This is a genomic window from Thalassotalea loyana (assembly GCF_030161435.1).
GTDB classification, from domain to species: Bacteria; Pseudomonadota; Gammaproteobacteria; order Enterobacterales; family Alteromonadaceae; genus Thalassotalea_G; species Thalassotalea_G loyana.
The window spans coordinates 173,015-230,685 of sequence record NZ_BSSV01000006.1 but is presented as its reverse complement, the minus strand read 5'-3'; the positions used below and the strand labels follow the sequence as shown (position 1 = coordinate 230,685).

At 40.7% G+C, this 57,671-nt stretch carries 49 protein-coding genes and 1 tRNA gene (2 of these 50 running past the window's edge); 41 read left to right on the top strand and 9 right to left on the bottom strand.

Features of this window, described 5'->3' with window-relative positions; genetic code table 11:
* From gyrA to QQK05_RS13885, 10 genes are all read left to right on the top strand, one after another.
* Positions 1-806, top strand: partial view of a DNA topoisomerase (ATP-hydrolyzing) subunit A gene (gene gyrA, locus QQK05_RS13930; RefSeq protein WP_284299635.1) — the 3' portion only. Its footprint begins 1,930 nt before the window's first position; 806 of the gene's 2,736 nt are visible here — the last part of the coding sequence; its start codon lies beyond the left edge, outside the window; the stop codon is at positions 804-806.
* 130 nt (positions 807-936) lie between these two features.
* On the top strand, positions 937-2,022 hold the full coding sequence (serC, locus tag QQK05_RS13925; RefSeq protein WP_284299633.1) for a 3-phosphoserine/phosphohydroxythreonine transaminase: 1,086 nt from the start codon (positions 937-939) through the stop codon (positions 2,020-2,022).
* A gap of 1 nt (position 2,023) precedes the next feature.
* Positions 2,024-3,304, top strand: a complete 1,281-nt coding sequence (aroA, locus tag QQK05_RS13920; protein WP_284299631.1) for a 3-phosphoshikimate 1-carboxyvinyltransferase — start codon at positions 2,024-2,026, stop codon at positions 3,302-3,304.
* 343 nt (positions 3,305-3,647) lie between these two features.
* On the top strand, positions 3,648-4,325 hold the full coding sequence (gene cmk, locus QQK05_RS13915) for a (d)CMP kinase (RefSeq protein WP_284299629.1): 678 nt from the start codon (positions 3,648-3,650) through the stop codon (positions 4,323-4,325).
* Between the two features lie 98 nt (positions 4,326-4,423).
* Entirely contained in the window at positions 4,424-6,088 is a 1,665-nt protein-coding gene (gene rpsA, locus QQK05_RS13910) for a 30S ribosomal protein S1 (protein ID WP_284299627.1), read from the top strand.
* Positions 6,089-6,163: 75 nt separating this feature from the next.
* A complete protein-coding gene (gene ihfB, locus QQK05_RS13905; RefSeq protein WP_284299625.1) occupies positions 6,164-6,451 on the top strand; it encodes an integration host factor subunit beta in 288 nt (95 codons plus the stop codon).
* 195 nt (positions 6,452-6,646) lie between these two features.
* Entirely contained in the window at positions 6,647-6,871 is a 225-nt protein-coding gene (locus tag QQK05_RS13900) for a lipopolysaccharide assembly protein LapA domain-containing protein (RefSeq protein ID WP_284299623.1), read from the top strand.
* A gap of 18 nt (positions 6,872-6,889) precedes the next feature.
* Positions 6,890-8,059: a lipopolysaccharide assembly protein LapB gene (gene lapB, locus QQK05_RS13895; protein ID WP_284299621.1), complete on the top strand. Its 1,170-nt coding sequence runs from the start codon at positions 6,890-6,892 to the stop codon at positions 8,057-8,059.
* Between the two features lie 304 nt (positions 8,060-8,363).
* A complete protein-coding gene (pyrF, locus tag QQK05_RS13890) occupies positions 8,364-9,062 on the top strand; it encodes an orotidine-5'-phosphate decarboxylase (RefSeq protein WP_284299619.1) in 699 nt (232 codons plus the stop codon).
* A gap of 91 nt (positions 9,063-9,153) precedes the next feature.
* Entirely contained in the window at positions 9,154-9,456 is a 303-nt protein-coding gene (locus QQK05_RS13885) for a ComEA family DNA-binding protein (RefSeq protein WP_284299617.1), read from the top strand.
* 80 nt (positions 9,457-9,536) lie between these two features.
* Here QQK05_RS13885 and rne read toward each other — a convergent pair whose 3' ends face one another.
* Positions 9,537-12,527, bottom strand: a complete 2,991-nt coding sequence (gene rne, locus QQK05_RS13880; protein ID WP_284299615.1) for a ribonuclease E — start codon at positions 12,525-12,527, stop codon at positions 9,537-9,539.
* 584 nt (positions 12,528-13,111) lie between these two features.
* Between rne and rluC the strand changes: the two genes are divergently transcribed.
* Positions 13,112-14,065: a 23S rRNA pseudouridine(955/2504/2580) synthase RluC gene (gene rluC, locus QQK05_RS13875; protein WP_284299613.1), complete on the top strand. Its 954-nt coding sequence runs from the start codon at positions 13,112-13,114 to the stop codon at positions 14,063-14,065.
* Positions 14,066-14,122: 57 nt separating this feature from the next.
* On the opposite strand, the gene QQK05_RS13870 is transcribed toward rluC, so the two are convergent.
* The gene (locus QQK05_RS13870; RefSeq protein ID WP_284299611.1) at positions 14,123-14,716 is read right to left on the bottom strand and encodes a Maf family protein; all 594 of its coding nucleotides are present in this window, start codon (positions 14,714-14,716) and stop codon (positions 14,123-14,125) included.
* Between the two features lie 119 nt (positions 14,717-14,835).
* Here QQK05_RS13870 and yceD point away from each other — a divergent pair, with 119 nt between their 5' ends.
* The 20 genes from yceD to prpF all read left to right on the top strand — a co-directional run bounded on the left by yceD (position 14,836) and on the right by prpF (position 34,324).
* A complete protein-coding gene (yceD, locus tag QQK05_RS13865) occupies positions 14,836-15,348 on the top strand; it encodes a 23S rRNA accumulation protein YceD (protein ID WP_284299609.1) in 513 nt (170 codons plus the stop codon).
* Positions 15,349-15,388: 40 nt separating this feature from the next.
* Positions 15,389-15,559 (top strand): 50S ribosomal protein L32, encoded by a 171-nt coding sequence (gene rpmF, locus QQK05_RS13860; protein ID WP_116000475.1) that lies wholly within the window; start codon positions 15,389-15,391, stop codon positions 15,557-15,559.
* A gap of 40 nt (positions 15,560-15,599) precedes the next feature.
* The gene (gene plsX, locus QQK05_RS13855) at positions 15,600-16,598 is read left to right on the top strand and encodes a phosphate acyltransferase PlsX (protein WP_407704894.1); all 999 of its coding nucleotides are present in this window, start codon (positions 15,600-15,602) and stop codon (positions 16,596-16,598) included.
* Positions 16,599-16,605: 7 nt separating this feature from the next.
* A complete protein-coding gene (locus QQK05_RS13850) occupies positions 16,606-17,565 on the top strand; it encodes a beta-ketoacyl-ACP synthase III (protein WP_284299605.1) in 960 nt (319 codons plus the stop codon).
* Positions 17,566-17,584: 19 nt separating this feature from the next.
* Complete coding sequence (fabD, locus tag QQK05_RS13845) at positions 17,585-18,520, top strand: ACP S-malonyltransferase (RefSeq protein WP_284299603.1); 936 nt, start codon at positions 17,585-17,587, stop codon at positions 18,518-18,520.
* Positions 18,521-18,527: 7 nt separating this feature from the next.
* Complete coding sequence (gene fabG / locus QQK05_RS13840; RefSeq protein WP_284299601.1) at positions 18,528-19,262, top strand: 3-oxoacyl-ACP reductase FabG; 735 nt, start codon at positions 18,528-18,530, stop codon at positions 19,260-19,262.
* Positions 19,263-19,426: 164 nt separating this feature from the next.
* Positions 19,427-19,660, top strand: coding sequence for an acyl carrier protein (gene acpP, locus QQK05_RS13835; RefSeq protein WP_284299599.1), 234 nt, complete (start codon positions 19,427-19,429; stop codon positions 19,658-19,660).
* Positions 19,661-19,778: 118 nt separating this feature from the next.
* Entirely contained in the window at positions 19,779-21,014 is a 1,236-nt protein-coding gene (gene fabF / locus QQK05_RS13830) for a beta-ketoacyl-ACP synthase II (protein ID WP_284299597.1), read from the top strand.
* A gap of 77 nt (positions 21,015-21,091) precedes the next feature.
* A complete protein-coding gene (gene pabC / locus QQK05_RS13825) occupies positions 21,092-21,901 on the top strand; it encodes an aminodeoxychorismate lyase (RefSeq protein ID WP_284299595.1) in 810 nt (269 codons plus the stop codon).
* 1 nt (position 21,902) lies between these two features.
* Positions 21,903-22,904, top strand: a complete 1,002-nt coding sequence (gene mltG / locus QQK05_RS13820; protein WP_284299593.1) for an endolytic transglycosylase MltG — start codon at positions 21,903-21,905, stop codon at positions 22,902-22,904.
* Between the two features lie 22 nt (positions 22,905-22,926).
* Positions 22,927-23,556 carry a dTMP kinase gene (gene tmk, locus QQK05_RS13815; RefSeq protein WP_284299591.1) on the top strand — a complete coding sequence of 210 codons (630 nt, stop codon included), beginning with the start codon at positions 22,927-22,929 and terminating at the stop codon, positions 23,554-23,556.
* Positions 23,557-23,571: 15 nt separating this feature from the next.
* Positions 23,572-24,501 (top strand): hypothetical protein, encoded by a 930-nt coding sequence (locus tag QQK05_RS13810; RefSeq protein ID WP_284299589.1) that lies wholly within the window; start codon positions 23,572-23,574, stop codon positions 24,499-24,501.
* A gap of 26 nt (positions 24,502-24,527) precedes the next feature.
* Entirely contained in the window at positions 24,528-24,854 is a 327-nt protein-coding gene (locus QQK05_RS13805) for a PilZ domain-containing protein (RefSeq protein ID WP_284299587.1), read from the top strand.
* Positions 24,855-24,864: 10 nt separating this feature from the next.
* Positions 24,865-25,629: a TatD family hydrolase gene (locus QQK05_RS13800; RefSeq protein ID WP_284299585.1), complete on the top strand. Its 765-nt coding sequence runs from the start codon at positions 24,865-24,867 to the stop codon at positions 25,627-25,629.
* A gap of 401 nt (positions 25,630-26,030) precedes the next feature.
* A complete protein-coding gene (locus tag QQK05_RS13795; protein ID WP_284299583.1) occupies positions 26,031-27,260 on the top strand; it encodes a nucleoside recognition domain-containing protein in 1,230 nt (409 codons plus the stop codon).
* A gap of 169 nt (positions 27,261-27,429) precedes the next feature.
* Positions 27,430-28,152 carry a GntR family transcriptional regulator gene (locus QQK05_RS13790; RefSeq protein WP_284299581.1) on the top strand — a complete coding sequence of 241 codons (723 nt, stop codon included), beginning with the start codon at positions 27,430-27,432 and terminating at the stop codon, positions 28,150-28,152.
* Between the two features lie 9 nt (positions 28,153-28,161).
* Positions 28,162-29,052 carry a methylisocitrate lyase gene (gene prpB / locus QQK05_RS13785; protein WP_284299579.1) on the top strand — a complete coding sequence of 297 codons (891 nt, stop codon included), beginning with the start codon at positions 28,162-28,164 and terminating at the stop codon, positions 29,050-29,052.
* Between the two features lie 117 nt (positions 29,053-29,169).
* Positions 29,170-30,300: a bifunctional 2-methylcitrate synthase/citrate synthase gene (prpC, locus tag QQK05_RS13780; RefSeq protein ID WP_284299577.1), complete on the top strand. Its 1,131-nt coding sequence runs from the start codon at positions 29,170-29,172 to the stop codon at positions 30,298-30,300.
* A gap of 69 nt (positions 30,301-30,369) precedes the next feature.
* The gene (gene acnD / locus QQK05_RS13775) at positions 30,370-32,973 is read left to right on the top strand and encodes a Fe/S-dependent 2-methylisocitrate dehydratase AcnD (RefSeq protein ID WP_284299575.1); all 2,604 of its coding nucleotides are present in this window, start codon (positions 30,370-30,372) and stop codon (positions 32,971-32,973) included.
* A gap of 172 nt (positions 32,974-33,145) precedes the next feature.
* On the top strand, positions 33,146-34,324 hold the full coding sequence (prpF, locus tag QQK05_RS13770; RefSeq protein WP_284299573.1) for a 2-methylaconitate cis-trans isomerase PrpF: 1,179 nt from the start codon (positions 33,146-33,148) through the stop codon (positions 34,322-34,324).
* Positions 34,325-34,354: 30 nt separating this feature from the next.
* Here prpF and QQK05_RS13765 read toward each other — a convergent pair whose 3' ends face one another.
* Complete coding sequence (locus tag QQK05_RS13765) at positions 34,355-35,788, bottom strand: alanine/glycine:cation symporter family protein (protein ID WP_284299571.1); 1,434 nt, start codon at positions 35,786-35,788, stop codon at positions 34,355-34,357.
* A gap of 195 nt (positions 35,789-35,983) precedes the next feature.
* Between QQK05_RS13765 and QQK05_RS13760 the strand changes: the two genes are divergently transcribed.
* Both QQK05_RS13760 and QQK05_RS13755 read left to right on the top strand, forming a co-directional pair.
* On the top strand, positions 35,984-36,868 hold the full coding sequence (locus QQK05_RS13760) for an aldose 1-epimerase (RefSeq protein ID WP_284299569.1): 885 nt from the start codon (positions 35,984-35,986) through the stop codon (positions 36,866-36,868).
* A 155-nt stretch (positions 36,869-37,023) separates the two neighbouring features.
* Positions 37,024-37,114, top strand: a tRNA-Ser gene (locus QQK05_RS13755).
* Positions 37,115-37,844: 730 nt separating this feature from the next.
* On the opposite strand, the gene QQK05_RS13750 is transcribed toward QQK05_RS13755, so the two are convergent.
* A complete protein-coding gene (locus tag QQK05_RS13750) occupies positions 37,845-38,918 on the bottom strand; it encodes a bifunctional transcriptional activator/DNA repair enzyme AdaA (RefSeq protein ID WP_284299567.1) in 1,074 nt (357 codons plus the stop codon).
* Positions 38,919-39,110: 192 nt separating this feature from the next.
* Between QQK05_RS13750 and QQK05_RS13745 the strand changes: the two genes are divergently transcribed.
* On the top strand, positions 39,111-40,067 hold the full coding sequence (locus tag QQK05_RS13745; RefSeq protein ID WP_284299565.1) for a DMT family transporter: 957 nt from the start codon (positions 39,111-39,113) through the stop codon (positions 40,065-40,067).
* A gap of 319 nt (positions 40,068-40,386) precedes the next feature.
* Here the strand turns inward: QQK05_RS13745 and ggt are convergent, their stop codons facing one another.
* Positions 40,387-42,153 carry a gamma-glutamyltransferase gene (gene ggt / locus QQK05_RS13740; RefSeq protein WP_284299562.1) on the bottom strand — a complete coding sequence of 589 codons (1,767 nt, stop codon included), beginning with the start codon at positions 42,151-42,153 and terminating at the stop codon, positions 40,387-40,389.
* Positions 42,154-42,453: 300 nt separating this feature from the next.
* Between ggt and QQK05_RS13735 the strand changes: the two genes are divergently transcribed.
* The gene (locus tag QQK05_RS13735) at positions 42,454-42,627 is read left to right on the top strand and encodes a hypothetical protein (protein WP_284299560.1); all 174 of its coding nucleotides are present in this window, start codon (positions 42,454-42,456) and stop codon (positions 42,625-42,627) included.
* 288 nt (positions 42,628-42,915) lie between these two features.
* Here the strand turns inward: QQK05_RS13735 and QQK05_RS13730 are convergent, their stop codons facing one another.
* Both QQK05_RS13730 and QQK05_RS13725 read right to left on the bottom strand, forming a co-directional pair.
* Positions 42,916-44,034 (bottom strand): M14 family metallopeptidase, encoded by a 1,119-nt coding sequence (locus QQK05_RS13730; protein WP_284299557.1) that lies wholly within the window; start codon positions 44,032-44,034, stop codon positions 42,916-42,918.
* A gap of 92 nt (positions 44,035-44,126) precedes the next feature.
* The gene (locus tag QQK05_RS13725; RefSeq protein ID WP_284299556.1) at positions 44,127-46,976 is read right to left on the bottom strand and encodes a TonB-dependent receptor domain-containing protein; all 2,850 of its coding nucleotides are present in this window, start codon (positions 46,974-46,976) and stop codon (positions 44,127-44,129) included.
* Between the two features lie 385 nt (positions 46,977-47,361).
* On the opposite strand from QQK05_RS13725, the gene gltS reads away from it, so the two are divergent.
* From gltS to dgcA, 4 genes are all read left to right on the top strand, one after another.
* Complete coding sequence (gene gltS / locus QQK05_RS13720) at positions 47,362-48,573, top strand: sodium/glutamate symporter (RefSeq protein ID WP_284299554.1); 1,212 nt, start codon at positions 47,362-47,364, stop codon at positions 48,571-48,573.
* A gap of 65 nt (positions 48,574-48,638) precedes the next feature.
* Positions 48,639-49,517: a LysR family transcriptional regulator gene (locus QQK05_RS13715; RefSeq protein WP_284299552.1), complete on the top strand. Its 879-nt coding sequence runs from the start codon at positions 48,639-48,641 to the stop codon at positions 49,515-49,517.
* Between the two features lie 142 nt (positions 49,518-49,659).
* Entirely contained in the window at positions 49,660-50,667 is a 1,008-nt protein-coding gene (gene dgcN / locus QQK05_RS13710) for an N-acetyltransferase DgcN (protein WP_284299550.1), read from the top strand.
* A gap of 3 nt (positions 50,668-50,670) precedes the next feature.
* Positions 50,671-51,672 (top strand): N-acetyl-D-Glu racemase DgcA, encoded by a 1,002-nt coding sequence (dgcA, locus tag QQK05_RS13705; protein WP_322790575.1) that lies wholly within the window; start codon positions 50,671-50,673, stop codon positions 51,670-51,672.
* A gap of 230 nt (positions 51,673-51,902) precedes the next feature.
* On the opposite strand, the gene QQK05_RS13700 is transcribed toward dgcA, so the two are convergent.
* Both QQK05_RS13700 and QQK05_RS13695 read right to left on the bottom strand, forming a co-directional pair.
* Positions 51,903-53,951: a CapA family protein gene (locus QQK05_RS13700; RefSeq protein ID WP_284299548.1), complete on the bottom strand. Its 2,049-nt coding sequence runs from the start codon at positions 53,949-53,951 to the stop codon at positions 51,903-51,905.
* 192 nt (positions 53,952-54,143) lie between these two features.
* Entirely contained in the window at positions 54,144-56,222 is a 2,079-nt protein-coding gene (locus QQK05_RS13695; protein WP_284299546.1) for a methyl-accepting chemotaxis protein, read from the bottom strand.
* Between the two features lie 223 nt (positions 56,223-56,445).
* Here QQK05_RS13695 and QQK05_RS13690 point away from each other — a divergent pair, with 223 nt between their 5' ends.
* Together QQK05_RS13690 and QQK05_RS13685 are read left to right on the top strand one after the other, a co-directional pair.
* Positions 56,446-57,513, top strand: coding sequence for an efflux RND transporter periplasmic adaptor subunit (locus tag QQK05_RS13690; protein WP_284299544.1), 1,068 nt, complete (start codon positions 56,446-56,448; stop codon positions 57,511-57,513).
* Positions 57,513-57,671, top strand: partial view of an efflux RND transporter permease subunit gene (locus QQK05_RS13685; RefSeq protein WP_284299542.1) — the 5' portion only. It continues 2,961 nt past the right edge of the window; only the first 159 of its 3,120 coding nucleotides appear in the window; it begins with the start codon at positions 57,513-57,515; its stop codon lies off the right edge, out of view. Before QQK05_RS13690 ends, QQK05_RS13685 begins: the two co-directional genes overlap by 1 nt.

Below are 57,671 nucleotides of genomic sequence, written 5' to 3'. Positions count from 1 at the left end.
AGTACATTATCATGGCAACCGCCTCTGGTACGGTTAAGAAAACGCCTTTAACGGCATACTCAAACCAACGTGCTAACGGTATTATTGCCTTAAATCTTCGTGATGATGACACGTTAATCGGTGTTGATATCACGAATGGCGAGAATGACATTATGTTGTTCTCTGACGAAGGTAAAGTTGTTCGCTTTAACGAGAAACAACGCGATAGTGAAACAGGTGCGGTAAAACTTGACCCTGAAACGGGTGAAGAGTTGTTAGCACTACGTCCGATGGGGCGTACTGCAACAGGTGTTCGTGGTATTAACCTCGAAGAAGGCCAAAAAGTTGTTTCTCTCATCGTTCCTAAGAATGATGGCCCTGTACTAACAGTGACTGAAAACGGCTACGGTAAGCGTACCGCAATTGAAGAATATCCGGCGAAGAGTCGTGCGACTAAGGGTGTTGTATCAATTAAAGTTAGCGAGCGTAATGGTAAAGTTGTTGGCGCAGTGCAAGTTGAAGAAAACGATGAAATCATGATGATCACTGATAGCGGTACGTTAGTTCGTACACGTGTTAATGAAGTGAGCGTTATTGGTCGTAACACACAAGGTGTTCGCCTAATTCGTACTGCTGACGATGAGCATGTTGTTGCACTTCAACGAATTGATGAAATTGAAGAAACTGATGAAGTTATCGAAGGTGAAATAGAGCAAGGTACTGAAGCTGTTGAAGCAACAGATACTTCGGCATCTGAAGCTGTTGAAGCAACAGATACTTCGGCATCTGAAGCATCACAAGACGACTCAGCAGAGGGCGATGCCTAAGCGCCTAAAATCAGAATAGAAATGGGCGGTATATCCGCCCATTTTTTTTCGAAAAATAAGAAATTAGAATAAATAGTCTATCCGTAGTTTTATTAATAGATATAACTGATCAAGTAAGGAAATTAACTAAATGTCTGGTGTTTATAATTTTTGTGCAGGTCCAGCAATGTTGCCGAAACCGGTTATGGCAAAAGCACAGGAAGAACTCGTAAATTGGCAGGGGCTTGGTGTTTCAGTAATGGAACTTAGCCACCGTAGTCCTGAGTTTATTGCTGTTGCAACGCAAGCAGAGCAAGACTTACGTGAACTACTCAACATCCCAGATAATTATAAAGTCTTATTTTGTCACGGCGGTGGACGTGGGCAGTTTTCAGCAGTGCCGATGAACTTATTACCTAAAGACAATAGTGCTGATTATTTAGTCACCGGTTCTTGGTCAAAATCAGCTGTCGCAGAAGCTAAGCATTATGGCGACATTAATGTGATTGAAGCCGTTGAAGAGCACAATGGTGAAAAGTGTGTCACTTGCCCAACCACATGGGGATTAAATCCCGATGCAGCCTACGTTCACTACTGTCCAAACGAAACGGTAGACGGTATTGAAATGTTTGATGTCCCAGAGACTAACGGTGTGCCTTTAGTCGCAGATATGTCGTCGACGATTTTGTCACGTCCCATTGATATCAGTAAATTTGGTGTTATTTATGCGGGAGCACAAAAAAATATTGGACCATCAGGTTTAACCTTGGTCATTATTCGTGACGATTTGCTAGGCAATGCCCGTAAAACAACACCAGCAGTACTCGATTACACGATTACGGCAGAAAAAGAATCGATGTTTAACACGCCACCAACCTATGCATGGTATTTGGCAGGTTTGGTTTTTCAGTGGTTGAAAAACTTAGGTGGTGTAAGCGCAGTTGAAGCGAAAAATATTGAAAAAGCACAAAAGCTCTACCAATTTATCGATCAAAGTGACTTCTACATTAACACGATTTCAGCTGAAAACCGCAGCCGTATGAACGTACCATTTTGGCTAAAAGACGAGAGTTTAAATAATGCTTTTCTTCAGCAGTCTGAAGATGCTGATTTATTAGCGTTAAAAGGTCATAGAAGTGTTGGTGGAATGCGTGCCAGTATCTATAACGCTATGCCGGTAGAAGGTGTTGAAGCATTGATTACATTTATGAAGAAGTTTGAGCAGGAGAATAAATAAAGTGAAGCAATTAACATTAGATCCAATTAATAAAATTAACGGTGAAGTATTTTTACCAGGCTCAAAAAGCTTATCTAACCGAGCACTATTAATTGCTGCACTTGCAAATGGCACAACAAAAATTACTAACCTGTTAGTGAGCGACGACATCAATCACATGTTGAATGCACTTAAGTTATTGGGTGTTGATTACACATTAAGTGATTGTGGCACTGAATGCACTGTTGTTGGTAATAACGGTTTATTTAGTGTTGATGCTCCTGTTGAGTTGTATCTAGGTAATGCTGGTACGGCTATGCGTCCTTTGTGTGCTGCATTAGCTGCAAGTCAAGGCGAGTTTGTCTTAACGGGTGAGCCACGTATGAAAGAACGTCCAATTGGTCACTTGGTTGACGCGTTAAATCAATTAAATGCAAATGTCGAATATTTGGAAAGTAAAGAATACCCTCCAGTTAAAATTACGGGTACCCAATTGGGAGGAGATAAAGTCTCAATTGACGGTTCTATATCAAGTCAATTCCTTACTGCCATATTAATGGTAGCGCCACTTTTAGAGACAGATACAGAGATTCTGATTGATGGTGAATTAGTGTCTAAACCTTATATTGATATTACCTTGAATATCATGGAACGATTTGGTGTTAAGGTTGAAAACAATAATTACCAGTCATTCAATGTTACGGGTAAGCAATCGTATCAAGCGCCAGACAAATATATGGTAGAAGGCGATGCCTCTTCAGCATCTTATTTCTTAGCTGCCGGTGCAATTAAAGGCGGAGAGGTGACTGTACATGGTGTTGGTAAGTTAAGCGTTCAAGGCGACAAACATTTCGCCGATGTTCTCGAAAAAATGGGCGCGGAAGTGATTTGGCATGATGAGTCAATTACTGTTAAGGGCAGAGCATTGACCGCTGTTGATATGGACATGAATCATATTCCAGATGCTGCCATGACGATTGCGACTACTGCATTGTTTGCTAAAGGGACAACAAGTATACGCAATATTTATAACTGGCGAGTAAAAGAAACTGATCGTTTAAATGCGATGGCAACAGAGTTACGTAAAGTTGGTGCAGAAGTGATTGAAGGCGATGATTTTATTACAGTAACACCACCAGAGCAGTTGACCCATGCAGCAATTGATACCTACAACGACCATAGAATTGCCATGTGCTTTTCGCTTGTAGCATTAAGCGATACACAGGTAACGATCAATGATCCAGGTTGCACAGCAAAAACGTTCCCTGATTACTTCGATAAACTTGCTGAAGTCTCGCTTTAGTACTATACCTAAGAGCTTTCGATAAAAAGGTTAAGGGATTTGTATTAGCTTATACAATCCCTTTAAAACACACCCATTAGGAGCTCATCACAGAAACATTAACTGCCCTAATTAATTAACGTAGAAAACAACTACGCCAAAGAAATCTATGTTGTTACTGCCACTGAGATAACGCTCTACGTCGTGTAATAACTTAATGGGGTCGGTATTAACCTTTTGTTTATGAATGATTAACTCCTTGTGCTCGATCAATGATTATTTTGTTACAGGATGATTTTTGTTGAGATTTTGCTGTTTAAATGCCGTATAATGCGCCGAATTTTCGGCATTAGGAGAAAAATGTATGCAGGAAAGCGTTCCAGTTATCACCATTGATGGCCCTAGTGGCGCAGGTAAAGGGACAGCTGCTAAAATTGTCGCAGAGCAGCTAGGCTGGCATTTATTAGATAGTGGTGCAATTTATCGCGTACTTGCGGTAGCAACACAACATCACCAAATTGGTGTGGAAGAAGAAGAGCCACTTATTCCGATTGCATCTCACTTAGATGTGCAATTTGAAGTTTGCGGTGACCAAGTAAAAGTGGTCTTAGAAGGCGAGGATGTTACCAAGACGATTCGTCAAGAAGAGGTTGGTGAACTTGCTTCTAAAATCGCAGCGTTTCCTCGTATTCGTGAAGCTTTGCTTCGCAGACAACGAGCGTTTCGTACACTTCCAGGCTTAGTGGCTGATGGCCGAGACATGGGAACTGTCGTGTTTACCGACGCACCAGTTAAAATATTCTTAACTGCAAGTGCAGAAGAGCGCGCGCAAAGACGTTTCCAACAGTTGAAAGAAAAGGGCTTTGATGTTAATATCGGGCGCCTTTTGGAAGACATTAAAGCTCGTGACGAGCGCGATCAGAATCGCAAAGTCGCGCCTTTAGTGCCGGCAGAAGATGCGTTAATCATTGATTCTACTGGGCTTTCTATTGATGAAGTTGTCAATAAAATGCTTTCGTATGTTAATGAAAAATTAGCGTAAAATACTTTTTACTTAAGGTAAGGATGCTTTAAGTTTTATTAACAACCCCATGAAACAATGACGTTGATTGGATTACTTATTAGAGTTCATAAAACATTATGACTGAAAATTTTGCACAACTTTTCGAAGAAAGTTTACAAGAAATCGAAACACGCCCTGGTTCAATCATCAAGGGTACTGTAGTACAAATCAACAAAGACAACGTTTTAGTTGATGCTGGCCTTAAGTCTGAGTCTGTAATCTCAATTGACCAATTCAAAAACTCTGCTGGTGAAGTAGAAATCAATGTTGGTGACGAAATTGATGTAGCGTTAGACGCGACAGATGACGGTTTCGGTGAAACTATCCTTTCTCGTGAAAAAGCAAAACGTCACGAAGCTTGGCAAGTACTTGAAAAAGCATACGAAGAAAAAGAAACTGTTATCGGTGTTATCAACGGTAAAGTTAAAGGCGGCTTCACAGTTGAAGTTAGCAACATTCGTGCTTTCTTACCAGGTTCATTAGTAGACGTACGTCCAGTACGTGACACTGCACACCTTGAAGGTAAAGATTTAGAATTCAAAGTTATTAAGCTTGACCAAAAGCGTAATAACGTTGTTGTTTCTCGTCGTGCTGTTATCGAATCAGAAAGCAGCGTAGAGCGTGACGCACTATTAGAATCTCTACAAGAAGGTCAAGAAGTTAAAGGTATCGTTAAGAACTTAACAGACTACGGTGCATTCGTAGACTTAGGCGGTATCGATGGTCTTCTTCACATCACTGACATGGCTTGGAAGCGTGTTAAGCACCCAAGTGAAATCGTTAACGTTGGTGACGAGATTCAAGTTAAAGTTCTTAAGTTCGACCGTGAGCGCACTCGTGTTTCATTAGGTATGAAGCAATTAGGCGAAGATCCATGGGTAGCAATTGCTAACCGTTACCCAGAAGGCGCTAAGCTAACTGGTCGTGTTACTAACTTAACTGACTACGGTTGTTTCGTTGAGATCCAAGAAGGCGTTGAAGGTTTAGTTCACGTTTCTGAAATGGATTGGACTAACAAGAACATCCACCCATCTAAAGTTGTTAACTTAGGTGACGAAGTTGAAGTTATGGTTCTTGAAATTGACGAAGAACGTCGTCGTATTTCATTAGGTCTTAAGCAATGTATCCAAAATCCTTGGGAAGCATTCGCTCAAAACTTCACTAAAGGCGACAAAGTTTCTGGTAAGATCAAGTCAATCACTGACTTCGGTATCTTCATCGGTCTTGAAGGTGGCATCGACGGTTTAGTTCACTTATCTGACATTTCTTGGAACGGCGGCGAAGAAGCTGTACGTGATTACAAGAAAGGTGACGAAATCTCAGCTGTTGTATTACAAGTTGACCCAGAGCGTGAGCGTATCTCATTAGGCGTTAAGCAAACTGAAGACGATCCGTTCAACAACTACACAACTGCAACTAAGAAAGGTGCAATTGTTACTGGTACAGTAGTTGAAGTTGACGCTAAAGGTGCTAAGATTGAATTAGCAGAAGGCGTTGAAGGTTACATCCGTGTAGCTGACATCTCTCGTGACCGTGTTGAAGACGCAACTAGTGAGTTAAGCGTTGGTGACAGTGTTGAAGCTAAGTTTGTTGGTGTAGATCGTAAGAACCGCACTATCAGCTTATCAATCAAAGCTAAAGACCAAGCTGACGAGCGTCAAGCAATGGACAACTTAAACCAAGCTGATGATGCTGGCTTTGCAAATGCAATGGCTGAAGCATTCAAAAACGCTAAAGGTTAATAGTTAGTCGAAGAGAGAGCCATGCGCTCTCTCTTTTACCATTTTGGCACATAGATAAGACACTGGAGGGTCGTGATGACCAAATCAGAACTCATTGAAAGATTAACAGATTCTTTAACTCATTTATCTCCAAAAGAGGTAGAGTCTTCTATAAAAGAAATTTTAGAAATGATGGCGCAAACTTTATCTAAAGGTGAGCGTATTGAAATCAGAGGCTTTGGTAGTTTTTCTTTGCATTATCGTGCGCCACGCGTTGGTAGAAACCCTAAAACAGGGGAATCGGTTGAATTGACCGGCAAATATGTTCCACATTTCAAACCAGGTAAAGAGTTACGCGAGCGCGTAAACGCCTCTTTGACTTAGTGGTAAAGAATTTTCGAAAACGGCATGCATTAGCGTGCCGTTTTTTTTCGTATACAATACCAATGAATTAACTTTTTAATCGCCCTTTGGGCTTGCCTGTGCATTATAACTAGACCAGTATAGATTTGTTTTTGTGCCTCGACATGGTTTGCGTTGGTTAGGTATGTGTTTCATTTGGTTTATAAGGAATATTTGATGCGTTTAGTGATAACATTACTCATATTATTTGCTTTATTGGTGATTGCATTTGCATTTGGTAGCCAAAATAACGGTATAATTACACTAAATTATTTCATTGCTCGTGCAGATATATCTGTTGCTAGTGCAGTGAGTTTATTCACTTTTATTGGTTTTTTACTGGGTATATTCACTACAGTTTTATGGCGTATATTAAGCCGTATGAAAAAACGTTCAAAGTAGTTTAAGGTCGGTTTTTACATGCTAGAACTCTTGTTTCTCTTATTACCAGTTGCAGCTGCATATGGCTGGTATATGGGGCGAAATAGTATCAAACAAAATGATCAAAGCGTAAAAACTGATTTATCAAAAAAATATTCTCAAGGTATTAACTACCTGTTATCGAACCAGCAAGATAAGGCGATTGAGCATTTAATTGAGACCTTGCAGGTTGAAGATGACTCTATTGATGCCCATTTTGCAATGGCAAATTTGTTTCGTAAGCGTGGCGAATTAGATAGGGCACTTAAAGTCCACGAACACCTCGTTCGACATAAACACCTTCCTGACGCAGCAAAGCACAAAGCAGCCTTTGAGCTTGGTAAAGACTTTTTTAGCGCTGGTCTGTTCGACAGAGCTGAAGCCATGTTTGTTAGGTTGCTCAAATCAAAAAATTATGAGCTCAAAGCGTTATCGTATTTATTACAAATCTTCCAATCCACTAAAGATTGGAAGAAAGGTATCGCTTTTGAAAAAAACATCGTTAAGTCGAATGATAAAAAATTATTGCATGTACTAGCGAACTTCTATTGTGAGCTTGCGACTCAAGCGTGTACTAAGGAAGATAATATTGAAGTTATCGAGCTATTAGAACAAGCGCTTAAACTGGACAAGGAGTCATGTCGTGCAAACTGGCTGATGGCGTCGATTTACGAGCAACACGAACAGTACGATCATGCGATACAGTGCTATATGGCGATTTATCAGCAAGATACTGAATTCTTCCCTGATGTGATTGATAAGATGGAAAATTGCTATGCGCAAAATAACGAGCAAGCACAGTTTTTTGATTTCATTAAAAAGGTATATAGCGAAACAGGCGCAACAAGTGCGTTAATCAAATATGTTCAACACTTGAGCGCAGAAGGAAAAATTGAACAAGCAAATCAATTTATTCTGACGGGGTTAAAAAGACGATCGACAATCGGTGGCTTTAAGCACTTTGTTAAGATGCAATTAAACGCCAATAACTCACCACAAGAATCAGAAAGCTTACAGGTTATTCGAGAACTGGTGTCTGAATACCTAAAAATGAAGCCACGCTATAGCTGTCGTAATTGTGGCTTTAACAGTTCGACCCATTATTGGTCATGTCCTTCTTGTCATGAATGGGAACAGTTGAAACCTGTAAGAGGCCTAGAAGGCGAATAATTGTTATTTTCGTCTTTAAATGAATTTTTATCTGCATCGCTGATGCTCATTTATGTTCATAAACTCCGCGTCTGCGCTTTGCTAAAAAACCATTTACATTAGAAAATAGCCAATTATTGAGTTATTGGAATTTAATAACTTATCCATGCCTAAACGCTAGCCACCTGTGAAAATAGTAAACGATTTGAAATTCTACCAGATCTATTCTATTTACTTTTAACCTTTATACGTCCAACCATATAACATTAGCCGTTATTTCCATGTATAATGCCCGCGAAATTTTTAGTGGGAATAAGGGCCATTTATGACAGATCCAAAAGTCGTCGTCGCTTTAGACTTCAACAAGCAAGCTGATGCATTATCTTTTATCGATAAAATTCAACCAAGTGATTGTCGATTAAAAGTGGGTAAGGAGATGTTCACTCATTTTGGTCCCGAGTTTGTTAAAACACTAAGCAATCGTGGATTTGATGTTTTCTTGGATTTAAAATTTCATGATATTCCTAACACGGTAGCTAAAGCAGTAAGTGCTGCAGCTGACCTTGGTGTTTGGATGGTAAATGTGCACGCCAGTGGTGGCCAAAAGATGATGGAACAAGCCAAATTGGCGCTAGAGGCATATGGTAAAGACTCACCACTATTGATTGCTGTTACTGTGCTAACAAGTATGTCACGAGAAGACCTGCAAGGCATTGGTATCGACATGGATCCACAAGAACACGTGCTACGTTTAGCTAATTTGACGAAAAAGAGTGGTTTAGATGGTGTTGTTTGTTCTGCGATGGAAGCTGAAATGCTTAAGCAGAATCTTGGCGAAGATTTTAAGTTAGTTACACCTGGAATTCGTCCGGCAGGTAGCAGCGTTGATGATCAAAAACGTATTATGACCCCTAAGCAAGCGGTTGATGTTGGTGTCGACTATTTAGTGATTGGTCGCCCGATTACAAAAGCGGATGATCCTCATGCCGTATTAACTCAAATTAACCAATCAATCTATCGTTAATCCTATTGTTAATTTGACACAATAAGTTTCAAGGTCTAAACCTTATAACGGTCACTAATGGAAGTGACCGTTAATTTAAAAGGAACTTATTATGTTAAAACGTATTTTAACCACATCTTTATTCTTACTTTCTAGTTTATCTTTTGCCGCTGTAGCTGTTGAAGCGCAAACTGAGCAACCAAACGTCCTTTCTCAAAGCTTTGAGCTGATCAATATAAATGACGCCAGTGCGGAAGCCTTAGCGAGCTTGAAAGGGATCGGTAAGTCGAAAGCTCAGGCAATTGTCGATTACCGAGAGCAGCATGGCAAATTTAGAACATTAAATGACTTACTGGAAGTTAAAGGGATAGGTGAGAAGGTGTTAAATGTGAATGCCGGAAGAATAACGATTTAGCTGATAAAAAGTTATTACATTCAATAATAAAAAACCGCAGGCTTAGCTGCGGTTTTTTCGTTTTGATTAGCACTTATATACTATGGCTTTGTTGGGCCTGCGCTACTTGAACTTGTTGCAAAGCCGCGACTAGCTGATTTGTCGCTGCGTTGTACATTGGCTCTTTGCTCACTATCCATCTCTACAATTTCAAAGTTTGATTCAATTAACTCAATTGGAGCTGGTTTTGCCATTGGTGAAGTTGCTTTACCTGATGTCTTGTTTGTTAACGCAACATCAAGGTGCTTAACACCATTAATTGCAACAGCAGGTTGTTTCTCTTGTGTTTCAGTTTCAACAGGAGTTTTTGATTCTTCAACTTCAGTTGTAGTGACCGTTTCTATTACCGGTGTTTCTTCTTCTGTTTGAGCTTGCTCTTCGGAATCTAATGATACTTCTTGAGCTACAACTTCAGGCGTTTCTTCTACGACAACTTCTTCAGAGCTTTGCTCAGTAAAGTTAATTTCTTGTTGAGCTTCATTTTCACTCGCAGTTTCAACTTCAGCGGTTTCTTCAACGATTTCTTGTGGTACAACAGGCGCTGTAGTTTCAGTATTTACTTCTTCTACAAACGGTAAATCTTGTTGCACTTCTTCAACCGATGAAGGAGCTTCTTGGGCAACTACCTTCGGAGCTTCTTCGTCTTTAGCTGTTTCAGTCGGTGCTACTTTGTCCGTAGCAACTTGATCAAAGACATTCTCGTGCTCAGGGTATCGCGCTTCAATTGCTTGTGCTGCATCTTGCGCATCTTGATCTGGGTTCACATCAACGTGAGTTGGTTGCTCATCTTGATTACGACGACGCTTTTGACCATGAGAACGTAAATGGCGCGGAGAACGACGGTTGCGAGAACGCTCTGGTTTTTCAGCCGAAGCTTGTTCTTCAACTACTGCATTTTCTTCAACAACAACGTCTTCTGCTTTTTTAGCTTTTGGCTTTTGTTTCGCCTTTGACTTTTGCTGAGCAGGTTTTTGTTGTGCAGGTTTCTTCGCTTGTTCGTTTGCGTTTGATGGCTCTACAACTTGCTCTTGGTTAGTGTTCTTTTGTTGTTCAACACGTACCTTTTTACGAGTATTACGACGTTGACGTCTCTCTGCAACTTTTTCTTCTTTAGGCTTTTGATCTTTGTTTTGATCTTGCTTTCTCGTCGGTTTTTTGTTGCTTTGGTTAGTGCCTTTTACGTCTTGGTTTTTATTCGCTTGGTCTTTACGGTTTTTATTACGTTGATTGTTACGCGGTTTACGTTGACCACGGTTGTCATTTTGGTTTCGAGACTTACGAGCTGGTTTCTTAGCTGGCTTCTCTTCTTCACCAAACAAACCTTTAACCCAAGAGACTAGTTTTGCAACTAGACCTTTTTCTTGTTGTTTAGGCGCTTGCTTCTTGTTGTTTGGTTTCTCTTTTGCTTTTGGTTTTGGTGATGCTGCTCTTGTCGGTGCAGACATACCTTGTAGCACAGGTTCATCACGTTTAGCGGCAGATGAATCAAACTTAGGCATTACAGCTTCTTCAGCTTTTGCTTCTTTAAGTTCGAAATCATAACTTGCTTCAGCAACTGTCTCATCTTTACGAACTCTTAACACTTCGTACTGAGGCGTATCCATGTTCGGGTTTGGAATGATCAAAACATGAACTTTGTGCTGACGTTCAATGTGGAAAACACTGCGACGTTTCTCATTTAACAAGTAAGTTGCAACAGGAACAGGTACTTGTGCTTGGATATGTTGCGTATTCTCTTTAATGGCTTCTTCTTCCATTAAACGTAATACAGATAAAGCTAGAGATTCAATACCGCGAACTTGACCTGTACCGTTACAACGCGGACATACATGCTGGCTAATTTCACCAATAGATGGTCGTAGACGCTGACGTGACATCTCTAATAAGCCAAATCGAGAAATTCGGCCAAGCTGAATGCGTGCACGGTCTTGACGAACCGCTTCTTTCATACGGTTTTCAACTTCACGTTGGTGACGTACTGGAGTCATATCGATGAAATCGATAACGACTAAGCCACCTAGGTCACGTAAGCGTAACTGGCGTGCAATCTCATCTGCTGCTTCTAGGTTAGTGTTGAATGCTGTTTCTTCGATATCGCCGCCCTTAGTTGCACGAGCAGAGTTAATATCGATAGACGTCATCGCCTCTGTTGGATCAATGACGATTGAACCACCAGACGGTAAGCGGACTTCACGTTGGAAAGCTGACTCTATTTGCGTTTCAATCTGGAAATGTGTGAATAGAGGAGCGTCGTTTGTATAAAGTTTTACTTTACTTAAGAAGTCAGGGCGTACTAGTGAGATGTGGTTTTTTACACTCTCATAAACTTTAGGTCGGTCAACGAGCACTTCACCAATATCGCGACGTAAATAATCACGAATTGCACGTAAGATTACGTTACTTTCTTGGTGAATTAAAAACGGAGCGGGGCGACTTGCTGCGGCTTCTTCAATCGCTTTCCAGTGCTGAAGTAATACGGCTAAATCCCATTCAAGTTCTTCGTAGTCCTTACCAACACCTGCGGTACGAACAATTAAGCCCATACCTTTTGGTAAGTCTAATTTGCTTAGCGACGCTTTTAATTCACTGCGCTCATCGCCTTCAATACGACGAGAAATACCACCAGCACGAGGGTTGTTTGGCATAAGTACTAAATAACTACCCGCTAATGAAATAAAGGTAGTTAATGCTGCGCCTTTTTGACCACGTTCTTCTTTGTCGATTTGAACGATAACTTCTTGACCTTCGGTCAATACGTCTTTGATGTTAGGGCGGCCTTGGAAGCTGTAGCCTTCAGGGAAGTATTCACGAGCAACTTCTTTCATTGGAAGGAAACCGTGGCGCTCTGCACCATAGTCTACAAAAGCTGCTTCTAAAGAGGGTTCTATACGAGTAATTTTACCCTTATAGATATTTGCTTTTTTCTGTTCGTGGCCTGGGCTTTCAATATCTAAATCGTAAAGCTTTTGACCGTCAACTAGTGCTACGCGCAACTCTTCAGATTGCGTAGCGTTAATTAACATACGTTTCATAGTTTCTGTGACCTAATTTTTGTCACAGCACACCATGTGCTTAATACACAAAGCATTTTCTGTCTGTTAACAGCAGCTTGTCAGCCTCACGGGTGTCAACATTATTACGCCATATTACGCAATAAGCTGTTATTTCAAATTGTAAATTTCAATCGATGAACAGTAAGCTACTATTCATACCTAAACTTTATGTGCAAAGCGTGTGCTGTGCTAGTGCGTAGATATATGTTGAGCATTGACAAAGTTTGTTAGTAACGTTTTTCTAGTTAGTGCTAAAAACTTTGTTATCTACGTATAATCTCTAATAAATACCATATTACGCGGGACAAAATGTTTATGTCGTATTCAACATGATTTTAAAGTTGAACGGTAACAACAGGCATTCCGTTAGCATGTCTTTATTTGTTGCATGGTAAGGTGCCGCATTTCGCCTCTTACAGTTCATAATTGGCGTCGTAATTTAAAAGTTACCTAAATAATTTATTTAGTAACTTTTTTATTATCCCACTAACTATAGTTCAATGGCAATAAATTACTTGATTTATTTAACGAAAAATTGGATTTAACTATGCTAGAATGTCGACATGACAGAAAGTAGCAAACCTCAAGTTCGGTTTTACACAATTGATAGTGATGAAGCCGGCCAAAGAATAGACAATTATCTATTAAAAACTCTTAAAGGCGTCCCAAAAAGTATGATCTATCGATTATTACGTAAGGGAGAAATTCGTGTAAATAAAAAACGAACAAAGCCTGAATATAAACTCAATGATGAAGATGTAATTCGTGTAGCACCCATCCGTATCTCTGAAAAAACAGATACGGTTTCCACTCAGCTCAATGTTGTGTCTAACTTGGAAAAACAGATTTTGTTTGAAGATGATATGTATATTGTCTTGAACAAACCCTCAGGTATGGCTGTGCATGGTGGTAGTGGTTTAAGTTTTGGTGTTATTGAAGCGATGCGAGCACTTCGACCAAAAACGAAAATGCTTGAGCTTGTCCATCGTCTAGATAGGGATACATCTGGATGTTTAGTGATTGCCAAGAAACGTTCGGCACTGCGACATCTACATGAGCAATTACGTAACAAACAAGTTCAGAAGTTTTATCATGCATTAGTGAAAGGTGTGTGGTCACCAAAACTAACACGTGTGACTGAAGGATTAAGGAAAAATGATCTTAAATCTGGCGAACGTGTGGTAATTGTTGACAATATAAAAGGTAAAGAATCTGAAACGCGTTATAAAGTGCTACAGCAGTATCAAGGTGCTACATTAGTTAGAGCGTTTCCGGTTACTGGTCGTACGCATCAGATTCGTGTCCATTGCCAGTGTAAAGGGCATCCAATTGCTTGTGATCCTAAATATGGTGCACAGCCATTTGACGATGAAATGAAAGATATAGGACTAAAACGTTTATTCTTGCACGCGGCGAGTATTGAGTTTTATCATCCTAAAAAGGAAGAGCGCATTAAAATTGAGGCACCACTAGAGCCTGCTTTAAATAATGTTTTGAAAAAACTAACCAAAGTTTAATAGATTCAATAATGCAATTGAAAAAAGGAAGGGGTGTTACCCTTCCTTTTTTTGTTGTTATTTAGGTTGATATTGAAGCACGTCTAAACCTGCTTCTTTTAATAAAGCATGTAACTTTATTAATGGAAGGCCAATTAAGCTGTTAGGATCATCACCGACTAATTTCTCAAATAATGTAATACCTAAACCTTCACTCTTAAAACTGCCAGCACATTTTAGTGGTTGCTCTGCATCAACGTATGCTTCTATTTCTGCTTTCGTTAAATCTCTAAAATAAACTTCAAAAGGTTCGACAAGTGAATAGGATTTACTCTTCTCGCTGTCAAAAACACACAAGCCCGTGTGAAAAACAACTTTATCACCACTAAAGCGGGTTAGTTGATTAATCGCGTTTTCTCTTGTGTGTGGTTTACCTAATATATCGTTTTGGTGGAGCGCTACTTGGTCTGACCCAATAATAAAGGCATTGGGAAACTCATTGGCAACGGCTTTTGCTTTTTCGATTGCTAAGCGTTCAACCAGTGCAATTGATGATTCACCATCAAGTGGCGTTTCATCGATATCAGGTTTGGCACATTCAAATGGAACATTGAGCTTTTCTAACAAGCTTTTTCTAAACGGTGAAGTTGAGCCTAATACAAGTGTTTTCATAACATTTACACAAAAAATAATCAGTTAAATGCTAATATATGGATTAACTTGTAATTTTAAAGCAAATAGTGCAATTTTCTTTTGACACAAAGGTAGCATCGCTATAATATGCGCGCCTTATGAAAGATCTTAAACTTCCAATAACGATAGACCCGTACAAAAGCGCTCAACGTAGACTTGAGTGTGACGGATACTTTGAACTTAATGGAATGGATAGATTACTTGGCGAATGTGGAAACACAGATGGCCAAGTCGAAGTTAAAGTAAATTTTGATGTTGATGAACAGGGGCTGGTAGTAATATCAGGCAACGGCTCAACAACAGTTTCTTTAACTTGTCAGCGTTGTAATGAATTTTATACTCAGGCATTGGAAATCGAATTTTCATTCAGCCCGGTAAAAAATGAAGACGCAGCCGCTGATTTGCCGTCATATTATGACGCAATAGCATTAGATGAAAATGGTGAAGTTAACTTACGTAGTTTAGTGGAAGACGAGCTTATGCTTGCAATTCCATTAATACCAAAGCACGAACTCAAAGATTGTAAAGCTCCGGCTGACAGTGTTTGGGGAGAATTGCCGGAAGCGTTAGATAAGCCGAACCCATTTGACGTATTGAAACAACTCAAGTAGTTATATTTTAGTTACCAACCGATATTAGGAGTTTGGCAAAATGGCAGTTCAAAAGAGCAAAAAATCTCGTTCAAGACGTGGTATGCGCCGTTCACACGACGCGTTAACAGCAGAAAACCTATCAGTAGATCCAGTTTCTGGTGAAACTCACCGTCGTCACCACGTTACAGCTGACGGTTTTTACAAAGGTGTTAAAGTAATCGCTAAGTAAGCGGTGACCTTTGAATAATCTAACCATAGCGTTAGATGTTATGGGGGGCGATCAAGGCCCCCATGTAACAATCGCTGCCGCATTAATGGCAGTCAATCATCTCCCTCATCTTCACCTTATCCTTTGTGGAGATAGTTCAGTTATTGCTGAACAATTAGAAAAACAACATTTTTCAGCTCACCCTCAAATAACCTTTGTTCATACCTCACAAGTTGTTGAAATGGACGATAAACCTGCGCATGTTATTCGTCACAAGAAAGATTCTTCGATGCGACGAGCAATAGAGCTTGTGAAAGAGGGGAAAGCGCAAGCATGCGTAAGCTCAGGAAATACAGGTGCCTTATTTGGCACTGCTCATGTATTACTGAAGACAATTCCTGGTGTTGAACGACCAGCACTCATTTCAGCATTACCAACGCATGACCCAGACAAAAATGTGTTTTTGCTCGATCTGGGCGCAAACGTTTTTTGTGACTCAAATGTCTTGTACCAATTTGGACTGATGGGCTCAGTATTAGCTGGAGAAGTTGATAATATTGAGAACCCAAGAGTTGCGCTGCTCAATATGGGCGAAGAGGACATTAAAGGTAGCGATACAATAAAGCAAGCCGCACTTCAGTTGAAAGAAAATCCAGACGTTAACTATGTTGGTTTTGTAGAAGGTAACGATATTTTTAATGACAAAGCTGATGTAATCGTCTGTGACGGGTTTGTCGGCAATGTGGCATTAAAAACCTGTGAAGGTGTTGCTCGGATGGTTGCGACTAAGCTCCAGCAAAATCTTGAAAGCAGCTTTTTTAGACGAATTTTGAGTAAAATTCTCACTTTACCGGTAAAAAAATTGTATAAATCCATGAACCCCGACCAGTACAACGGTGCAAGTTTGATAGGATTGCGGGGCATTGTGGTCAAAAGCCATGGAAATGCGAATTCACTCGCTATTTTTGCTGCCTTAATGGAAGCAGTAAAAGAAGTAGAAAGACAGGTTCCAGACAAAATACAGCATAAACTGGAGCAAAGATTATTGCACAGGCCATAAAATTTATATGTATTCAAAAATTATTGGTACTGGAAGTTATTTTCCAGCGCAAGTGCGTACTAACGCAGATTTAGAAAAAATGGTTGATACCTCAGATGATTGGATCACTGAGCGTACTGGCATAAAGGAACGCCGTATTTCCGCAGAACATGAAAATGTTGCTTACATGGGCGCAGAAGCCGCTAAGAAAGCACTCGAAATGGCTGGTCTAGAAACTAGCGATATCGACATGATTGTTATGGGAACCACCAGCTCTCATGTTGACTTACCAAGTGCAGCCTGTAATGTTCAAAAATATTTAGACTTACCACATGTACCTGCATTTGACGTTGCAGCGGCATGTTCAGGTTTTATTTACAGCTTAAGTATTGCAGACCAGTACATTCGCACAGGTATGGCGAAACGTATCCTAGTAATAGGTGCGGACGCGCTTTCTCATATGTGTGATCCAACAGACCGTTCAACGATCATCTTGTTTGGTGATGCTGCAGGTGCTTTTATATTAGAAGCAAGTGAAGAGCCGGGTATTGTGTCTACACATTTACACGCAGATGGTAATTTTGGCCATTTATTAGGTGCTGATTCGCCAAAACGTGGTGAACCATTGACCGAAGAAAAAGCCTACATGTATATGAAAGGCAACGAAGTATTTAAAGTTGCTGTGACACGTTTGAGTGAAATTGTTACTGAAACGCTAGCGCACAACAACATGGATAAGTCAGAAATTGACTGGCTTGTTCCTCATCAAGCAAATTTACGTATTATTGCAGCAGCAGCTAAGAAACTATCATTACCGATGGATCAAGTTGTTGTCACCTTAGACAAGCACGGTAATACCTCTGCAGCAACTATCCCTACTGCTTTTGATGAAGCAGTTCGCGATGGTCGTATTCAGAAAGGCCAAACAGTTTTAATGGAAGCTTTTGGTAGTGGTTTTACTTGGGGCTCAGCGCTAGTTAAATATTAAAAGAATTAGGTAGATAACCATGCAAAAAAATTTGGCATTTGTGTTTCCTGGCCAAGGTTCACAAACTGTAGGCATGTTAGCTGATTTTGCTGACGATGCTATAGTGCAAGAAACATTTAAGCAAGCATCAGACGCGTTAGGTTACGACGTTTGGCAACTTATTTCGACAGACGAAAACGAGCAGTTAAATAAAACTGAATTTACACAACCAGCTTTATTGACAGCTAGTGTTGCAATGTACCGTGTTATTACTGAAAAAACAGGTGTAACACCTGGTGTTATGGCGGGCCACAGTTTAGGTGAATACTCAGCATTAGTATGTGCGGGTGTTTTATCGCTTGAAGACGCCGTTAAGCTTGTTGAGCAACGAGGTCAATTTATGCAATCTTCAGTACCAGCAGGTACGGGTGCTATGGCTGCTGTTATTGGTTTAGCAGACGACAAAATTATTGAAGCGTGTGCATCGGCTGCTCAAGATCAAGTAGTTTCAGCAGTAAACTTTAACTCACCAGGTCAAGTGGTTATTGCCGGTAATAAAGACGCTGTAGAGCGTGCTGGCGAGCTATGTAAAGAAGCTGGCGCAAAACGTGTTTTACCTTTACCTGTCAGTGTTCCATCACACTGTGCGTTAATGAAAGATGCAGCAGACAAATTAGCGACAGCGTTTGAATCTGTAACGTTTAACACACCGTCAGTTGCTGTTATTAATAATGTTGATGTCAGTGTTGAAGAAAACGTTGATGCCATTAAACAAGCATTAATAAAACAACTCTACAGCCCTGTTCGTTGGACAGAAACTGTTGAACGTATCGGTGCCGATGGTGTCGAAAAAATGTTAGAAGTAGGCCCAGGTAAAGTATTACAAGGTCTCGTTAAAAGAATTAATAAATCAATTACCTGTGTTGCTGTGAATGACAATGCAAGTGTTGATAAAGCAATTGAATTATTACAATAGGTGAACAATGTTTTCATTAGAAGGTAAAGTTGCACTCGTTACAGGTGCGAGTCGTGGTATTGGTAAAGCGATCGCGACACAATTAAAAGAGCAGGGTGCTACTGTTTTAGGTACTGCAACATCTGAATCTGGTGCAGCTCGTATCAGCGATTATTTGGGTGAAGGTAACGGTTTAGTGTTAAACGTCACAGAAAATGAATCAATCGAATCATTATTTGCTGTGGTCAAAGAGCGCTTTGGCGGTATCGATATTCTTGTAAACAATGCGGGTATTACGCGTGATAATATTTTCATGCGAATGAAAGATGAAGAGTGGGATGACATCATCGATACTAACCTTTCTTCTATCTTTAAGATTTCGAAAAATGTTTTACGCCCGATGATGAAAAAGCGTAATGGCCGTATTATCAACATTGGTTCAGTTGTTGGTACTATGGGTAACGCTGGCCAAGTAAACTACGCTACAGCAAAAGCGGGTTTAATTGGCTTTACTAAATCATTAGCAAGAGAAGTTGCATCTCGTGGCATTACAGTTAATACTGTTGCACCGGGCTTTATTGATACGGATATGACCCAAACCTTAACGGATGAGCAAAAAGAGGGAATTTTCTCTCAAGTACCTGCAAATCGTTTAGGTAAGCCAGAAGAAATTGCAAGTGCTGTAACGTTTTTAGCATCTGATGCGGCTGCGTACATCACTGGCGAAACATTACATGTCAATGGCGGCATGTATATGGTTTAATCGTTTTGTAGTTTTAATCAACGAAAGGTTGGTTTAAGGTATACAAAACAATCAATAACAGGTTTGACCAGACGAAAAAGCAAAACTATTAACTTGCATGGCCACCTGTTGACGAATAAACTACCCGCAATTAAAAAATTGCATTTTCTAGTAAAGGAAACAAAATGAGTACTATCGAAGAACGCGTAAAAAAAATCACTGTTGAGCAATTAGGTGTGAGTGAAGATGAAGTAAAATTAGATTCATCTTTCGTTGACGACTTAGGTGCTGATTCATTAGACACAGTTGAATTAGTTATGGCGTTAGAAGAAGAGTTTGACACTGAAATCCCAGATGAAGAAGCTGAGAAGATTACAACAGTTCAAGCTGCAGTTGATTACGTTAAAGCGAATCAATAAGAATTAAAGAATCAGGCGGTATTAACCGCCTGATTTGTTTCTGGCCTTTGTAAACCTAATATGAAGGCAAGCCGTATAACCTTTCTAATTTTCAAATCTATCGGAGGCAACTCAGCCAATGCGTCGTGTTGTAGTTACCGGTTTTGGTATGTTATCCCCACTAGGGAACACTGCTCAAAGTACATGGGAAAACTTACTGCTTGGTAAAAGCGGTATTGATTATATTGATCATTTTGATGTTTCAAACTTCACAACAAAATTCGCTGGTCTAGTCAAAGACTTCAACGGCGAAGATTATGGTATCTCTCGTAAAGATGCTAAAAAAATGGATTTATTTATCCAGTATGGTATTGCAGCGGGCACGCAAGCGATAGAGCATTCTGGATTAGAAGTGACAGACGAAAATGCAAGCCGTATTGGTGTTGCAATCGGTTCAGGTATTGGTGGTTTAACTTTAATTGAAGAAAACCATAAAAAATACTTGGCTGGTGGCGTGAGAAAGTTATCACCATTTTTCTGTCCTTCTACAATTCTAAACATGGTAGCAGGCCAGTTATCTATCAAACATGGCTTGAAAGGACCAAACATCGCGATTGTAACTGCTTGTACATCAGGTGTTCATAATATTGGCCATGCGGCAAGAATGATTGCACATGGTGATGCAGATGCGATGTTAGCCGGTGGTGCTGAAAAAGCGTCTACGGAATTAGGTATTGGTGGCTTCGCGGCAGCACGTGCTTTATCAACAAGAAATGATTCACCTCAAACCGCATCTCGCCCTTGGGATAAAGACCGTGATGGTTTTGTATTAAGCGATGGTGCAGGTGTTGTCGTTGTTGAAGAGTACGAACATGCTAAAGCGCGTGGGGCGACAATTTACGCTGAACTTGTAGGTTTTGGTATGAGTGGCGATGCGTATCACATGACGTCACCTCCAGAAGATGGCGCAGGCGCTGCGCAAGCCATGGCAAATGCATTAAAAGATGCTAAATTAAATGCCGAAGAAATTGGTTATATCAATGCACATGGTACATCGACGCCAGCGGGCGATGTCGCTGAAGCAAGCGCTGTTAAATCGATCTTCGGGCAGCACTCGAAAGATGTGATGGTTGGCTCCACTAAATCAATGACAGGTCACCTGTTAGGTGCTGCGGGTGCAGTTGAAGCTATTTTTACTGTGCAAGCCATTGCTGAAGGCAAAGTGCCGCCAACGATAAATATTGAAAACCAAGATGAAGCTTGCGATCTTGACTTCATTAAAGATGGTGCTCGTGACGTAAATTTTGAATATGCGTTGTGTAATTCGTTTGGTTTTGGTGGTACGAACGGTTCTTTATTGTTCAAAAAAATCTAAAACCGTCGATTAAGCAAATAATTGCTTGAATTCAAAATCTTAAGCCTAAATACTAGCATCAGTATTTAGGCTTTTTTATGTCAAAGATGTTATTTAGCTCTGTTAATGGTCAGCAAGTTGACCATGTTTCTATTAATGAACGCACCATTCAATATGGCGATGGCGTATTTACCACTGCAAAAATAGCAGGTGGCGAAGTCGTTTGGTTAAATCGTCATATCGACAGGTTAAGAAATGCTTGTCAAAAGATCATGATCACAGGTGTTGACTGGAGTTTGTTAACTGACGAGTTAAGCCATGTCGCTAAAAATTATCAACACGCAACACTGAAAGTAATTATTTCTGCAGGTCAACAGAGTAAAGCGTACGCTCGTGCTGACGATTGCACAGCTAATATATTGATATATGTTAATGAATTTCCTTCTCATTATTTCGAGTGGCAAGAAAAGGGAATATCGATCGGTGTTGCCAAAACTCGCCTCGGTATTAACTCAGCCTTAGCAGGACTTAAACATACTAATCGCTTAGAGCAAGTCCTTCTCAAAAATGAAGTAGCATCTACTGAGTATCAAGACTTACTTGCATTCAATGAGCTCGATAACTTAATTGAGTCGATATCAAGTAACGTGTTCCTGTTGATCAACAATGAATGGGTGACACCTAAGCTCGACAAATCCGGCGTTGACGGACTTTCAAGGCAGGTTTTATTGGCACAGTATCCCCAAATCAAGGTACGTGATGTTCAACAAGCTGAGCTTGTAAACATTCAAGCTATATTGTTAACTAATTGCTTAATGCCAGCCGTTCCTATTTCAAGTTTTGAGGGCAAGGCGCTTTCGATAGAGGTCTGTCGTCCATTTATATCTTACTTAAATGAAGTTAGTTAATATGAAAACCATAGCCATTTCCGTTGTTGCACTTGCGCTAATTGCAATTATTGGTGTTGTAGGGGTTGTTCAGTATGGTGCTTATCAAGTCAATCAGCCACTTACATTAAAGAATGAAACGTTATTTGAAGTTAAAAAGGGCCAGTCAAGCCGAAAAATTGCTAAATCATTTGAACAAAATGGTTGGATTGATAATCGTTTTTGGTTAAAGGTCTACACCCGGTTAAACCCTGAACTCACTGCAGTTAAAGAGGGGGTTTATTTGATAAAGCCTGCCCAAACATTGCTTGAAACTATCACTATGATAGTGTCTGGTAAGGAGCATCAATTTAAAATTACCTTTATTGAAGGCTCCAAGTTTACCGATTGGCTCGAAATAATGAATAACGCTCCCTATCTAGAGCATAGCCTTGCCAGTAGCGATATACAGAGCATTAATCAAAAACTATCAATAGATAAAGAAAGTCCAGAAGGCTTGTTATTTCCAGAAACATACGCATATACAGCAGGCACAAAGGATCTAGAAATCCTTAAACGTGCGCAAGCTAAGATGGAGGCTTATATAACAAGCGCTTGGGAAAAGCGTGATGAGTCAGTACCTTACAAAACAGCGTATGAAGCACTTATCATGGCATCCATCATTGAGAAAGAAACAGGGCAGGTTGAGGAGCAACCGTTAATTTCGTCGGTTTTTGTTAATCGATTGAATACAAACATGCGACTGCAAACTGATCCAACCGTTATTTATGGTTTAGGTGACGTATATCGAGGTGACATTACACGTGCACACTTGAGACAAAAAACAAGGTACAATACCTACAGAATAAATGGTTTGCCACCAACACCTATCGCAATGCCTGGTAAAACTGCAATTGATGCAACGTTAAACCCTGCAAGCTCAGATTACTATTACTTTGTGAGCAAAGGAAATGGTTGGCATCAATTTTCAAAAACATTAAAAGAGCACAATAAAGCTGTTGCTAAGTACCAACTTGGTCAATAGTGAGTTTAGGTAAAAATAAGATATGTCATTAGGAAAGTTTATCGTCATAGAGGGGCTTGAAGGCGCAGGTAAATCATCGGCAATTTCAGTAATAGAACAAGCGCTAACTCGAGCTGGAATTGAGTATGATAAAACTAGAGAGCCTGGTGGTACTGTGCTTGCGGAACGATTGAGAGAGATTGTTAAATCAGCGGATCATGAAGAGACTGTCACCGAAGAAACAGAGTTGTTACTCATGTACGCAGCGCGCAGTCAGTTATTGGCAAATAAAATTAAACCATGCTTAGCCACGGGCAAGTGGATGATTGGTGATCGTCACGATCTGTCTTCTCGCGCATATCAAGGCGGTGGCCGACAAATTCCAGATGACGTCATGAACGCGATCGCTAACGCTACCCTAAAAGGCTTTAAACCTGATTTAACTATTTATTTGGATATAGATCCAAAAATAGGGTTAACACGGGCGAGAGCGCGTGGCGAACTCGACAGAATAGAGCTTGAAGCGTTATCCTTTTTTGAGCGTACTCGAGCTAAGTATCTATCGATTGCGTCTAACGATTCTACGATCAAGACAGTTGATGCAAGTCAGGATATGGCAAAAGTTCATGCAGACATAGAATCAATTGTTCAACAATTTATCTCATCATTGTAATGTAGGTTTTTACTTTTGAACTGGTTAGTTGAGCATCAAAAACAATTATCACATCAGCTTAATCAAGGCAGGTTACCTCATGCGTTATTACTAAATGGTGTGCGTCAGTCGGGTAAGTCTCAATTGGCAAAGTGGCTAACTGGCGTTATTTCTTGCCTGTCGCCTGAGCCACAAAATGACAAGCTCATGCCATGTGGAAAATGTAAACACTGTTTGCTAATTGATAGTGATACCTATCCAGATATTTATGAGCTACAAGCCGAAGGCGACACTCATAAAGTCGATGAAGTGCGTGTTGTTACCCAATACTTGCAAAAGACTCCGCAGCTAGGCGCTAAACAAGTCGTAATTATCCATGCAGCAGATAAAATGAATGTTTCTGCGAGTAACGCGTTACTTAAGACCTTAGAGGAACCAAGCGCTAGCTCTATACTTTTGCTACTGACAGACAAAAAACATCAGCTGCTTGAAACGATTATCAGTCGCTGTCAAACCATAGATATTAAGCCTTATGTCGGGGGGCAATTAGCTGATTTATATCAGTTGAACGACAATGACCCATACTTGAACTTAACACATCTTCCTCAGTTAACGTCTGAGGAAATCGCCCAAGACTATCGTGAAATAGAAGGGCATATTTTAGCGTTTTTCTGTGGTACGTATTCGCCTATGATGCTTGCACAAGAATTAACTCAATCTGAATATGGCTTAAATTTTTTATACCAAGTTATCGCAAAATTAATAAGGCAAGAAAGTGGCTGGTATGCAGATGAATTGCACGCACAATACCAAGGCGTAAAATCTAAAGTGACTACAACTTCATTGTTGCAGGTAAACACGTTATTATTATCTTTATTAGCGCTTTGCCAACAAGTGCAAACCAATAAGCAATTACAAACAGAGAAGTTTTTAATTTCAGTACAGCAACTGCTTAATAATAAATAGAGGCTGAAATGCAAAAGGAGTATCTCATGGAGAATATGCTTTTAGAATATCCTTCAGAGCGAGAATTATATTTATCTTACATGCCATTTTTGAAAAATGGTGGTGTATTTGTGCGCACAACCGAATTACTTGAGCTTGGTACTCAAGTAAAACTTGAGGTTACATTACCAGATGCGTTGGAATCCTCTGAAGTGATTGGCAAGGTGTGTTGGGTAACACCTCCTGGTGCACAAAATGGTACACCAGCGGGCTTAGGTGTTGCATTTGAAGAAGATCCAGATAATATTCGCGGTCAAATTGAAACAGCTATTGGCAGATTACTAAATAGTTCTGATCCAACCCTATCGATGTAGTGGAGAAATCGTGTTTATTGACTCTCATTGTCATTTAGATCGCTTAGATTTAACCGAATTTAATGAAAACCTTAATCAAGTAGTAGAAAACGCACAACAAGCAAAAGTTTCTGAATTATTATGTGTTAGCGTGACACTTGAAGAATTTCCTAAAATGGTTGAGAAAACACAATCATTTTCTAATGTGTGGTTATCGTGTGGTGCACATCCACTAAACCAAGATGAAATGATTGACGCTGAAAATCTTTACCAATTAGCGCAAACAGACCGTGTAGTGGCTATTGGGGAAACTGGCTTAGACTATTACTATGCGCCAGAAACTAGAGATGTTCAGAAAGACTCTTTTGTTAAACACATTCAAGTTGCAAATAGAATTAAAAAGCCGTTGATTATTCACACCCGCGATGCCCAGCAAGATACACTCGATATCATGCGTGCTGAAAATGCACAGAATGTAGGCGGAATATTGCATTGCTTTACCGAAACATGGGACATGGCAAAGCAAGCGATTGACATGGGTTTTTATATTTCATTTTCAGGCATTGTCACGTTCAAAAACGCATCTGCTCTTAGAGAAGTCGCGAAGAAGGTGCCCGATGATCGTATCTTGATTGAAACAGATTCACCTTATTTGGCACCTGTACCGTATCGTGGCAAACAGAATCAGCCAGCTTATGTTGTCGAAGTTGCAAAGCACCTAGCGAGTATTCGTGGTCAATCTGTAGAACATATCGCAGATATCACAACCAAAAATTTCAAAGAGTTGCTGTTTTAAGTTAACTTGCCTGTTAACAATAAAGCCCTAAATTAATCCTATTTATTTCAGGCAAAAAATTGCCCGAAACGAGTCCTGTTTCGGGCTAGGGGAATGGCTCATGGTGAGCCTTGCGCTAATTAACTCTTTAAAAATGCTTGTACGAAAAATAACCAATCACAGCGAGTGATAACTTAAGTGTAGTGTAAAATTTAGATTACGCTAATTTATTTTTTATTTATTTAAGTTGTTGTTTTTATTGGTTTATATTTATTTGTGTTGACAGCTTATACTCAGTCTTTGCACGGCATAAAAACAGCTTATTCACAGGTTGTTCTAGGGCTAGCGAGGAGCTTATCGAAGCGAGTTGGCATCTCTTTTTACCTGTGTCATGATGAAAAAAAATAATTAGTGAAAGTAACGTGTTAAACATCATTTGGTCGGCGTTTTTCGTGGTGGCACTTGTCGCTGCACTTATTCAGTATTTTGCATTGGGCAACCAGCTAATATTCGAAGAAGTTATTGCAAGCATTTTTAGTATGTCTAAATTGACCGTTGATATTGCGATTGGTTTAGTCGGTATACTGAGTTTTTGGCTTGGCATGATGAAAATAGCCGAGCGCGCTGGCTTGATTGATAAATTAGCTCATTTTATTTCTCCGTTATTCGTTAAATTGATGCCAGATGTACCTAAAGGCCATCCAGCAATCGGTTCAATGACGATGAACTTATCGGCAAATTTCTTAGGGCTTGATAATGCGGCAACGCCATTAGGCCTGAAAGCGATGCAGGATCTTCAAACCCTAAACCCCAAAAAAGATACGGCGACAAACGCACAAATCTTATTCTTAGTATTAAATACCTCTTCAGTCACGCTGTTTCCCATTGCGGTATTTATGTATCGAGCGCAACAAGGGGCCGCTGATCCAACCGATGTCTTTTTACCCATTTTAGTGGCAACATTTTGCTCGACAATTGCAGGGTTAGTAAGTGTTGCATGGATTCAAAAGATTAACCTGTTACAACGTACAATCGTTCTATATCTAGCTGGCGCGATTTCTATTGTAGCTGCGTTGATTCTATATTTTATGCAGTTGTCTGCTGATGCGCTTGCTCAGCAATCTTCATTGCTTGGTAATGGCCTTATTTTCTTAACACTTGTAGGTTTTGTGCTAGTAGGGCTCAAGCGTAAGGTTGATGTCTATGAAACCTTTATAGAAGGTGCCAAAGAAGGCTTTTCAATCTCTATCAAACTTATACCGTATTTACTTGCCATGTTATGTGCTATTGGCATGTTGCGCTCAAGTGGTGCCTTAGGATTGATTGTCGACAGTTTTAGAGTCTTAGTGAGTTTCCTAGGTTTCGACACTCGATTTGTTGATGCACTACCTACCGCAATTATTAAGCCATTAAGTGGTTCTGGCGCACGAGCAATGATGATAGAAACGATGAACAATCATGGGGCAGACTCCTTTGCAGGTCGCTTAGCGTCTATTATGCAGGGCTCCACGGAAACGACGTTTTATGTACTCGCCGTATATTTTGGTTCGGTTGGAATAAAATACTCTCGCCATGCGTTAACTTGTGGTTTGATCGCTGATTTATCCGGCATGATAGCCGCCGTTAGCGTCTGTTATTGGTTTTTTGGTTAACACAATCACTAATCAACTTAGTAAAACATAGCGTTTTTACCTTTAATTCATAGACTTTCGTCTAATTTTTGCACATTGTCGACAATTTTACCCGTTATTAAGTTGACGACTGCCAAATTTTAGCTATCATTAAGCCAAACTTATCAAAGTGTCGACAATTTGGTTTTAGATGAATAATCCAACTAAACAACAAGCGATCACAACGACTGACCGTATTTTTGAACAAATGCAAACGGCAATTGTTGAAGGGGAGATTCCCGCTGGTAGCAAAATTAGTGAGCCTGAATTATCTAAAAAATATCAAGTTAGTCGCTCTACCTTGCGCGAAGCGTTAAATCGTTTAGAAAAATGTCACTTAATTGAGCGAAAAGCTAATGTTGGCTCACGTGTTGTTGAGTGCACTATTCAAGGTTTACTAGAAATCTACATTGTTAGGGAAGCACTTGAAGGCATGGCTTGTCGTCAAGCCGCGCAAAATATGTCGGATGACGAAATTCAGCAAATGAAGGACATCCTTCATCACCACGCACAAGCAAAAGACCTGCAAGATGGTGTCGCCTATTACCAAGAAGAAGGTGACTTAGATTTTCATTATAAAGTCATACTTGGTTCACATAATAATGAACTAATCAACATATTGTGTGGCCAGTTGTATCACCTAGTGCGTATGTATCGTTGCCAGTTTGGCATGAATAGTCCTCGTGCAACGCGCGCATTTGATGAGCATTCACGCATTATTGAAGCGATCGCAGATAGAGATGGTGAGCTAGCAGAAATGCTGATGCGCCGTCACATCGCAGCGTCTAGAAAGAATATAGAAAATAAAATTGCTCTAAAGCAAATTGATGAAGAGCAAAAAAGTACAAAACAACAAGTTGAAGAAATTAAATAAGGAACACTTATGACAGCGCAACTTTCTCCTGGTGCTAAATTTCGTTTAGCACTCGAAAACAACAAACCACTTCAGGTGGTAGGTACGATCAATGCGTACTGTGCAATGATGGCTGAGCAATTAGGTCACCAAGCAATTTACCTTTCAGGTGGTGGTGTAGCAAATGCATCATACGGCTTACCAGATTTGGGAATGACTTCACTAAATGACGTTATTGCCGATGTTCAGCGTATTACTTCTGCGTCTAGTCTTCCATTATTAGTTGATATCGATACGGGTTGGGGTGGTGCATTTAACATTGCAAAAACCATTCGTGATATGGAAAAAGCAGGCGCGGCAGCGGTTCATATTGAAGATCAGGTTGCCCAAAAACGTTGTGGCCACCGTCCTAATAAAGAAATTGTTTCAACAGAAGAAATGGTTGATCGCATTAAGGCAGCTGTTGATGCTCGTACTGACAAAGACTTCTTTATCATGGCACGTACCGATGCGTTTGCTCAAGAAGGGTTGGAAAAAGCCTTAGAGCGTGCAAAGGCTTATGTTGCAGCAGGCGCTGACGGTATTTTTGCTGAAGCAGTTAAAACTGAAGAGCATTATCGAGCATTTGCAGATGCGTTAGATGTTCCTATTCTTGCCAACATTACTGAATTTGGTCAAACGGAACTATGGAATAAAGAGCAATTAGGTGAGTGGGGCTGTGGCATGGTGCTTTACCCATTATCAGCATTCCGCGCAATGAACAAAGCCGCAGAATCAGTATACAAAACACTATTGGCTGATGGCGATCAAAAAGCTGAAATCGACAACATGCAAACTCGCATGGAACTATACGATTACCTTGGTTACCACGACTACGAGCAAAAATTAGATTCATTGTTTGCTCAAGGAAAAAATAAATAAACCCTTGTGAAATACTCGTTATTTGGCTCGCTAACATGGTTGAGTCAAATAACTTCAAGTTCCCATAAGGTTAAGAATTATATAAAGAATTAAAAAATAAAATTTGAGGAAAGTATTATGGTTGACAAGAAATTAGGCGGTGCGGGCCTTCGTGGTCAAAGTGCTGGTGAAACGGCATTATGTACAGTAGGCAAAACAGGCTCTGGTTTAACTTACCGAGGCTATGACATAAAAGACCTAGCAGCAAATGCCCAGTTTGAAGAAGTTGCTTATTTATTGCTTTACGGCAAATTACCAACACAAGCTGAATTGGATGCATACAAAGTTCGCTTAAAGGGTATGCGTAAATTACCAGACGCATTAAAAGTTGTATTAGAGCAAATACCTGCAGACGCACATCCAATGGACGTAATGCGTACAGGTTGTTCAATGCTAGGTAACCTAGAAACAGAAGCGACAGATTTTTCAGACCAGTTAGATCACATTGACCGCATGTTAGCGACATTCCCTGGTATCGTTAACTACTGGTATAACTTCAGTCACAACGGTATTCGTGTTGAAACAGAAACAGATGCTGATTCAATTGCTGAACAATTCTTATGGACACTACACAACAAAAAGCCTGAGCCATTACACGTTGATGTAATGCATGCGTCATTAGTGCTTTATGCAGAGCATGAGTTTAACGCATCGACGTTTGCTGGCCGTGTGTGTGCATCTACCTTATCTGACATTCATTCAGTTGTTACAGGTGCTATTGGTACACTTCGTGGTCCATTACACGGTGGTGCTAACGAAGCAGCGATGGATATGATCCAAAACTGGAAAACTGCTGATGAAGCAGAAGAAGCAATGCTTGGCATGTTAGCGCGCAAAGAGAAGATTATGGGCTTTGGTCACGCGGTTTACCGTGAATCTGATCCTCGTAATGCAATCATCAAAGAGTGGTCTAAGAAGCTTTCTGAGCAGGTTGGCGATACACACTTGTACGCAGTATCTGAGCGTTGTGAAGCCGTTATGTGGCGCGAGAAGAAATTATTCTGTAATGCTGATTTCTTCCATGCATCGGCCTACAACTTCATGGGTATTCCAACAAAACTATTTACACCAATCTTTGTTTGTTCACGTGTTTCTGGTTGGACAGCTCATGCGATGGAGCAACGTGCTAATAACCGTATTATTCGTCCTTCTGCTGATTACACAGGCCCTGAGTCATTAGATTTCGTGGCAATCGAAGATCGCGCTTAATTCGCTATTAAGTAAAAAGATCCCAACAATTGTTGGGATCTCATCAAACTAATTATCTGTAGGTAAATTATGAACTACGATTATCGCAAGCCGCTTCCTGGAGCGAATATTGATTTTTTCGATACTCGCGAAGCTTGTGAAGCCATTAAACCTGGCGCATATGCCAAACTTCCTTATACCTCACGTGTTTTAGCTGAGCAGTTAGTACGTAAATGTGATCCAGCTAGCTTAACGGCGTCATTAGAACAAATCCTAAATACCCAACGTGATTTAGATTTTCCATGGTACCCAGCACGTGTTGTTTGTCATGATATTTTAGGTCAAACCGCTTTAGTAGACTTAGCTGGTTTGCGTGACGCAATTGCAGAACAAGGTGGAGATCCTTCAAAAGTAAACCCAGTAGTGCCAACACAACTTATTGTTGACCACTCGTTAGCGGTTGAAGCGCCGGGTTTTGATCCGGATGCATTCGAGAAAAACCGTGCAATTGAAGACCGTCGAAATGAAGATCGTTTCCACTTTATTGAGTGGACAAAAACAGCCTTTAAAAACGTTGATGTTATCCCTGCGGGTAACGGTATCATGCACCAAATTAACTTGGAGAAAATGTCACCGGTTATCCAAAATCGTGATGGTGTGGCATTCCCTGATACTTGTGTCGGTACTGACTCACACACGCCTCACGTTGATGCTTTAGGTGTAATCGCCATTGGTGTTGGTGGCTTAGAAGCTGAAACGGTTATGCTAGGTCGTCCGTCAATGATGCGCCTACCTGATATTGTTGGTGTTAAATTAGTTGGCCAGCGCCAACCAGGCATCACAGCAACCGACATCGTTTTAGCAATTACTGAGTTCTTACGTAATGAAAAAGTTGTTGGTGCCTACCTTGAATTCTTTGGCGAAGGTGCAAGTTCACTATCGATTGGTGACAGAGCGACAATTTCAAACATGACACCTGAGTACGGTGCATCAGCGGGCATGTTCTACATTGACGAGCAAACGATTGATTACTTGAAAATTACAGGACGTGAGCCTGAGCAAGTTGAATTAGTAGAAACGTACGCAAAACACACGGGCCTTTGGGCTGATGATTTAGTTGATGCCCAATACGAACGTGTACTAACGTTTGATTTATCTACGGTTGGCCGTAACATGGCAGGTCCATCAAACCCACACCGTCGTTTACCAACATCTGATTTAGCTTCACGTGAAATCGCAAAAGACCTAGATAGTGCCAAAGCACAAGAAGCGGAAGGCTTAATGCCTGATGGCGCATGTATTATTGCAGCAATCACGTCTTGTACTAATACGTCAAACCCTCGCAACGTTGTTGCGGCAGGTTTAGTGGCAAAACGTGCGAATGAGCTTGGTTTGGTGCGTAAACCTTGGGTTAAAACATCATTTGCCCCAGGCTCTAAAGTTGCAAAACTTTACTTAGAAGAAGCAGGTTTATTGCCTGAATTAGAAAAACTAGGTTTTGGTATTGTTGCCTATGCGTGTACGACCTGTAACGGTATGTCTGGCGCATTAGATCCAAAGATCCAGCAAGAGATTATTGACCGTGACTTATACGCTACCGCGGTATTATCAGGTAACCGTAACTTTGATGGTCGTATTCACCCGTATGCCAAACAAGCATTCTTAGCGTCGCCACCATTAGTTGTTGCTTATGCAATTGCAGGGACTATGCGCTTTGATATCGAAAAAGATGTATTAGGTTATGATGAAAATAATAACCCGATCACCTTAAAAGATATTTGGCCATCAGACGAAGAGATTGATGCAATTGTTGCTGAGTCAGTAAAGCCTGAGCAATTCAAGAAAATCTATACGCCAATGTTTGATTTAGGCGCATTTGAACCAGCAGAAAGCCCGTTATATGACTGGCGTGAAATGTCGACGTACATTCGTCGTCCACCATACTGGGAAGGTGCATTAGCTGGCGAACGTACTATGAAAGGCATGCGTCCACTTGCGGTGTTAGGTGACAACATTACAACGGATCACTTATCGCCATCAAATGCTATTTTGCTAGATAGTGCAGCAGGTGCTTATCTTCACAAAATGGGCTTACCAGAAGAAGACTTTAACTCGTACGCAACTCACCGTGGTGACCACTTAACGGCACAACGTGCGACCTTTGCAAACCCTAAACTGTTTAACGAAATGGTCTTAGATGCAGATGGCGAAGTGAAACAAGGCTCACTTGCTCGTATCGAGCCAGAGGGTGTTGAGAGCCGTATGTGGGAAGCTATTGAAACTTACATGGAGCGTAAGCAACCATTATGTATCATTGCTGGCGCTGATTACGGTCAAGGTTCTAGTCGTGACTGGGCAGCGAAAGGCGTACGTTTAGCAGGTGTTGAAACAATCGTTGCTGAAGGTTTTGAACGAATTCACCGTACCAACTTAATTGGTATGGGTGTATTACCATTGCAATTTGTTAATGGCGAAACACGTAAAACTTACAATATCGATGGTACTGAAACTTTCGATGTTAAAGGTGAAACGTCGCCAGGTGGTGCTATGACCGTTGTTATGACGCGTAAAAATGGCGAAACCGTTGAAATTCCGGTTAAGTGTCGTTTAGATACTGCGGAAGAAGTGGTTGTACACGCTGCGGGCGGGGTTTTGCAGAAGTTCGCTCAAGATTTCTTGGAATCGAATTCATAATTGCCCTTTAGTTGTTTTTCGTTGTTGGAAGTGCTCATTGACGTTCGTCAACTCCGCGCTTCCGCCTAGAAAAACAAACTAAATTCCAAATTATGAAAATCGATTCTGAATGATTTAAATTTTAAATGGCACAGTTGATGTGCCATTTTTATAAGCATAAAAGGAGAGGGCGATGGCTCATGTTCCTCAAATAAAAGTTCCTGCTACTTACATTCGTGGTGGTACGTCAAAAGGTGTTTTCTTTAACCTTACGGACTTACCTGAACGTTGTCAGGTGGCTGGCGAAGCACGTGATAATTTGTTGCTTCGTGTTATTGGTTCACCGGATCCATACGGTAAGCAAACTGATGGTATGGGTGGTGCAACGTCGAGTACATCAAAAACGGTTATTCTCTCGAAATCTTCAAAAGATAATCACGATGTTGATTACTTATTCGGCCAAGTAGCTATCGATAAAGCCTTTGTTGATTGGTCTGGCAACTGTGGTAATTTAACCGCTGCTGTTGGATCTTTCGCTATTTACTCTGGTTTGGTTGATGCTGATCGTATTCCTGAAAATGGCGTTTGCACGGTAAGAATTTGGCAAGCCAACATCGAGAAAACGATTATTGCCCAAGTACCCATTACCAATGGTGAAGTGCAAGAAACGGGTGACTTCGAATTAGATGGTGTGACCTTCCCAGCCGCGGAAGTGCCTGTTGAATTTATTGCGCCAGTAGACCCTAGCGAGGCGATGTTTCCAACAGGCAACGTTGTTGATGAATTAGACGTTCCTGGCATTGGGACATTAACAGCAACGATGATCACTGCCGGTATTCCAACCATTTTCTTAAATGCAGATGAAATTGGTTATTCGGGTACCGAGTTACAAGATGACATTAACAATAGCGACGAAAAGCTGAATTTTTTTGAAACGATTCGTGCACATGGCGCATTGAAAATGGGCTTAATTGACAAGTTGGAAGATGCGCAAAGCAGACAACATACGCCAAAAGTAGCCTTTGTCGCACCAGCCAAAAGTTACGATGCCTCAAGCGGTAAAGCGATTGACGAAGCATCAATTGACTTGAATGTAAGGGCGCTCTCTATGGGTAAACTTCATCATGCAATGATGGGAACAGCAGCCGTGGCTATTGGCACTGCAGCAGCTATTCCAGGTACGACTGTTAATTTAGCCGCAGGTGGTGGGGAACGTAATTGCGTAACCTTCGGCCATCCTTCAGGCACTCTTAAAGTAGGTGCAGAAGCAAGCTGTCAGGCAGGCAATTGGATTGTCGAAAAAGCGATCATGAGCAGAAGTGCTCGTATCTTGATGGAAGGTGTTGTTAGGGTTCCTGGCGATAGCTTCTAATTAACAAGATAACCTTAAAAAAAGCCTACATTACGTAGGCTTTTTATTTGTGTATTTAGCTTGATATTGCAATAAGTCGCGCTTAACGATAGGCGCAAGTAGATAGAGTCCGACAATGTTTGCGATTGCCATTGAAAAGAACATTGAATCAGAAATATCTATCACTGACTGCAAACTGATTGATGCGCCAATAATCGTGAACAAACAAAAGACGACTTTGTATAACATGCCCATCATTTTGCTTTCACCGACAATATATTCCCATGCAATTGAGCCGTAGTATGCCCAAGAAATCATGGTAGAAATTGCGAAAAGTAGTACTGCAATACTAAGTAAATATGGAAACCACCAAATCACACTTTCAAATGCTTGTGATGTTAGCGCAACCCCATCAACATTAGCTGATTGATAACTACCACTAATAACAATCACTAAAGCGGTAAGTGTACAAATCACAACCGTATCAATGAAAGGTTCGATTAGGGCGACATAGCCTTCTCGAATAGGTTCTTTTGTGGTCGCTGCAGCATGAGCAATTGACGCGGCACCCACACCCGCTTCACTTGAAAACGTCGCGCGTTTAAAACCTTGTATCATCACGCCAATCAAGCCACCCGTAACACCTTCTGGGTTAAAAGCACCTTGTATGATCAAACCAAAGGCGGTTGGAATGTCTTGCCAGTGATTTAGCAGAATAAACACAGAGGCACACAAGTAGGTTAATGCCATAGCAGGCACCACAGTAGAGGTAACTTTAGCGATAGACTTTATACCGCCAATGATCACCGTACCAATAACAATGGCGAGTAGGGTGCCAAACAGCCAACCTTTACCTATCCAAAAGCTATCGTCAGCAGCAAAAGCAACCATAAACTGTTGGTAAGCTTGATTTGATTGCAGCATATTACTACCGCACAGCGATGCAACGACGCAGCATATGGCAAAAAACATTGCGAGCGTTTTGCCGCTTTTAACAAAACCACGTTCCTTCAAGCCATCTCGAAGATAATACATTGGCCCACCGTGAACACGGCCATCTTTATCAATTACGCGGTATTTAACACCTAATGAACATTCTAAGAACTTCGTAGCCATGCCAAGCAGGCCGGCAACTATCATCCAAAACGTTGCGCCTGGGCCGCCAATGGAAACCGCAATAGCAACACCTGCAATATTACCTAATCCAACGGTACCAGACAGCGCGGTAGTGAGCGCTTGGAAATGACTTACTTCACCCGGATCGTTTTTATCAGTGTAATCACCTTTAACAACCTTAATCGCGTGTTTAAAGCCGGTAAAGTTTAAAAACTTAAAATAAAAAGAGAAAAATACTGATGCGCAGATCAACCAAACAACAATCAATGGGATATCAACACCAAAAAGGTTAGGCGCATAGAATATGATGCTTGTGAGAAATTCTGCGACAGGACTAAGTAATTGATCTATTTGACTATCTAACGACAAGGTGAAATCCATTTTTAAATTGGTAGTACACCATTCTTAATAAATTTTTATTATTGTCAATCAGTTAACACTTTATTCTTCGTAACAACCCATACGAAAATCTGTAATACCGGACAATTGCTTGGCAACATTGGGCCTTCTTTTCTACATTTTGTTTGTTATCATAATGCCACTTAAAATCACAAAAGCTTTGATATGCAAACAATTTCTCTTTCTAACTCAAATTTTGAAGTCATTATTAATCCTTCACTTGGCGGTAGTATCGTCGCGTATAACTGGTTAAATCATCCCAACGCGCCGATTCAACTATTACGCGATGCGAGAAATGCTAAGCATGTATTAGAAGCGAGTAACTTTCCTTTAGTGCCATTTTCAAATCGTATCAAAAACGGCACATTCGTATGGCAAGATAAGACCTATACAACCCCGTTAAATTTTCATCCTGAAACGAGTGCTATTCATGGCCATGCTTGGCAAAGTGAGTGGGACGCAAAGCATCAGTCAGATGAACAATTGATATTAACCTACCAAGGTAAGGCGCAAGATTGGCCATTTGCTTATATTGCACAACAAACTTTTACGTTAAGCGATGAAGGTTTGCATCATGAAATCTCAATTAAAAATTTATCTGACATGACGATGCCAGCTGGCTTGGGTTTTCACCCTTATTTTGTTCGTACGCCAAACACAACGATGACAGCGGATGTAAAACAAATGTGGGCGGTTGATGACAAATGTTTACCAACCCAGCTAACGAGTGTTCCTGCAGGGTTAAATGAGCAAATGACGCGAGTGAATGATGTTGAGTTGGATAACGGTTTCACGGGTTTTGGTGGTAAAGCAAAAGTTACGTGGCCAGAATTAGATGCAGGCGTTACTATTGAAGCATCCGACACTTGTGAACTCGCTGTGATTTTTACACCAAAAGATGAAGACTTCTTTTGTATTGAACCAGTAAGTCACTGTACTGATGCAATTAATTTAGCCAACCAAGGCGTGCAGGGGACGGGAATTAAACCGTTAGCGCCAAATGAAACCTTTAGTATTTGGATGAAACTAACGCCTATTAACCCTCAATAAAGTGATGGTGGGGTGATTTCAAACGGATTTTGGTTGTTTGATTGCCAATATGTATAAAAAATTAGCAAACGAATTTTTTTATTAAAATAAGGCTTTACAAGTGTAATGTGACACTTTAATATTCGCATCGTTCTTTAGCGACAGCTAAAGCAATTGGTGAGATGGCTGAGTGGTCGAAAGCACCGGTCTTGAAAACCGGCATGGGTTTGTAGCCCATCTAGGGTTCAAATCCCTATCTCACCGCCATATTATAGAAAAGCCCGATTCGAAAGAGTCGGGCTTTTTGCTTTCTGGGGTTCAACAAATTGTACGGAACAATTTGGAATAGCGAAGCTAGCCCGAATGGCAAAATATAGGGATGTATTTTGTAAATCCCTATTCACCGCTATATTTGATAGCCTCGCAACTATGCGAGGTTTTTTCGTTGTAGGGGGCTGATTTAAAATCGTCTAATACCGTATATGCACCGCCATATTGATATGAAAGTTTGAACTTTAAATGAGTTGCCACTTTTGTTTGGAGAAACCGATTTTACCAGCGGTGAATATCCACCTCTAACATTAATTTTTTGCTCATGCACTTTTATATTTAGTACAAAAGTTAGTTTTAGAGCTGCAGTAGCTTCCGTATTCCCTCCCAAAAGTACCTTTTCACAAGACTTAACAAAGCTACTGATTTTGTATTTACCGAACTTCATTAATGACATAGAAGACTTTTTATCTAAATACTGGATTGAAGCTTCAATGCTATCAAGTTTATCTTCGTATTCTTATAAGTATCTTTGAATCATAGGAAAATAAACTATTTCAGCATTGGCAAGGCTTTCAATAAGCCTGTCAGTCGCTATGGGGACAAATTGTAATTAATAAGTACGTGTTTATCTAAGCGACATAAAGCAAAAAAACATATGCGGAAGGAAAAACATATGGTTGTGTTTAAACTAAACACTAAATTACAGAGATTTGCCAACTTCAGTCTATTCGTTTGCTATCTTTTTCTTTCGTCTTTCGATGTCCAATAACGTCCTTTTTCGTGCTATACCCCAACGATAACCACCGAGGGAGCCATCTCCCCTGAGCACGCGGTGACATGGAATAAGCACTGCTATTGGGTTTTTACCACATGCTGTTCCTACTGCTCTAACAGCTTTAGGATTATCAATTTGAGAGGCAACTTCACCATAGCTCGCAACGTCTCCTTCCCTGATACTAAGCAGAAATTTCCATACTTTGATTTGAAACGCTGTTCCTCGAATATCAAGAGGAATATCTGGTTTTGGTGCATCTCTACTTATATGAGCATCCAATTCAATCATCCATTCATCTAGCTCTGGGGCGTTCTGTGCTTCAGAATGTACTAATTGGGCTTTAGGAAACTCTTTAGATAGCATGTTAACTAGTGCTTCTTCATCTTCTCCAAATTGTACTGAACATACTCCTTTTTTTGTCGCTGCCATTATCATGTTGCCGATAACGCTTTTTCTGCAAGCGTAATGAATGACTTCTCCTTCACCACCAGCTCTGTATGCTTTGGGTGTCATGCCTATGTGCCGAGCTTCCTCACCATAGATACGACTGATTGAACCAAACCCCGATGAGTAAATAGCTTTCGTAATTCCTTCACCACTTTTTAACGAGCGCTTGAATTTTCTCATACGCACAGCATCTTGATATTCCTTTGGCGATACACCGAACATTTCTTTAAATACTCGCTGTAATCTAGAAGATGAAAGATTGGCTACAGTACTTAGTTGAGCTAAAGTAATTTTTTCTTCGAAATGGTTTTCAATGTGCCGAGCAACTTCAATCATTGAACCTGTTCGGTCACTTTGCTTTGAGGGAGAACAACGTTTGCAAGGGCGAAAACCTGCCTTCATTGCTGACTCTGTACTGAAGAAAAATCTCAAGTTTTCAGGATTTGGTGATTTAGTTGAACATGATGGAAAGCAGAATACCCCAGTAGTAACTACTCCGTAGAAAAATTGCCCATCAAAGGCGTTATCTCTTCGTGCTACCGCTTTTCTCATTTTACGTTCAGATAAATCTGGCATAACCCTTCTCATCAATTAACCTGTCGAATACTATCTAATCATATAAAAACTGCGGAAAACATCTGAATCTTGCTAAGAAATTATTTTTTCTATAGTTTTTTATTTGCAATAATTAGCAATATTCGGATGTTTTGAAATTGAAGCAATAGTTAGTCTTGAAAGTAATTATTATCTCTTAGGGTTAAACTAACTATGACAACATCCATCAGCCATACAATGAGCTTTAAAGTATGGGCAATGCTCATCATTCTTTCTGTATTGTGGGGCGGCTCCTTCTTTTTTGTCGGTGTAGCGGTTAATGAATTACCTCCATTCACAATTGTTACGCTTAGAGTTGCCATAGCCGCAATCATTTTATGGGGAATAGCTTTTATTCTGGGGCACCGTCCGCCAAAACAAATGAAAGTTTGGATTTCATTTGTTGCGATTGGGTTATTGAACAATGTTGTTCCATTTGTGTTAATTGCGTGGGGACAAACTCAAGTAGCCTCTGGAATTGCATCAATTCTCAATGCCGCAACACCTATATTTACTGTCATTATCGCGGGCATTATGCTACCCGATGAGCGTCCTTCTATATTAAAAATCATCGGTGCAGGAATCGGATTAACTGGCGTGGTCGTTATGATAGGCGTACCTACATTCGGTGGCGAAGGTAAGTTGTTAGCGCAAATTGCAATTGTAATAGCAACAATATCTTACGCCTTTGCGGGAGTATATGGTAGAAGATTCAAATCGATGAAAATTAACCCAATCATAACCGCAGCAGGTCAAGTAACTGCGTCAACATTCATATTAATTCCTGTAACATTGTTTATTGATGGTCCAGTCAATGTACAAGACATAAACACAAATACATGGGGTGCTGTTATTTGTCTTGCAATTTTCTCTACCGCTATAGCTTATGTGCTTTATTTTAGGATTTTAGAATTAGCCGGCGCTACAAACCTATTGTTAGTCACGATGCTAATACCTATTTCCGCAATACTGCTTGGTTCACTTTTCTTGAATGAGTCTTTAACTGCAATACATTTTTTAGGAATGGGACTCATTGCACTCGGGCTATCAGCAATTGATGGCCGCTTATGGAAAAAAATTCAATTAGCTGTAATGAAACGAAGCAATCTTAGCTGCGCAGGCAGCAAGTAAAGTACTATTAGGAGTGAAAAGAGAGCGAAATGAAGAAGAATTGAAGGTCTCTATTTCGCCCATAACTGCCTGTCAGATTATGTCTAACCTTATCAAGCATAACCGTCAGATCAGATATGAGCTACTACAGCTGATTACTAGATATCATTGTACAAGAGACTTTAGCATTCTCTGTTTTATTTAAAAGAGGGATTTATTGGCTGTTAGTATCATTCAGAGGCAATTTTATGGAATCTGAATTAACATTGCCTATTAATAAAAAGCCCAACTCATTAAGTTGGGCTTTCGTCAATCATTGGAAGTTGATAATGTGCTTCGATTACTTTGCTGGAATAGTACCTGCACCTGGTCGTCGAGGATCAGATGCGCCATAAAAGTAACCATCTTTGAACATGATCGTTTGCACGCTACCCATGGTCTTGCTTGGCTCTACATTTTGGCCTTTCATTTTAAGCAGCTCAATGGTGTCAGGGCTAAAGCCTGGTTCTAATTGCAACACATCAGGGAGCCACTGATGATGGATACGAGGTGCGTGAACGGCTTGTGCTATCCCCATGTCGTGGTCAATGATATTCACAATTACTTGCAGTACTGTGGTAATGATTCGGCTACCACCAGGGCTACCAACAACAACATAAGGCTTACCGTCTTTTAAGATCATTGATGGTGTCATTGAACTTAATGGGCGCTTTGTTGGTTGAATTGAATTAGCTTCACCTCCAATCAAGCCGAATCCATTAGGTACACCGGGCTTAGAAGAAAAGTCATCCATTTCATTGTTCATTAGGATCCCCGTACCAGGAATAACGATACCTGAACCGTAAGAAAAATTTAATGTGTAGGTGTTAGAAACGGCATTACCATATTTGTCCATTACTGAAAAATGGGTTGTGTCAGGGCTCTCATAAGGGGCAGGGTTACCAGGATTAATCTGACTTGAAGGTGTTGCTTTGGTGAGTGATATTTTGCCCGTTAACTCTTTCGCGTAATCTTTACTTGTAAGGCCTTTTACAGGCACGTCAAAATGATCGGGATCGCCCAGGTATTTGCTTCTATCAGCATAGGCCAACTTCATTGCTTCACTCAGAAGGTGAATGTTTTTGGCGCTACCAAAACCATGTTCTTTAACGGGGTAGTGTTCTAATATATTCAGCATTTGAGCGACATGCACTCCACCAGAGCTTGTTGGTGGCATAGAAATAACGTCATAGCCGCGGTAGGTGGTTTTTACGACTTCTCGTTCTGCAACTTTATAGTTGGCCAAATCTTCGAGGGTAATTAAGCCGCCATGCTTTTTCATATCTTTGGCAATGAGCTGTGCCGTTTTACCCGTGTAGAATTCCTCTGGGCCAAACTTAGCAAGTCGTTTTAAGGTTTTGGCTAAATCAGGTTGAATAAGGATCTCGCCAGCTTCATAGGGAACCTTGTTGTTTTTGTAATAAGCTTTTGCTGTGGCAGGGTTTGCTGTAAGCCAAGCTTTTCGGCTTTTTAAGTTTTCTGATAAATCATAGGAGACTAAAATTCCCTGCTCAGCTAGGGCAATAGAAGGCTCAACTACTTGTGCCCAGCTCATCGTTCCGTATTTCTTCAACGCATGGGCTAAACCAGCCACGGTACCTGGAACACCTGATGATGCATGGCTAAAACGTGCCACTTGATTATTAACATTACCTTTTTCGTCTAAGTACATGTCTCTATGAGCCGCACTTGGTGCCATTTCGCGATAATCAATTGCAACAGTCTCTTGCTTGTCTGCAAGATGAACTAACATAAAGCCACCGCCACCAAGGTTACCTGCTCTTGGCAAGGTAACCGCTAGCGCTATGCCTGTTGCAACGGCAGCATCAACTGCGTTACCGCCTTTAGATAGAATGTCTGCACCTATTTGGCTAGCAAGCTCTCTTTGACTCGACACCATACCGTGCTTACCTAAGACAGGGTGATGTATTGTGTCGTATCGAATAACAGCGGCGCTTTCATCAACATGACCATGAGCATTAACGGTGAGTGAAGGAGAAATAACGCTAAAGGTCAATAAACCCGCTAAAACATATCTCGTATTGAAAAGTTTGGTAATCTTTTGCATTTTTAACCCTTTTAATTGGACTACCTGAAGTCGAATGCGGAATTAGATTCAGTTTACATTCAACATACTGAATAAACTAGTTAGCTAAAGCGAATGACAAAACGAATTAAGGGTATAACTGAAGGTTATGCAGTATTGGTTTATTCAAGCATTATTCGCGTAAAACGTCGACTTTCCTTCGTTTTTGTTATCGAAAGCTATGACCAATAACATTGAGTTATGGGCCTAACCAATTTTGTTTATGTTTAATTTACTTTTGCTATTGCATAGTGGTTTTGTCACGAACAAAGGGGAAGGCAAATGAATCAACTAAGTACGCAAAGCCACGTTAATCAACGTCAATTAGCACAACATCAACATAATGCAGATGTCTCTAAAGTATTGGATACAAAAAGTAAGTCGGGTTCTGATAAAGTTCCTCATGAAAAGATCATTGAACCAGTTACGCCATTTTATGTATTGGGTTACAACTAAAAGCTAACGCTGTGATTATGTTGTTCCTGCTTGATCACAGCGTTTCTCTTTAAATCTGTTCACTGTTTTTCTTTTCTATCTCTTCAACCCACGACTATTTGTTTTTCGCTCACTCACGAGCAATCCTTCACTTCTTTGATCTCGTTTCATCTACAACACTGGATATACTTCTCGAGCGCTGTTGCTCTGTTTTGATTTGTTACTATTGATATATGGAAGGGATATAGGGAAGGGGATAAGTGCTTACAACAGGTTGTTGGAAGCACTTTTCTTAATTAAGGCGCGACTTTAGTATGCAAGCATTGTTTCCATCAGCGTTAATGCCGCATCTTGCGCGAGTTTTGTAATAAATTCTCTGTCAGTTTTATCACCCATTTCATAGGTGATGGCATGGATATTATGCACGTCAGCAAAGTATTGTTTCGACACTGCGCTCTTAGGGTTATTGCCTGGCCTTTGAATAACACTGAAATTTGGGTAGCGTTTATCTAGTGCGTTCAGCCAATCAACAACCATCATCGGTTTTTCCATACCGTAATCTTGTGGCATGGTGTAGAAAATTTCTTTGTGGGTTGAATGAAAGTCGACTGCCATTGAGATTTTCTCTCCTTTGGCTACGAGTGTTTCTAGAAACTTATGTACCGTCGCCACCTCAGGTTGCTTAAATGCTTTCCAATCTCTATTTAAATCGACGCCATTGGCATTGTGACGCCAGTTTCCCATATAAACGCCATCAGGGTTAAGGTTTGGGAAAATCACAATATTAAAGCGCTCTCTAAACTTGTTGGCGATTGGAATATCACAAAGCACCGTTTCTGAGAATGGTAGTAATGCCAGTGCACCTGTGACTTCAGGTGGGTGTTGTCGACCAAGTATCACTAGCCACTCTTTGCCTTTGCCATGATGCACCAATTTATAAAGCGGTCTCTCTTGCACTGACCAACCCTGAATGTCATGCGTGATATCGTATACCGAGGCTAAACTCTTACCCCAATTAACATAATCTTCATTTGATAATATCTCTTGTGCAGAAATCCATGTAGGCTCTTGAACTACGTCGATCGAAAACATCATCTTATCTTGGCTAATATGATGCTCAATTAAACGCCAGTTTAGGCCATTCTTACTCATTTTAGGCGGGTAACGATGATCACCACCTTCTACTTGCAAGACTACATCGATTCGTTCCGGTGTTTTTGCTTTGACTTTAAAGGCATACCACGGACTGTTATTGATTGGTGTATTTTCTGGTCTTAACGTTAATAAGAAACGATTCTTGTCGAGCTCCTGACAGGACGTGAATCTCCCACCTGAAAAGTTTTTATCGAAACTGATATTTGAAAATTCGCAGCTGAATACGGTATCACTGCAAAATAATAAAATTGAAAATAATATAAATCGATACATGATGATTTACTCTAAATGAAAAATAAAAATGGCTCGAAAGTCGAGCCATTATCCTTGAGCTATTCGCTTTGTACCATCCTAATTATGTTTAATTAGAATGAAGCACTAAAGTTCATATAAATATAGCGACCTCTGTTAGAGTGCAGGGCACCAAAGTAACCATGAGCTAGCTCATCGGCTAATGGCGGCTCTTCATCTCCAATGTTTCTTACGCCAATACGCACTCTACTGCCGCTTAATACATCGTTGCCGTCAAAGCTGTAATCTGCGTACACGTTTACACGCGTAAAACTGTCTACCGGTAATTCAATGACTTCATCATCAACCGTGGCTGTTGTACTGGTATCAATAACGTCACTAATATAGTTAGCGCTGATGCCTGCACCCCAGTTGTTGTAATCCCAATCAAGTGATACACGAGCACGCCATTCTGGTCTGCCATTTTGCTTGATTAAATCACCAGCGCCAGCGACTGTTCTATCTGCAGGTACTGACGGATCTCCGGCTTCTTGCGCTGCAATTAACTGAGCAGAAATAGGATCTGCCTCTTGGTTAAATTTAGTTAAGTTTGCGGCATTTGCCGTAAAGTCGAAGTCACCAAATGATGTTTCAAAGTCATACACAACGCTGAAGTCAACACCTGCGATTTCTCTCACACCAAGGTTCATGTAGTTATTGTTAATTTGAATAACTTCATTCGTGTTCGGATCTCGAATAACGGCTTCATTTTGTGACCCTTGACTACGCAGAAGCGAATCATAAAGTAGGTGAGACGAGCCAGGAAGAATACCGACTAAGTCTTCTTGCTCAATTCTCCACGTATCGACAGTGAATGTTAGGTTCTCTGTTGGTTGTAATACCATACCAAGTGATTTATTTACGTCATCTTCTGGTTTTAAATCAGTAGTACCACTTCGGATATCGACAATGCCGTACGTAGAATCTAATACAGGATCATAGAGTGAGTTTGAACGTGGTACGCCTTCTGCTGAAACCTGCGGTAAACCTGGCGCTCTAAAACCACCTGAGTATGATGCTCTAAAGCTCAACCAGTCAACAGGCTCCCAAAAAATAGCCACTTTAGGCTTTAATGCGTCACCAACATCAGAAAAGTTCTCGTAGCGTGCCGCAATTTGCATTTCAACGTACTGATCGCCTGCATCAACTAAAGGTACGATAAATTCAGCATATGCTGACGTTACGTTACGATCTGCTTTTGAGTCTGGAGTTGGGCTACTACCGATAACATCGCTGCCCGATAGTTCTTGACCTGTAACCGCATCAACAAATGGCATGCTGCCATCAAGTAAATCATCACGGTCGTCTTCAAATGTTTCACGTCTAAATTCAACACCCATTGCAACACCAACACTACCTGCTGGTAACTGGTAAATATCACCATTGCTTACTTTAAAATCAACAGACGCCAAACTCGTTTTAGAGTCACGTGAAACTTGTGTCATGAATTGATCAATGACGCTCTGCGGATTTAAGGTAGAGTCACCAGTGTTTGGGTTATTGATATCACCACCGGTAAAGATGTTATAGGCAAGTGCAGGATCAGTACTATTGATTGCGGCTTGGAATTTACTTGCTTGAATTCGATTGGCTTCGTCGTTGGTTTCTGCTGCTGTGTAAAAGATTGCAGACTCCCAATCCCAATCATTCCAAGCGCCTCTTAAACCACCAAGAATTCGATAGCTGGTATCATCTACTTCGACGTTACGTGGACCTGTATCGACTGCACGATAACTGCGTAATAAAACGTCTTCACCAAATGGGTTGTACGCTGCATCAGCTGAGATGATAAAACGTTGAGCCGTTAGGTTGTGAGTTTGCTCACGAATTCGCTTAGCGGTTGCACTGTAATAAATCGCTTCAGAGAAAAACTCTAGGTCATTATTAATTTCGTGAGTGAAGTAGCCATAGAAATTCAAACGATCAACATCAGACACTAATGAACGCGTTGTACCACGGTCAAAACGTTGTTCTCTTGGGAAACTTCCGCTATCGGCACAAATTCCTCCAGCTAAATTAACTTCACAGCCTGACTCTGTATCAGGTTGCAAATGAAAACGACCTAAAGAATCAGATTGGAAGTCACCCCAAGGTGTTGCCGTTGAACGGTTGTCAAGTTGTGTATCACCAATGAATTCTTCAGGTAGTGTAGGGTATTCACGCAGGTCGTGACTCGCCGAGTAAGGGCGCTCTGACGCCATCATGCCATTTCGTGTGTAGTAAGAAAACGAAGCGGTTAAATGAGACTTTCCGTCGTTTAAATCAAAGCCAGTTAAATAGCTGAATTTTGTTTCATCTAATGATGTGCCTTCAGAGCCACCGTAAGAAAAATCTAAACGATGACCTTCATAATCATCTTTTAGTCGATAATTAACAACACCAGCTACCGCATCAGAGCCGTAAATTGCAGCTGCACCGTCTCTTAAAATTTCAAGCGAACGCAGACCTGAGATAGGCAATGTATTTGAGTTGACAGTAGAAACAGGGACAAAATTCTCAGATTGTGTACCTGGGTGAGTCACCAGTCGACGACCATTCAATAGGGTTAACGTATTTCCTGAACCTACGCCTCGTAGGTTGATTGAAGCAACATCACCACGAGCGTCATTAACACCGCCGTTACCCGTTGCCGCGCCGAAATTAACGGCGCCAATTTGTGGAATTGAGCGAAGTAACTCGTCACCGGTAACTGCACCCGTATTTTCGATATCTTTTTCAGTCATTAACGTGACAGGTAATGCACCAATGTCTGTTGCTCGTTTAATATTTGAGCCTAATACGCTAATGCGTTCAATTTCTTTCGTTTCGTCCTCATTTTCTGCTGCGACGACGTTACTTGTCATCATTACGTTCGCAGATAATGCGGTCGCGATACATAAACAGATATGTTTAACTTTGTATCCTCTGGCTGATCTCTTTGTCATGTTGCACACCTTAAGTCTTATTGTAATTGTGTCGACTTTTTAATCGACTTTCTTAATTGTGAAGTTCACCTTGCCCAAACAATTGACTAAAAGCTAATGACAGTTAGTTAACAGTTCATAACCTAAAGTTATACTCTGGTACATTTGGGATACATAAACGTACATATTGATTATAAGAGTTATGAAAAAATAAGGTATACAAAGGAGCTTGATATTTATTATCTGGCGACATACCTGCGTGCTAGAACCTTTGGTTATGGTGTTGTCAAAAAATGGAACTGCTGTTTTTTCACTGTTCTCTTTACTATTTGAAACTCCTATAAAACCGAATAATACGCTCTGTAAGACTTTATACAGAGCCGATAAATAAAAGGTTTAAAAGCATATGACGATCAATATTGCTACGGCAGAAACGCTGCTTATTGCGTTACTTATTCTGTTTATTGGCTACTATCTCAATTCAAAAATCACGTTTCTTAGCAACAACAATATTCCTGAGCCCGTTGTTGGAGGCATTGCATTCTCACTGCTTGCTGCAATTGCGCATAGCGCATTTAACATCACGTTTAACTTTGATATGGCCTTTAAATCCCCCTTAATGACGGTGTTTTTTACCACCGTTGGACTCGGTGCAAGTTACAGTTTGTTATTGAAAGGCGGTCCAAAAGTGGCCTTGTTTCTTTTATTAGCGACGGTGTATCTAATTATCCAAAACGCGGTTGGTGTTTCTGTAGCTACAGCTGCAGGGTTAGATCCGTTAATGGGGTTGATTGGCGGCTCGGTGACGCTATCAGGTGGTCACGGAAATGGCGCAACCTATTCAGATCTATTTATTAATGAGTATGGTATGCCAACCAGTGTTTTTGAGTTAGCAATGGCTGCAGCGACGTTAGGGCTCATTTTAGGAGGCCTCGTTGGTGGGCCTGTGAGTAAACGGTTAATTAAAAAATATCAATTGAAAGCAGATGATTATGACGAAGCATTGGATAACACCGTCACTTTTGATCCTGAAGATCATGATTTGGTTACGCCAAAGAAAATGATGGAAACGTTATTTGTTATTTTGCTTTGCATGTATATAGGTCGAATTGGCTATGATGCATTAAAAGCAGCAGATATCGTGTTACCCGCATTTTTGATCCCTCTTTTGTGTGGTGTTGTACTCACAAATATCGTTGAATTTACGAAGGTTTATCGTATCAGTAGGGCGTGTATTGACTTGTGGGGAACAATGGCGTTATCCATGTTTCTTGCGATGGCTTTAATGTCGCTAAAAGTCTGGGAACTTGCCAGTCTCGCAGGCCCAATGGTTATTATTATATTGATTCAAACCATCGTCTTGATGATGTTTGCTTACTTTATAACGTTTAGGGTGATGGGTAAGAATTATAACGCGGCTATTATGGCTGGCGGCCACTGTGGTTTTGGCTTAGGCGCTACACCCACTGCTGTTGCGAATATGGAATCCTTGGTCTCAAGGCACGGACCTTCTCCTCAGGCGTTTTTAGTTGTACCCTTGGTAGGTGCGTTTTTTATTGATATCACGAATGCTCTTGTGATTCAGCTATATTTAAGTCTGCCATTTGTCGGTGGATAATGAAGTTAATAATTGGCCTATAACAGGGTTACGAGCAGTTAATATTAAGTTGTTTAAGGATTGTTATGCGTTTACGTCACATTGAAATTTTTCATGCTATATACACAACGGGTTCTATTACGAACGCAGCAAAAATATTGCATGTATCTCAACCAAGTGTAAGTAAAGTATTGTCCCATGCCGAAATGCAACTTGGCTTTAATTTGTTCGAACGGGTTAAAGGCCGCTTAATCCCAACGAATGAGGCCCAAATGCTTTTTGGAGAAGTTGATAAAATTTATCAACAGATGCGCTCGATAAAGAATACGGCAGAGAATATAAAGAAAACTGATTTTGGCAATATTAGTATTGGTGTGACTCCTGCGCTAGGCTTTGGTGTTTTACCGCGAGCAATAGCTGGGTTTCAAACACACCACCCAAAAGTGAATTTTGATATCCAAACCGTTCACAACAATGAGGTTACACAAGCGTTGTTTGAACATAAGTGTGATTTTGCGATGTTGTTTTCTCCGAATGAAATTGCAGGTCTCAATTGCCAAACGATTGCTGAGTCGGAATTAGTCATCATGTATCCCAAAGCGATGTTTCCTGATGGCCCTGAACAATTGTCGCTTGCGCAACTCGAAGAGTCTCCATTCATTGATATAAGTGATAGTGGACCTTTGGGTGATTTACTTTGGTCGCGCATGATGGAGGAAAATGTCCAATTGCAATCAACGATCAAAGTGCAAACATACTTTATTGCTGCTCGCATGGTTGCCGAAGGAGCCGGTGTCTGTGTCGTTGATAAATTTACTGCACAAGGAAATTTATCAGACAATATCGCATTCGCGTCTTTTAGTCCTAAATTGACATTTAATATTGGTGTTATGCACTTAGAAAACCATAGTTTATCACGTGTTTCGGAAGACTTTTTGTCTTATATTTCGAAAGAAATCAACTAAATAACAGTGGTTTACCGTGAGGTATAGCCTTTAGTTATAGGGGCGGTAAACCATAGCATTTTATATCCATTCACTAACCTAATAACCTGAAACCTATAAAACAAAAAGTCGCGTTGACGGCAACAATAGTAGGTGGTTATTTATGCAAATTCTTGCTCCTTATCTCGTATTCATTGGTGATGCTACCGATGCATTATCGATTAAAATGGCTCGTGGTGTCGCAGACTGGCGACCTGAACTTTGTATTGGCGAAGCGAAAGTCGACGGTTGTACAGTGACAACTGGGTTACCACAAAAGACAATTGAACAGGCTCATAAAGAAGGCGCAAAATCACTTGTTTTGGGGTTTGCTAACAGCGGTGGTGTACTTGATGTGAAATGGCACCCGTACATTATTGAAGCACTTAGCTTAGGCATGGACGTTGTGAGTGGTCTGCATGATAAACTTAACGATGTTCCTGCACTTGTTGAAGTTGCAAAAGCTCATAACTGCAAAATGCATGATATTCGTCACCCAACAGCCGAATTTAAGACAGGCACTGGTGCAAAGCGCACGGGTAAGCGTCTTCTCACTGTGGGTACTGATTGCTCAGTAGGTAAGATGTATACATCGTTAAGCTTAGAAAAGGCGATGAAAGATGCAGGGTTGAAGGTTGATTTTCGTGCGACTGGCCAATGTGGGATTTTGATCGCAGGTCAGGGCGTTGCAATCGATTGTGTTGTCTCAGATTTTATTTCAGGCGCGGTTGAACATATTTCTCCGAGCAACGACCACGAACATTGGGACATTATTGAAGGGCAAGGTTCACTTTCACACCCAGCATTTGCAGGTGTCAGTATGGGACTTTTACACGGCTCACAGCCAGACGCGATTGTTATTTGTCATGCACTGGGCAGGCACCATATGCGTGGCTTACCACACACTGTTTTGCCAAGTATCAAAGAAACAATTGAGTTAAATTTGCAAGCCGCTAAATTGACTAATCCTGATGTGAAAGTCGTGGGGATCACGGTCAATACGTCATCAGTAAGTATTCAAGAAGGTCGCGAGTACTGCCAGCAGATAAGTGATGAATTTGGCTTGCCTTGTGTTGATCCTGTTAGAGATGGCACAGCGTCAATTATTGATTTTATTAATGCGCAGGTTTAAGCCATGATGAGCCTATCATTTGAACAAAAGGATTTCCCGCTAGCGCAAGTGTTTCGCATCGCAAGAGGTGCAAAAACAAAAGCGGAAGTGGTTGAAGTTACGTTAACGCAGGATGGGTGTATTGGTCATGCTGAGTCTGTTCCCTATGCTCGCTATCAAGAATCAATAGACACAGTGACCAGTCAATTAGCCTATGTACAAGCTAAGCTGGCACAGGGTATTTCTTTAGATAATGTATTGGCATCAATGGCGGCTGGTTCAGCTAAGAACGCCATTGACTGTGCGTATTGGGATTTGAAGGCAAAGTTACACAAAAAGCCTGTTCATCAGTTACTTAATTTAGCACAAGTGGACAGCTGTACTACAGCACAGACATTAAGTATTGATACGCCTGAAAACATGGCTAAAGCTGCACAAAAACTTAACTTTCCGCCTTTGATCAAAGTGAAACTCGATAACGAAAGCATTATAGAAAAAATGCAGGCGATTCACGATGCTTCGCCAAACAGTCAGTTTATTGTTGATGCAAATGAAGGTTGGTCAATTACTGATTTAGTTGAATGTGCCCCAAAACTAGCAGAGTTAAATGTTGTTTTGATTGAACAACCGTTAGCGACAGGCCATGACCAAGCATTGATTGATCATGACTTCCCCGTAGCGCTTTGCGCTGATGAATCTTGCCATACGCGTAAAGATCTCGCGTATTTAAAAGGACGTTATGACGCCATCAATATCAAGTTAGATAAAACGGGTGGACTCACTGAAGCAATGGCGTTAGCACAGGAAGCAACAGCGCTAGGTTTTGAGTTGATGGTCGGATGTATGGTGGGCACCTCACTTGCGATGGCGCCTGCCTACTTACTCGCAGGGCGAGCAAAATATGTTGATTTAGATGGGCCATTGTTAGTCGCTCAAGATAGACCTTTTGGATTTAATATCCAAGGAGGGGTGATGCCTGCCCTCGATTTCAGGCTTTGGGGTGGAACGTCTTCTGACGCTTATTAAACCTCTTTATTATATCTTTCCTCTTTCTACTGAAAATGTAGTTTTGCCCAGCCTAGCTGGGCTTTTTTATATGTAAAAATAGTCGTTGCAATCAACAATTACTTACTCAATAAAGTAGTTGGTTTTATTGCATTGGCGCTAGGTATCAACTGAACCAAAATAAAAAGCCACCTAATAGGTGGCTTTATTACATGAGGCGATAGGTATTGCGCTGGATGAAAGATCAATTGTTAATCGACGCTGATTGAGATGGGAGTGCTCACAGCGGTGTCAAAACCAATATAGTTAGCCATCTGGCTATCAGTGTTGAAAAATTGCGCTTGTGGTCCGTGTTGAAACGAAGTCTGCCACTCAATTAATGAAAAATTATCTATGGTGACCTGACTTACGTTTTTGCCTTCGTTATTCACTAATTCGGCTAGTACACGGTAACTTTTGTAGCCAATACGTGGTGAATTGAAGGGTAATTCAATATGCTGCCATTTATCACTACCATTAAGCTTGATGCTTGAGATTAGGTTTTTGGGACTGTTGTTAAACGCATCAAAAAGCTTTTGTCTGGTTTTTCGTCCTTGCCAATAAACATTCAGTGTTAGGTCTTGTGGTGAAATAACATCCATTTTAAAGGTCATTGGTGAGCTTGCATTAAATACTCGTCTAAAGTGTTTCATGCCTAGCCATTGTGTTTGGACAACGCCAATTTGCATTGCATGTTCACTGTTGTAGCCAGGCGAGACAAGCTGACTCTTGGTTTTATTAAACGTAAAACCACGCTCTGGTGCGTCAAACAGAGAAAAGTGTTCAAAATCACTACCATTAATTAAATTGCTACCAAATCGATATTTTACCTTGGGGGTCGCACTTTTTATTGTGTAGTTTGCTTGAGTCCATGGCAGTTGCGACAGGCTATGAACGCGTTCCTTCGCTGTATTGACAACAAGTTGTCTTGTGGTTGTTGATGGAGTAACGCTTTGAGGCGGCTTAATAACGCCAATACCTTGTTCACTATGAATAAACGTATTTCGTTTTGCTGATAATGTATGTAATCGCCTTAAAATCGTAACTCTTTCATTATCGAGTGCAGGCGTTGGCTTGTAGCCTTTGACGTAAACAGGAATGACTTCAGCACGATGGAATTTGCCATCATCTAACCAGACATGCAAAAGGTAGCTATGTTGGGTTGAACTAAAGTTTTGATCAAAGACAAAGTTACCCATTGAGTATGCGATCAAGTGACCATTATAAAGCTCTAGTCCTTGAGCCACGTGTGGGTGGTGGGCTACGGCGAGCACGGCACCATGATCAATTGCTGATTTTAATCGCTGCTCGGTGACGCCAGTTGGTTCATTCTTGTACTCTAAACTGCCATGATACTGAACCACGGGCAAGTGTTGGTTTGCGACAGCTGATTTTACACTCGAAGAAATATTTTCCATCGAACCAAAGGCGGCACCTCCATGTTCATGGGTAGCGGTTTGTTTTGGTGTTTTAGAACCTTGCCAACCTACGTAGCCTAGCATGGCATAATAACTATCGTTTATGGCCGCAATATAAGGTGAAAGTGCTTGGCTTTCAGTAAAGCCAGCGCCAGAGTAAGGCAATGACTCAGATTTAAGCGCTTTAAGTGTAGAGTCTAAACCTTCATCTAGATAGTCATAGGTGTGGTTGTTGCCCAGTGTAACATAATCAATACCTGCCCACTTTAGCGCTTTGACAATACTAGGGTTGCTGTAAAACGTGACTGATTTAGGTGCACGCTGTTTTGGTTCATGTACCGCCAACTGACTTTCTAAATTAACGACGGCCATATCTGCCGCGGAAAGATAAGGCTTCATGTGTGCTAATATCGCTTGACTATCTGCGAGATCAGATTCTGGATTAATCAATACGTCATCGTCGAAATAAGGTTTGTAATATCGACGACCCATCATCACGTCACCACCAAAAGCGAACATCACGCGTCCAGTTTCACGCTTTACGAGGGTGAATGATAGCGATGACGTAGCCAGTTGCGTTAATTCTGCATGGCTAAAGGTTTGAACGCGCTCATAATAACCGTCTTTAGATAATGTTAATTGATAGGTTTTAGCTTCAGGAATATGGAATTCTTTATTGCCCGTGTTGTTGGTCAGGGCTGTGGTGTTATTGATTTTTATTGTGGCGCTTTCAATGGCCTGATTTTGTTCATTTAGCACTGATATTTGAATAGGAATATCAGCTGCGAAAGTGCTTGTTGTCGTTGTAATTGCACTCAAAAGTAACGTAGATAACAATCTCATCAAAGGATCCTGTTGTTTTAATTATTAAAAAAATTATATCCTCATTGTAAATGTCGAGGGCATTGCAGTTTTTTGGTAGCGTATAACCTGATGTTATGTGGCAAATTTATAACGGTGAAAGTATCAGAAGGGCGCAAAGCCCAACTTGTATGGTTGGGCAATGTCTTGTGACAAAGAAAAGGGAAGTTAACGCTAAACTACCTGTCTCAATGTTTTTCGACTTTTAGAAAGGGTTGTGTCTTGGCTCTTTATGGTGAAACTTGCGACTTGTTCTTGAAGTCCTTTAGCTTGTTCTTCCATCGCTTGGCTTGATGATGTGGTTTGCTCTACAAGCGATGAATTTTGTTGTGTCATCGCATCCATCTCTGAAATCGTTCTGCTGACTTCTGAAATTCCCGTTGCTTGTTCGGTACTCGCGGTACTTATATCTGAAATGATCGTAACAACATCTTTCACCGCTTCTACAAGTTCGCTGAATGTTTGACCTGTGTTGTCGACAAGCTTACTACCTTGATTTACCGCTTCGACACTTTCACTTATCAATCCTTTAATCTCTTTGGCCGCTGAGGCGCTGCGCTGTGCCAAATTCCTAACTTCACTGGCAACTACTGCAAACCCTCGACCTTGTTCACCAGCTCTAGCTGCCTCTACTGCAGCATTTAGTGCTAATAAGTTGGTTTGGAATGCTATCTCATCGATAACGCTAATGATGTCTGATATTTTCTTGCTCGACTTCTCAATTGCATCCATAGCATCGATTGCATTATTAACAACATCACCACCTGCGCTCGCTTTGTTCATCGCATTGGTTGATAACTTCGTTGCTTCCTGAGCACTTGTTGCGTTTTGATTAACCGTTGAAGTTAGCTCTTCCATCGCAGAAGCTGTCTCTTCTAAACTCGCAGCTTGTGACTCCGTTCTTTTACTCAGTTCATTACTGCCTTGGGTTAGTTTACTTGACGCATCGAACACGTTGTCAGACGCCGCTCGGATTTCTGAAATCATCACGTTCAAATCATCTTGTAAATCATTCATTGCGTCGCCAAGTACACCAAATTCTTTGCCTAAATCATTTTCAATACGGGTTGTTAAATCGCCGTTTGATAATGAAATAATTGAATTTTTGATTCCGGCAATGGCTTGTTTTCTTGCCGTGATATCTGTTGCGTACTTTACGACTTTATAGGGTTTACCATTTAGGTCTAATATCGGGTTGTAAGACGCTTGAATCCAAATTTCCTTACCGCCTTTACCGATCCTTTTATATTCACCGGTATCGTATTCACCTTGTCCTAATTTTTCCCAAAACGCTTTGTATTCGGCGCTTTGAGAATATTGAGGTTCGGCGAACATACTGTGGTGTTTTCCCTTTATTTCATCAAGAGAGTAGCCAAGGGTGATTAAGAAATTTTCGTTGGCATTGATAATCGTACCGTCAAGGTTAAATTCTATAACGGCTTGTGACTTGCTGATAGCTTGTATTTGACCTGAATAGTTAGCTTGTTGAAGTTTGTCAGCTGTTATATCTGTTGCATATTTTACAACCTTGTATGGGTTTCCATTGTAATCGAGAATAGGGTTGTAGGATGCATGTATCCAAATTTCTTTGCCGTGCTTACCAAGGCGTTTATACTCGCCTGCATCGTATTTACCTTCACTTAACGATTGCCAAAATGCTTTGTATTCACTGCTTTTTGCGTATTCTGGCTCAGCAAACATGCTGTGATGCTGTCCAACAATCTCATCTAGTGTGTAACCTACAGTTGCAAGGAAATTGTCATTTGCCGTTAGAATTGTTCCATCTAGGTTAAATTCGATTACCGCTTGTGATTTGCCTATTGCACTGATTTGTCCTTGAAAGTCGGCCTGCTGAATTTTTTGCTCTGTGATGTCTGTCGCGAACTTGATCACGCCAACAGGTTCACCGTCTGTGTCTAAAATAGGGTTGTAAGATGCCTGTATCCAAACTTCTTTGCCATTTTTTCCAATGCGTTTGTATTCGCCAGTGTCGAAGTCACCTTGATTAAGCTTTACCCAAAAATCTTTGTACTCTTGCGTATCAGCATAACCATCGGCAGCAAACATACTGTGATGCTGACCAACTATTTCATCTAATGTGTAACCCATTGTTGAGAGAAAATTATCATTGGCGGTAATGATGTTTCCATCAAGATCAAACTCTATAACAGCTTGCACTTTATTTAATGCAGCAACTTGAGCTTTTAGCTTTTGTAAATCGTAATTAGATGAATTGTTCGATGATGAAGTCATAGCAACAAATTCCTTTTTGGCTGAATAGAGGGATTATCTTGTATCAAAGCTAGTCTATAAATGTGAAGTTTGCCAAATTTGACTCGAGATAAACTTGTGGACATTTTTGTGACATGGCTTTTTTTATTCTTTCGTTGAAACAGATATTTACTCAATAAAAGGTGCTATTTTTTGCTGAGTTATTTATCCTAATGCAAATAATTATTATTTAGGTATGTTTATTATGAGAGTATTAAGTAAAGTAGCGACCACGCTTTTGTTGGTGTCTACGTTTGCTTCGTCCGCTAATGATGCGGCTAATGTTGATGTGTATCTTGCTCAAGCGCAAACACAAAGAGAGGTTCTTTCATTAACAGGAACGATTGAAGCCACACAAGATTCAGCATTAGCCTCACAACAAGCAGGCTTGATTGAATCATTGTATTTTGAAGTTGGTGATAAGGTTGAGAAAGGGCAAAAACTCCTTGTGATAGATAATACGCTTGCCGTTTTAGCTGTAGAGCAAGCAAAATCCGCTGTCAAAGCTCGAATGAGTGAACGAAATGAAGCAGAGCGCCTTTATCAAGAAGTGATTGAGTTATCCAAAAAAGAGTTGGTCGCAAAAACCTTATTGAATCAACGCTTGTCTAGTTTTGAAATATCCGATGCAATGCTCAAGCAAGCTAACGCTGAATTAGCGACTGCAAAAGAAATGCTAAATCGCCACACACTTTATGCGCCGTTTTCTGGTGTTGTGTCTAAGCGCCATGTTGATGTAGGTGAATGGGTTAGTCAACAAACTCAAATAATGCGATTAGTTTCACAATCAAATATACGCCTCAATATCGCAATACCCCAAGAATATTATCAAGTACTCAATGGCCAGAATGATGTGGAAGTAACCGTTACACCTGATTTCAATCAAGGTGTTTCAATTGGATCAACGCTTAGCCGAATCGTAGGTGTTGCTGACAATCAAAGTCGCTCAATAACGGGTTTGGTAAATTTACCTAGCAATCAGAACCTAGTCGTGGGCATGTCTGCCCATGCTGCGATTGAACTTCCACAATCAGACCAAAACATCGTATGGCTTCCAAAAAGTGCAATAAAACAACACCCTGACGGTGGCGCAAGTGTATTTGTTGTTAACAACAATAAAGCAAAGCGCATTCTGATCAATATTGTTAAACAACAAGGTCAGCAAACTGCAATTACTGGAGTAGGTGTTGAACAGCCATTTGTTATGTCTGGTGTTGAATTATTAAAAGATGGTGACTCATTGCGCATCAATAAACAAGTGAGTGGCTCGTAATGATATCTGCTGCCGTTAATCGAGGAATACTGGTCGCTGTTATCGTCCTTATCACAACCATTTTAGGATTGGTTGCGGCGCTCAATATTCCAGTACAAATGATCCCAGATCTCGAAGTACGAACCATCACAGTGCAAACCGGCTGGCCGGGCGCAACA

Bases quoted from the DNA above. Each gene is read 5' to 3' on its own strand.
- QQK05_RS13745 (WP_284299565.1), top strand. From the start codon at position 39,111: ATGACAACATCCATCAGCCATACAATGAGCTTTAAAGTATGGGCAATG.
- acnD (WP_284299575.1), top strand. From the start codon at position 30,370: ATGAACTACGATTATCGCAAGCCGCTTCCTGGAGCGAATATTGATTTT.
- serC (WP_284299633.1), top strand. From the start codon at position 937: ATGTCTGGTGTTTATAATTTTTGTGCAGGTCCAGCAATGTTGCCGAAA.
- plsX (WP_407704894.1), top strand. From the start codon at position 15,600: ATGGGGGGCGATCAAGGCCCCCATGTAACAATCGCTGCCGCATTAATG.
- cmk (WP_284299629.1), top strand. From the start codon at position 3,648: ATGCAGGAAAGCGTTCCAGTTATCACCATTGATGGCCCTAGTGGCGCA.
- ihfB (WP_284299625.1), top strand. From the start codon at position 6,164: ATGACCAAATCAGAACTCATTGAAAGATTAACAGATTCTTTAACTCAT.
- QQK05_RS13750 (WP_284299567.1), bottom strand. From the start codon at position 38,918: ATGCCAGATTTATCTGAACGTAAAATGAGAAAAGCGGTAGCACGAAGA.
- prpB (WP_284299579.1), top strand. From the start codon at position 28,162: ATGACAGCGCAACTTTCTCCTGGTGCTAAATTTCGTTTAGCACTCGAA.
- yceD (WP_284299609.1), top strand. From the start codon at position 14,836: ATGAAAGATCTTAAACTTCCAATAACGATAGACCCGTACAAAAGCGCT.
- rpmF (WP_116000475.1), top strand. From the start codon at position 15,389: ATGGCAGTTCAAAAGAGCAAAAAATCTCGTTCAAGACGTGGTATGCGC.
- QQK05_RS13730 (WP_284299557.1), bottom strand. From the start codon at position 44,034: ATGTATCGATTTATATTATTTTCAATTTTATTATTTTGCAGTGATACC.
- QQK05_RS13760 (WP_284299569.1), top strand. From the start codon at position 35,984: ATGCAAACAATTTCTCTTTCTAACTCAAATTTTGAAGTCATTATTAAT.
- pyrF (WP_284299619.1), top strand. From the start codon at position 8,364: ATGACAGATCCAAAAGTCGTCGTCGCTTTAGACTTCAACAAGCAAGCT.
- pabC (WP_284299595.1), top strand. From the start codon at position 21,092: ATGTCAAAGATGTTATTTAGCTCTGTTAATGGTCAGCAAGTTGACCAT.
- QQK05_RS13725 (WP_284299556.1), bottom strand. From the start codon at position 46,976: ATGACAAAGAGATCAGCCAGAGGATACAAAGTTAAACATATCTGTTTA.
- QQK05_RS13850 (WP_284299605.1), top strand. From the start codon at position 16,606: ATGTATTCAAAAATTATTGGTACTGGAAGTTATTTTCCAGCGCAAGTG.
- rluC (WP_284299613.1), top strand. From the start codon at position 13,112: ATGACAGAAAGTAGCAAACCTCAAGTTCGGTTTTACACAATTGATAGT.
- rpsA (WP_284299627.1), top strand. From the start codon at position 4,424: ATGACTGAAAATTTTGCACAACTTTTCGAAGAAAGTTTACAAGAAATC.
- QQK05_RS13700 (WP_284299548.1), bottom strand. From the start codon at position 53,951: ATGAGATTGTTATCTACGTTACTTTTGAGTGCAATTACAACGACAACA.
- QQK05_RS13805 (WP_284299587.1), top strand. From the start codon at position 24,528: ATGGAGAATATGCTTTTAGAATATCCTTCAGAGCGAGAATTATATTTA.
- dgcA (WP_322790575.1), top strand. From the start codon at position 50,671: ATGATGAGCCTATCATTTGAACAAAAGGATTTCCCGCTAGCGCAAGTG.
- rne (WP_284299615.1), bottom strand. From the start codon at position 12,527: ATGAAACGTATGTTAATTAACGCTACGCAATCTGAAGAGTTGCGCGTA.
- QQK05_RS13870 (WP_284299611.1), bottom strand. From the start codon at position 14,716: ATGAAAACACTTGTATTAGGCTCAACTTCACCGTTTAGAAAAAGCTTG.
- QQK05_RS13790 (WP_284299581.1), top strand. From the start codon at position 27,430: ATGAATAATCCAACTAAACAACAAGCGATCACAACGACTGACCGTATT.
- QQK05_RS13715 (WP_284299552.1), top strand. From the start codon at position 48,639: ATGCGTTTACGTCACATTGAAATTTTTCATGCTATATACACAACGGGT.
- dgcN (WP_284299550.1), top strand. From the start codon at position 49,660: ATGCAAATTCTTGCTCCTTATCTCGTATTCATTGGTGATGCTACCGAT.
- QQK05_RS13695 (WP_284299546.1), bottom strand. From the start codon at position 56,222: ATGACTTCATCATCGAACAATTCATCTAATTACGATTTACAAAAGCTA.
- fabF (WP_284299597.1), top strand. From the start codon at position 19,779: ATGCGTCGTGTTGTAGTTACCGGTTTTGGTATGTTATCCCCACTAGGG.
- fabG (WP_284299601.1), top strand. From the start codon at position 18,528: ATGTTTTCATTAGAAGGTAAAGTTGCACTCGTTACAGGTGCGAGTCGT.
- fabD (WP_284299603.1), top strand. From the start codon at position 17,585: ATGCAAAAAAATTTGGCATTTGTGTTTCCTGGCCAAGGTTCACAAACT.
- mltG (WP_284299593.1), top strand. From the start codon at position 21,903: ATGAAAACCATAGCCATTTCCGTTGTTGCACTTGCGCTAATTGCAATT.
- prpC (WP_284299577.1), top strand. From the start codon at position 29,170: ATGGTTGACAAGAAATTAGGCGGTGCGGGCCTTCGTGGTCAAAGTGCT.
- ggt (WP_284299562.1), bottom strand. From the start codon at position 42,153: ATGCAAAAGATTACCAAACTTTTCAATACGAGATATGTTTTAGCGGGT.
- gltS (WP_284299554.1), top strand. From the start codon at position 47,362: ATGACGATCAATATTGCTACGGCAGAAACGCTGCTTATTGCGTTACTT.
- QQK05_RS13735 (WP_284299560.1), top strand. From the start codon at position 42,454: ATGAATCAACTAAGTACGCAAAGCCACGTTAATCAACGTCAATTAGCA.
- acpP (WP_284299599.1), top strand. From the start codon at position 19,427: ATGAGTACTATCGAAGAACGCGTAAAAAAAATCACTGTTGAGCAATTA.
- QQK05_RS13900 (WP_284299623.1), top strand. From the start codon at position 6,647: ATGCGTTTAGTGATAACATTACTCATATTATTTGCTTTATTGGTGATT.
- prpF (WP_284299573.1), top strand. From the start codon at position 33,146: ATGGCTCATGTTCCTCAAATAAAAGTTCCTGCTACTTACATTCGTGGT.
- tmk (WP_284299591.1), top strand. From the start codon at position 22,927: ATGTCATTAGGAAAGTTTATCGTCATAGAGGGGCTTGAAGGCGCAGGT.
- QQK05_RS13690 (WP_284299544.1), top strand. From the start codon at position 56,446: ATGAGAGTATTAAGTAAAGTAGCGACCACGCTTTTGTTGGTGTCTACG.
- QQK05_RS13885 (WP_284299617.1), top strand. From the start codon at position 9,154: ATGTTAAAACGTATTTTAACCACATCTTTATTCTTACTTTCTAGTTTA.
- lapB (WP_284299621.1), top strand. From the start codon at position 6,890: ATGCTAGAACTCTTGTTTCTCTTATTACCAGTTGCAGCTGCATATGGC.